The organism is Anabaena sp. FACHB-83, assembly GCF_014697485.1.
GTDB lineage: Bacteria > Cyanobacteriota > Cyanobacteriia > Cyanobacteriales > Nostocaceae > Nostoc_B.
In genome coordinates this window covers 1-57,671 of record NZ_JACJRY010000025.1, presented here as the reverse complement: position 1 = coordinate 57,671, position 57,671 = coordinate 1, and the positions used below count along the sequence as shown (strand labels likewise).

Here is a 57,671-nt window from a genome sequence, read left to right as displayed (position 1 = left end):
AATCTGGAAATGGCAAAAGAAGTAGCCCATAAATGGGAGCAAGCTTCATATAGTCAAACCAGTGCTTACTGTTTGGATATCTTAAAAGAACTAGGATTTCCTAGTACTGAACTACCTGTTAACTTGCAAACTCGTGAAGAACAGTTAAATTTCATCGCAGGCTTTGCTTCTTATGCGTTTGGGGAGGTACAAAATGTCCAAGGCGCTAGTTGAAGACTTGTTTAATGAGCCAGAATGGGCAGAAGAAACTGCTGTACCAGCAACAGATAGGGAATTATTACTGCTCACAGAAAGAATTTCTAGTTTTGAAATTCCTCTGCAAGTATTTTTGCAAGCTGTAGCGATCGCGGCTTACGATTGTGCATCCGCCTTCCGTTATGCTGATAATTATTTAATGACTCATCACAAGAATAAGCGAAAGAATCTGCGTGTTTTCAAGCCTTTGCGTAATTTTGAGAATAACTGAAATTATACATACCCAAATCTTGCCCCTCTAAGCGTCTCTTTAGAGGGGTTTTGTTTTTGCTTATCAGAGGTTAGAGGTTATACCATTTCACTTTAAACATGATACAGATATGCAACCAGCGCCTCGACTTCTCCTGACGGAGACGCTGCGCGAACGCTCGGCGATCGCAAAGCAAGCAGAGGCTCAGAGAAGGTGATTTGTATCAGTAATTGCGTGAATTGGTATTAGAGGTTAGAGGTTAGGGGTTTTTCTAAAGTATCTAATCCCCAGTCCCTAATCCCCTAGCTTCTAGCCCCTCTTTCCCCACCATTTCAACAAATTCTAAAAAAATTGTAAATATCACTCCAAAATTAGATAAAATGTATTGCCACTCTGCCATCTGTTCTCATGACCTCATCTGCGTCGTTCGACACATTAGAGTCTCTGCAAGCTGATATTGTTGACTTAATCGATCGCCTACCGACGTTAAAAAATCGGCAATATATCCAACAGACCCTTGCTACTATCATCCGTCTAGCCGATAGTGACATTGATCGTCTGGATTGGAAGATATTATCGGCTGCTTTAGCGGATATGGAGCGAGGCTTCGAGTTATTTTACAATTACCGACACGTACGTAAAGTAACTATATTTGGTTCTGCCCGTCTCTCTGAAGAAACGCCAGAATACAAAATGGCGTTGGAATTTGGTCGCGCTGTGACTCAACTGGGATTTATGGTAATGACAGGCGGCGGTGGCGGGATTATGCAAGCAGGTCATGAAGGTGCTGGGCGAGAAAATTCTTTTGGCTTAAATATTCAGTTACCTTTTGAACAGCAAGCAAATCCAATTATTGAAGGTGATCCAAAGTTAATTCACTTTAAGTATTTTTTCACCCGCAAGCTATTCCTCCTCAAAGAAAGTGATGCGGTGGCGCTATTTCCTGGCGGATTTGGCACTCAAGATGAAGCTTTTGAGTGTATGACTTTAAGCCAAACAGGTAAATTTGGCCCTGTACCTTTAGTATTAATTGACCATCCCGGCGGTGATTATTGGCGGTCTTGGAGCGATTATATTGATCAACAACTGGTGCAGAAAGGTCTTGTCAGTCCAGAAGACCCTAGTTTGTACACGGTGACAGATAACCTGGAAGTAGCCTGCAACGCCATTACAGATTTTTACAAGGTTTATCACTCCAGCCGCTACGTTAGTAATCAGTTAGTGATTCGTTTAAGTTGCAATTTGTCAGATGCTGAAGTCGAACAACTGAATGCTGAATTCAGCGATATTCTCGTCAAAGGCAAAATTGAAAAAAGTCAAGCATTACCCCAAGAAGCCCAAGATGAAACTGCGGATTTACCTCGGTTAATTCTGCACTTCAATCAACGAGATTTAGGGCGGTTATATCAGATGATTGCCACAATTAACCAAATGGGTAGTCCTTCCCAAGAGGAAATAGCACATCCTGAAAGGAAGTAGAAAGTGCTGAGTGCTGAGTGCTGAGTGCTGAGTGGGAGTAGACAAGGTAGAGGGGGGTAGAAAGATTGCTCCCTTGTCTCCCTTGTCTCCCTTCCCTTGTCCCCCTTGTCTCCCTTGTCTCCCTTATCCCCTGCCCATAGTGCTGAGTGCTGAGTAGTAACCCAATATTTTCAAGGATAGCAGCAGAAGACTTTTACCTCTGTAACCTATAACCTGTAACCTACTAAGCATAAATTTGACTCACACAAAAGCGATCGCGCCCTTGGGCTTTAGCTTGGTAAAGGGCTTGATCTGCGGCTTCAATTAAATCTAAAGGCTGCAAATCAGCAGTGGGAATTACAGTCGCAATTCCAATACTTAAGGTGACATATTCTTTGACTGTTGATGCCAAATGGGGAATATTGAACTGTTTAACAGTATTATGAATTGCTTGGGCAACCTGAATAGCACCTCGTTCGTTAGTGTTGGGTAAGATAACGGCGAATTCTTCACCCCCATAACGAGCGACTAAATCTGTATTGCGTTTAAGATTTTGTTGAAAAGCTTGGGCTACAAGGCGTAAACAATCATCTCCCGCCCGATGACCATAGGTGTCATTATATTTTTTGAAATAGTCAACGTCACATAATAGTAGTGAAATACAACCTTGCTCTCTGATCAGATATTGCCAGACACTTTGCAGTTTACTCTCAAAACAGCGACGATTGGCAATTTGAGTTAATGGATCAACCATTGCGATGTTTTCTAGTTGCTGGTTAGCAAGTCGTAATTTTTGATATAGTTCCGATTGCTGAATTGCGATCGCTAGTTGTGTCGCTAGTTGTTGCAGTAGTTCACTTTCCCAGGCTTGCCAATGGCGGGGGGCGCTACAATGATGAGCGATTAACAAACCCCAAAGGCGATCGCTTTGTAAAATTGGCACAACTAGTTTAGCTCTGACTTGAAATTTTTCGAGTAACTGCACATGACAATCAGTCAATCCGGCTGTGTAAATATCTGAAGTAGCTTTAATTTGACCTTGTTGGTAATATTTTCCCTGGGTGTCTACAAAATATTGGTCTGTAATTTCCATAGTTAAAATCGCTTCCCAATCTGCGGCTACAGATTCAGTCACCACTACACCACTCCAATTGGACTGAAAACGATAAATAATCACACGATCAGTTTGCAGAAATTCTCTAACTTCGGCGACAGTTGTGTTTAAAATTACCTCTAAATCTAAGGATTGGCGGATGTGTTGGGCGATCGCCGCAATCATCCGTTCTCGTTGGGCTTGCTGTTGTAGTGCTAGTTCAGCTTGTTTGTGGGCTGTGATATTTGTAAATGATGCTACTACTGCGTAAGGTTTTGATTGATGGGGATGAAACAAGGGCTGAGAATTAATTGAAATCCATGTCAAACTGCCATCAGGTTTATAAATGCCTACAATCACATTAAACTGGGGTTGCCCTGTACGTAATGTCACCAAAGCCGGACAATTTTCCCTCGGAAAGGGTGAACCATCTTCATAAATCGCTCGCCATCGTGGATCAATAGCAGCTTTTCCCTTAATTTGCTCAGATGTCAAACCCAAAATTCTTTCGGCACTTTTGTTACAGGCTGTAATACTACCATCGGCTTGCTGTAATATAATGCCTTCTGCCATTGTGGTAATGACTGAGCGATAGCTTTGTTCACTATTTTTGAGTGAATTTTCTGTCTTTAGGCGATCGCTAATATCTTCAAAAACATATAGTCGCCCAAAGTATTGATCCTGAGTATCTCGAATTTGGCTAGAAAAGCGCCGAATTGTCCGTCCATCAACAAACAAAATTTTATCTTCCACTACCGTACGATTTTCCTCAGACTGTAACGGTTTACAGGATTCTATAAATGCAGGTAAATCGGCTATTAGCGGTATGCACTCAGGGATAATATCATTATTTTTCAATAAACCAAGGCGCATTTGCGTTTCTAAATGCTCCAGCCCCCAAATTTTACAGAAGCGTTGATTAAAATACAAAATTTCGTCGGTGCGATTGTCAACTACCAAAAACCCTAGTACAGATGTGTCTGTCAAAGAACTTAACAATGCTTCCCGCCAGCGCAACTCTGCTTCGGCGCGTTGGCTTTTTTCCCAAGCTGCTTGCTGTTGATTTGCCAAAATCAGGGAATTTTCAATCACCGACTCACGGGTGCGTCGTATGTCTATCTCGATGGGATGGCTGGATTCGACAATTCCTTCCACCAACATTGCCATCCGTCCAGGCTTGATTTTAACCCCAGAACAAAAACAGCGCACAGCAACAGTTTCCCCATCTCGGTAAAATGTCCAGCTTTCAGTGATGGTTTTTCCCTGTTGAAATTCTTGCAGATATTTTTTCTCAGCTATCCACCTCAGTTCGGGAACATTACTAAAGTTGCGATTGAGCAATTCTTCCTGAATGGGAATGTTCCAAAGACGAAGTGATGCTTTGTTTGCCCACCACATCTGCATTCTTTCCAAATCATAAATCCAAATTGGAGTTTGTAATCTCTCAAATGCCTTCAATTCTGCGACAGAGATATGTTTTGGCAATGCCACTTGTCTTTTGATGGTTACTGGATACTTTTTAAAGTCAAGTTTTTGTGATGTTTATCTATGACTAAATTAGGTGTGAGAATCTGTTTCAGGATAACCGCAAAGCTTGAATAGATACTGAAAGCTATGAATATATTACATGATTTAGCTAATTAAGTAAATTGACTGAGTTTACTTGTATGAGAATGATTATAACTACAACATACCTGAATTTAAAATTAAGTTCAAGCCCATAATTGGATATTTATTCAAAACTTTAAATGCCAATTCACAAAGTTTATTGATTCAAATTAATGTAATATTGTGTTGCAAAAACTAACTATTTCTCCCGCAGGTATACTTTAGTTTCAACAGTTGAGACTTTTGCAGTTATTGTGATATGGCAATCCGATTTAATTTCTGAACTTACTTGTGAAAGAGGGGAACAGGAAACACTTCTCCTGTCAGGATGCTAGGCGAACGACAAGCTCATTGCATCGCAGGGAACAGGGAATAGAAACTTTATTGAGTTTTTTTCAGAAATTAAATAAGAGTTCTATATTTGCCAAATGATAACTGCAAAAGCTTGATTTGAGAATTATTTTTCTCAAAGACTAGCTATATATTAACATCACAGCTTGACAAGACTGCCAATTGAAAAAAATGTCCTGTTATACCGTTTCACTATTCTTAGCTACGCAATTTTATTTAATGCTTGTTGAACGATTTTACGAACCACCGAGTTTTCATCTGCTAAACATTGGTTTAGGGCTTCTACGGCGCGGTAATTTCCTACATTGCCTAATGCTAATGCGGCTGCACCACGCACATGATCATCTTCATCTTTGAGCATTGTAATTAAAGCATCTACAACCCTAGAATCATCAATTTTTTCTAGAGCTTGAACAGCAGTTAAACGTAAATCTGCATTTGGATTCTGCAAAATATTGAGCAGAGGCTCAACGGCTTTAGTTTCTCTTCTGTTTCCGAGAAAAGAAATACTCATTTTACGTAGCCAGTTATCTTCACTGGCTAATACTAAAATCAACAAATCAACTATTTGGGGATTGACAATCTTAGCGATCGCTGAAATTATGTTCATTTGGATGCGACTTTCAGAATCTTGCATCAACTGGGCTAAAATTGGGATTAAGTCAGGATATTGACGGGTAAAGAGAGTCTCAATTACTTGCTGAGTTGCTTGCTCAGAACGTAGCCAATCTCTGTTGATGGCTTGTAATAAACCTTCTCTATCTCTAAGAAATTCCACCAAAATATCTGTAGTTCTAGAATCATCAATAAGCCGTAAAGCATGAACCACAGCTAATTTGACGTGAGGAAAACTAGAAACATCTATGAGAAAACTACCATTGCTGCGAAAAACTGCACTCAAAGGTTCTATGGCTCTGACATCGCCAAACTTTCCTAATGCTGAGGCGATCGCACGACAAGCAGTAGAATGATTTTGATAACTCAATACTTCAATTAACGGTTCAATCGCTTGAGTATCGCCAAATTCAGCCAGCGCCCATGCTGCGTCGGCTCGCACAAAAAAATCTGAGTCTTGCAAACACTGAATTAGCGGTTCAACGGCTCGACTATCTCCCAACTTTACCAATGATTTAATTGCATTTGTTCTGACTTTACTAGAGGGATGGTTTAAAACTTGTAACAGTGGCTCAACTGCTCGAATATCGCCTAATTCACCTAACTTTTGTGCCGCCAGAGCATGACCAGCATTGTCATACAGTATATTTTGTAAACCAATTACTAACGGTTCCGCACCAACTTGATTAGCTAAACCCAAATTCGCTAAATTATCTAACGTATTAGCTGCCATTTCTTGCAACATCCCAGCATCAGGACTCAATGGCGCAGCTTGCAAAGCCTGGATTAACTCTTCTAGGGCATTCGGATGAGATAAATCAACTTCACTAGCAACTGTTGGCGGCTCAGGATTGTAAGATTCATTCGTAGTTGATTTTACTCTGCCTCGATAGTTATACTTACGGTGAATTTCTGCAACTTTTTGTTCGTCTGTCTCCATGTATCCTTCATCATCAAGATAATAAGCACCAGTTTCGTAACACTCTGCCGTTGCCAGCATTAAGTCTGTTAAACTATCCCAGCGAATTTCTTCAATGCCACATTCTGGATCGATAAACCAAACAGGTGCAGAATCTTCTCCTGTAACAATAGCGTATCTATAATCACCATTAAAATCTAATATCGTTAGCCACTGCGGATTCCAATCAAAGCCCCAACTTAAAAAGTCTGCGTACCATTTCAACGCCTCTTGCAAAGAGAAAAAATTGTCAAACTTAGGAACTACATAGCCACAACTCAAGCTTTGGCAACCATTATGCCACCCGTAAAACTCGTATAATTCTTCTGGTAAGCGATAAGGAAAATTCTCCACAATTGCGTCTATTTCTGGGCGAGTTAATCCAGGTGCTAAACTCAAAGCAAATTCAGGTTGATGACTCACTAACCAAGTCTCAATTCTGTCCAGCGCATCTGTTAAAAGAGACATAAAAATTCCAATGATTGTATCTTTATAATTCCCAAATTCCTAAGACTAAAAACTTGCATAAGATAAATTAATTAGGTAAAATTCATCAGAAAAGTTTTGCGATTAAATTGTTTAAGTCTTGCTATAAATATTAGTATTTGCTATCCATAGTAATCCTCAACAATTCACAAACCTATCTCCCTTGCCTACCTTGTATACCTTGTCCCTCTGACTCACATATCAAATAAAATCGCTATAGCTTAGAAATCAAAACAGTCTAACAATTGTCAAGTCAAATAAATAACAAATAAAAATTTCTTCTACCGACTACCAGATTAGGAATAGACCAGTTATGATTACCCAATGCTGATGAGCATAAAAAAGCCTGTATATTAGCACAGTAAATCACGAATCATATCGTAGAATTTGGGGAGTAAGAAATGCTGGAATTATTAAGTTCGGGTTTGGTTTCTCTGTGGCTGGAAATGGCTGGGGTGGAAATTAAGCCTTCTGATGCTTTAGAAGCATTAGCTGGGCAAGCAAACCCTGGCTTGGTTCTGGCTACTGATCCCAACCCCACCGGCGTAACTACCGTCCAGCAATACTTACAAGGACTAGTTAAATCTAAATTAGTTGCCCAAAATTTAGCCGAAAGCCAAGGAGTTTGGTTACAGTCTGGGCCAATACTCATGGCTAATCATCAAGGAACAACACCATTACCGGCGGCTTCGTTAACCAAGATTGCCACTTCCCTAGTTTCGTTAAAAACTTGGGGGCCAGACCATCAATTTGAAACTTTAATTGGCACTACCGGGCCTGTAGTCAATGGGGTAGTGCAGGGTGATTTGGTCATTGCTGGTGGTGGCGACCCGATGTTTGTCTGGGAAGAAGCGATCGCCCTGGGCAATACACTCAATAAAATGGGCATTAAGCAAGTAAAAGGGAACTTGGTGATTACAGGCAATTTTGCCATGAATTTTCAGCGTCACCCCCTACTGGCTGGTCAAATGGTGAAGCAAGCACTAAACCATAAAACTTGGACTCGTCCAGCTAATTACATCTACTCCATCATGCCCAAAGGCACACCCAAACCAGAAGTTGTAATTACAGGTGCTGTCAAAGTTGCCCCTCAAACACCCCAACAAACCTTGCTAGTGCGTCATAAATCTTTGCCCTTGCGCCAATTGCTGAAAGAAATGAACGTTTACAGCAATAACGAAATGGCACAGATGCTGGCAGAATCAGTAGGTGGTGCAGGTGTAGTGCAATCAACAGCAGCTTATCTGGCGCGAGTACCTGAGTCAGAAATTCAATTAATCAATGGTTCTGGACTCGGCCCAGAAAATCGCATTTCTCCCAGGGCTGTTTGTGCGATGTTAATGGCAATTCAACAGCAAGCAGCAGCACACAACCTGAATTTAGCAGATTTGTTTCCGATGTCTGGGTTTGATCGTCGGGGAACATTACACAGCAGACACATGCCCGTCGGTACTGTGATGAAAACTGGTACACTTCGTGATGTGAGTGCATTAGCTGGTGTCATCCCAACACGCGATCGCGGTTTAGTTTGGTTTGCTATCCTCAACCGTGGCCCCTTCGTCTCAAATTACCGCATAGAACAAGATAAGTTCTTGCAAAGTCTTGTGAAAGAACTAGAAGTAGTTCCCGCAATTCCCACCGCTATTACTCCCCACTCACCCGCTAACTCTTTGCCAGAACTAGGCGCTACTAGTCGCAACGAAATTCTGTTTAGAGGTTAGTAAAGTAGGTGACAGGTGACAGGGTATAGAGTTAAAAGTATTTTGTTGTCTCTTGATGTCCCAAGCACTCTGGCAATTACTATGAAGAACCGTAGAGCATCTTTTTTGGTGAATGATTTGTGATCTAAAATTTGCTCTACGGATAAATCTTCAGTTAATTTTCTTGGTATGGGTGCGATCGCATATTGCACTACAAAGCCTTAACCTTTTCTACCATCTCCTGATAAGTAGCTGTAATTGGATTATCCATTCTCACTTTATTTGCTCCTGCAAGGTGTGTACTCCATATTTCTTCAGTGACATTATTTATCATCAAATTACCTGACCCAAATAGCAGCACGATTTTATAGTCTCCCCCATAGTCTTCTACATTTAGTCCTAGTTCCTTAATGTCTGCAACTTTTTGTCTTGCCTGCCAGCCATCTTCACTTTTTTCCCTTCCAAACAAAGGATCATATTCTTTACCTGCTGCTTCCACCCAATAATGATTTTCAAAAACCCAATATTCTCCTTTTTCCCCAGTTGGCTGCTTATTGGGATCTATGGTTTTTTCACTGCTGGTAACTAATAGATCAGCATGTCCTTTGACTTTTGCATCCATCAAAAATATTTCCTTAACAATTACTGCCATCACATTGCTTAAAGTATTGCAATCTCCGCTAACTGTTCCTTTAAGTAATGCTTGATAATTGGAGTTTTTCATAGTGTATTTAAAGCCAATATTCTTAAAATTCTCTGTCAATTTTAATAACTTGGCTTGTCCTTCCAATTCTTTAGTATCAGCAATCAATGTATCTACAACTGCACTACCATATTGTTTTTTAAACGCATTTACTCTGCCTTCCCAGTCTAATGTACCTAGTTTATCTATCCTTTCTTGTTCCTGTTTGTCGGCAGCTTGTTTCTGGGCTTTTTCTTTTTCCTCTTTATGTTGTATCCATTCTGGAGATTTTTCTAAGCCATCCAGCAGTTGATTCCCTTCATTTACAATTGAATCCAGCGCATTTTGGAATTTATCACTATCAGTTCTCATCAATCTCGCCTTCAAGACAAGTTCCTGCAAAGCTACAACTTTATTCACCGTATCAACGGCTTGTTCAAACTTCCGCAGAAGACCTTCAATTGTATTTCGTTGCTCATCTGTGCCTTTGCGCCAACTAAAACAGCAAAAAGTTGATGTGGTATCAGTAATAAATTTCTCTTCAGAAATTTCCCTTTGAATAGTCATCTCTGAAACTGTCCCTGCTTCGAGAGCAATCTTTCTATAAATATTTTGTTCTCTTGAAGCAATTACATCACCTATGGTATCTGCTGCTTGTTTTAGATATGGAGTATCATTCCCCTGAGTTTCTTTTTTGTGCAAAGTTGGTTTTATGCTGCTCTGTCCTTGCTGCACTACATGAGTCAATTCATGGGCGATTAATTCCTGTCCGCCTCTACTTACTGGATCATAATTTCCTTGGCGAAAGAAAATATCTTGACCTGTGGTAAACGCTTTCGCCTGAATTGATTGATTCAGTTGATCTGACTGAGCATCGGTGTGAATCTTGACACCACTAAAATCTGCTCCAAAGGCTGTCTCCATTGGTTCCCGGATACTTTCTGTCAGAGGTTGTCCACTACCCCTTGCCCGTTGAATAGACGTTTCTAAATCAGGTGTTGCAGCCATACCACCTTCAACAGAAAGACGTTGCATTATGGGTTTAGCTCGCAGTTTGTCTTCTTCTTCTGGTTGTGACTGTGCCTGTAATGGTGGAGTTTCTGAAGAATTGATTCGCTGTACTACATCTTGTGCTAGTTTGTCAGCTTCTTGTTCATATTTATCCCCTGGTTCACCAATGCTAAGTTTCATTTGGATTCTTGGTGGTGGCGGTGGTTGATAGCCAGGGGGAAAAATTGGAATATTAGCAAGATGGTTAACAGGTGTTGTTTGTGATTTCGCTTGTAAATCTGCTGGTGTTTGTTCTGCTTCTTCGGTTTGGGGTTGGATGACAAAGCGACGGGGTGCAAATTGATTTGCTGGTGCATCATGATTTGTAGATGATTGACCTTTACTGGTTTGTCGCTTATACATTTTTCTTCTCCAGATATTTTTGCCAACACAAAACACACCGTATTTTTGCGGCAGAAGGTTTGTCAAAATTTGGCACTATTTTACTGAAGAAAAATAGCGATCGCCAAAATCGACACTATTGTTCATATATCATTTGCTACTAACATCAGGATGGCAGTTAATCGAACCTGCAACTGTGGCGAAAATTGGTAAATATTCTAATTCTGCGGTTGACTCTACCATTGCAACTAATCCATAAACAAGGTGATGACATTGCCAACAAACTTGATATTGTGTAATGGGCAGTTCAACATCAGGAGGTTGAAACACAAAAATATCTAATCTCGCTGAATAGTTATCAATTTTTGTTGGTGTTTGAGAAATTATTTCAAACTGTTCTGGCTGTAATTTTTGTAAGGGTAATTGTAGTAATTCATCTGCAAGTTCTATAAAGTTTTGTTCGTGTTGTTCTGTTTCTGGAATAACAATTTTTTTAATAAAAATTTGGGGATTATGTGCTGATTGTGCAGGATAAAAATATCCTTCGGTATGCTCATCTAAATGATGATTGGCAATTTTTTGCCAAGTTTGAGGAATTTCTAGTGAGATATTAAGTTTTTCACTAAAATGGCGCTCAAATATCAATGAGTTATTCATATAACTACTCATATAGCAATCATAAATGGTTTACAAATATCTATCTTCCTTGTCTCCCTTGTCTCCCTTGTCTATTTTATTTGGATATCAAATAGGAAGGCTATCGGATTATTCTTGGTTGTTCTTAGAGAAGAAATTAGTGGCAGTTTCATAAAGAGATGACGCACCAGAAGCGATCGCACTTCCGGCTATTGACGCACCAGAGGCGATCGCATTTCCGGCTATTGATGCACCAGAAACGATCGCACTTCCAGCTTTAGATGCACCAGAAGCGATCGCATTTCCGGCTATTGATGCACCAGAGGCGATTGCATTTCCGGCTATTGATGCACCAGAGGCGATCGCACTTCCGGCGGTTTTCACACCTTGGTAAGCTAATCTGGTGGGAACTTCTACTGCTGTCCCTGCTAATCCCGCCGCACCCACTAACAAGCCACCCGCAACAGCAGTACCTTTATTGAGTGCCATCATTCTACCTGCTTCGACTAATCGAGATTTTGTATAAGGACGAGTGGCATTTTCCATCATGGTGATATTTTTAGCATGACTACCATGACCTCCTTCACCGACGATATCTTCAGTATTTAATAGCTGAGAGGTGTGTGCTTGTTTGATTCTGGCGAGTGTAGAGAAATTTGCTAATCCTGAAGTTTCTAGATCATGTTCAAAAAATGTGCCTTTGAGATGTTCTCCTCCGGCTAAATCTACAATATCGCCTTTAGCAATGTGATGAACTACCTCTGGTCTTTCTTCTTCTGGAAGCGATTCAATATTGTTGTGATATTGTTTGGCATTAGGCGCGGCGGATTGAAATGTTACCAGTCGTCTCACCAAAGTTGGATGAGTACCAACAAAATGTTGAGCTAATGCGCCGCCTAAACTGTGACCTGTAACATCTATTTTGCCTGATTTTGAAACGAGACTACCGATGTAACCTGTGGGAACTTCTTTGAGTAAATTCTGAATCCCACCATGTCCAGGAGAGTTAATATCTAAATCTTGCCACGCTGTTGCTAAATCACTGGTTCCACGAAACGCCAACACAGGGTGCTTTCCGGCTGTGACTCCTTGTTCTGTCGGTAACAATAATCCATAATTCAATCCCTGACCAGCATTGACGACATTACCATCAGGAAACCATTGTTCGTGAAATCCTTGTTCTCTCAACCATTCTTTATCTTGATCTGTCAAAACGTCGTCATAAATCAAGCCATGACCAATTTTTTCTAAATCGATATCTTGGGGGTTAATTGGCGTTGTCCCATCTTGAACTTGAGTAGGGTCAATGTCTCGGTTGAGAATCTGATTTTGACTGCGCTGAATAGCCATGACAACAGGTATATCAAGCCGTTGCATAGCTTCCTTAACCACAGTTTCAGTTTCTTGTTCAGATTTATCTCCTGGTTCACCAATTGCAAGTTTCATCTGAAGGCGTGGCGGTGGCGGTGGTTGATAACCAGGAGGAAAAACGGGGATGTTGGCAAAGTTTTTTGAAGAAATTGATGTATTATTTTTAACTGCCTGGGGTTGTAAATTGGGCGTTTGGGTGCTATCCTCTGCTTCGGTGGAGACAACAAAAGGACGGGGTGCAAATGGATTAACTATTGCATCGGAGTGATTTGGAGAAGTTTTAGCTGCTTTGGGTTGTCTGTGATACATTGTTATCCTCCAGATATTTCTGTGCAGCAGAACAACCACCGTCGGTTTGCGGTAAAATTGTTGTCAAAGTTTGGCACTATCTTACTGAAGATAATTAGCGATCGCTCATATTGATACTCTTGTTTACATAGATAGCGATCACCCTCAAAAATCCTAAAGCAATTTTTACTAACTATCTGTTATCCTCAGCCAACTAAAAATTTATTTGATCTCAGAAATCTTTACTGAGGAGATGATTAGAATTGTTGACATACTTGCAGCAATTCTTTGGAGTCTTGTGTTTTTGTTTCGTCGCGGGTTCCCGGCCCTACATTGTACTTGTCGCCCTTGTTCTTGAAGCCAGGTCTTTTTAATTCTTTGCTACTGGTAATATGTACATGCCATTCTGGATTGATACGTAGACGCTGTACAGCATTGAAGTAGAAAGTATATGCAGTATCCTCTGTACCTGTAAGTTCAGGAACTTTGTATGTTCCACCCTCCACTACGATGGCTTTACTTTTAATCAGAGTAATCAAAGTTTTGATTTTGATATTAATTGTTGATTTATCCTGCATATCATTCCAGTTGCTTGCCAAAGTAGTCAGTGCTTCTGTGTCGTTTACCTCACCTTTAGCCAGCACACTTAACGCAGTTTTTCGAGCTTCTTGGCTGTATCCTTGTAGAGAATTCAGGACTACTGTTAAGTTCCATTCTTTATTTTGACAGGTTGTGGCACATTTTTTGATTATCTGAGCCTCTTCCGTTATGTTTTGAAAAAGAAGTAGTTGTTCGGCAGTAACACCGAGTTCTTTCAATTTTTCTTGCTCTGCATTTGCTTTTTCAATCGCTACAATCGCCTCTTTTATTCTGTCCTTATCTATTGGAGTTGGAACGAGATCGTTTCCTTCGTCATCCCAGCTATCAGATTCTTCTCTACGTAACCATTCTTCAAGTTTTTCTTTTGGGGCATTTTTTATGTCTTCTTCTGTGACATCACTGGTATCATTTAGTGTGTCTTTAAACCTTTGGATAGCTTGCTCATAAGATTTTGATATCTTTAACGTACCACCACTTTGCTGCACTACATGAGTCAATTCATGGGCGATTAATTCCTGTCCTCCACGGTTTCCTGGCTGATATTCTCCTTGGCGAAAGAAAATATCTTTTCCTGTGGTGAAGGCTTTTGCTTGAATTGATTGGTTTAACTCGTCAGATTGAGCATCAGCGTGAATCTTTACACCACTAAAATCAGCGCCAAAGGCTTGTTCCATTGGTTCTCTGATACTTTCTGTTAGTGGCTGTCCGCTACTTCTGGCTTGTTGGATTGACTGTTCTAAATCAGGTTTTGCAGTCATTCCACCTGCACCAGACAAACGCTGCACTATTGGTTTCATACGGACTTCTTCTTCTTCCGGTGCTGCTTCACGCTGAATGTTACCGGAGATGGGTTTCATACGGACTTCTTCTTCTTCCGGTGCTACTTCACGCTGAATTTGTTGAGTTTCTGGTGCATTAATTTGCTGAACAACATCTGCTGCTAACCTATCTGCTTCCTGTTCGTATTTGTCACCCGGTTGACCAATGGTAAGCTTCATTTGAATGGGTGATGGTTGCAGAGTCACACTGCTAGGAAATACAGATATATTTGGCAGGTTTCTTTTATTGCCTGATTTAGCCTGCAAATCAGAGGTTTGGTTGTTGGTGATTTCTTCATCTGGCTGGACGACAAAACGGCGTGGTGCGAATTGATTGGTGGTTGAGGTTTCAGCAGAATTTGTCGAGGTCTTTTTTGTTTTGTATTGTCTCGTATACATTTACTCAACTCTCCCAATCTGTGAAGTAGTAGTGAATCATCCAGACGTAGTTAGTATCAATTTTGGCACTATTATTGAGAAATTAGTTAGCGATCGCCACCATTGTTCACAGAGTTAAAAGCAGGCGATCGCATTTTAATTTACTACCTGAAATATAATTCTGCTAAATCCAACCTTTGACCTCAGCATCTGTCAACTGTCGTTCTAATTTTGCGTATTCACTCTTAGCAGCTTGTAAAATATATTTCATTTCTACCGCTTCCCCTGCATCGGCGGCTAAAAAGGCGGCATTCAAAGCAATGTTACGAATATTACCGCCGGATACATTCAATTTTGCCAATTTACTAAAGTCTAAATCTTGGGTGGGTGTTTGCTGCGGAAAGATGCGTTGCCAAATCTCGTTGCGTTGGGTGACATCGGGGAAGGGAAACTGGACGATAAACCGAATCCGGCGCAGAAATGCTTGGTCTAAGGAAGCTTTTAAGTTGGTGGTGAGAATCGCTAATCCTCTGTAAGATTCCATACGTTGGAGTAAGTAACCGACTTCAATATTAGCGTGGCGATCGTGGCTGTCTTTCACTTCGCTACGCTTACCAAATAAGGCATCTGCTTCATCAAACAGCAAAATTGCGCCGCCTGCTTCTGCTGCATCAAATACGCGGCGTAAGTTTTTCTCTGTCTCGCCAATATATTTACTCACAACTTGGCTTAAATCTATACGGTATAAATCTAAACGCAGTTCATTAGCTATGACTTCAGCAGCCATTGTCTTACCTGTACCACTAGCACCCGCAAATAAGGCACTAATCCCTAAACCTCTACCGCCTTTGTTGCCAAATCCCCACTGTTCATAGACTTTAGCCCGTTGTCGGACATGGGCTGCAATATCGCGTAAAACTTGGCGTTGGGCTTCTGGTAAAACTAAATCATCCCAAGTGACACCTGATTCAATTGGTTGGGCTAATTCATCTAAACGCGATCGCGCTTGAGAACGGCAGGTATCCCATAATAGAGTGCTGAGTGAGGAGTGGGGAGTGGGGAGTGGGGAGTGGGGAGTGGGGAGTTGATTGGTGAGTTTTGATTTACCTATGGCTTCTGTGCAAACTGTATGAATAGTGGCGGCGCTGAGGCTGAAGTGAGAAACTAGGGTATCTACGTGACCGTTGAGGGTGGTGGCTACTTCACCTAAAGCATTTTGCCAGATGATGCGTTGTTCGGCGGTGGTGGGTTTGGGAACGTCGATCGCAATTATTGGTTTTTGGGTACATCGCCTGCGTTCACGGCTAATAATAATGAGGGGACTGGAGATATTTGTCATCAAACGAGCGATCGCACTTTCTTTGGCAGCATCGTTACTATCACTTTCCTCACAATCTAATAGTAGTACGCTGTTGGTGAGCATAGCTTCTCGATCCCAAAGCCGCAATAAATCATTGATTTCGTTGGTTCGCAGGTTAGTAATTGCACCTGCTGACATGATGTATAAATTAAGATTAAGTAGCTGACAAGCTGTAGAGGCGATCGCTTTTTTACTACTTACTTCATCCCCACATAATTGAATGATTGGTAAGGTTGTTTCTCCTCTAGTATTTGCCCAAGTTGTTGCTAATTGTTCTGCCAAAATCTGATGGGAATTTACATGGGCAATATTTTGAGGTTCCAGAAATTTCACCACACCTTGTAATCTCTCATCCAAATTATTCAACCCTAGTAAATAATGTAAAATTCGCTCATCAATTCGTAAGGGACTGAGATTCAATCCAGAACCTTCCGCAATTTGAATTAACTGCCAACGTCGTAAAGGTGCATCAGGTGTTAAAGCATTCCAATGTGCTTGAGGTAAAACTAATGTAGCCAACATAAAATTTGGATAAGGTTTACCCACACCACCTGGTGCATTGGTACATGAAAAACCCCAATTTGGGTCTAATTCCATACCAACGCACAATAGTAAAATATAACGTTCAAAATCTGTCAAACTAAAAATCCGACAAAGATTATTCAGTGCAGCATTATTCCAAGTATTTTTAGCACTCAATTCTAATGGCAAATTTTCTTGATTATTTTCTAATAAATTCCGAACTACAGATAGTTCATTCATCAAATAATTATAATTATTGACTTGTAATTGCATTTAGTATTTATCCTTCTTTGAAAATTTAACTATTGTCTATAGCAATCCTAAATTTTTTATAAACATCTCTCTCCCTTGCCTACCTTGTCTCTATATTGTTCACATCTGAACTATGACGTTTATTTGTGCATACTTACTTAAGTGTCACAATTGGTGGTTGGTGCGTGACGCTATAAATCTGATGACTACGTTCAAATCTTCTCCTTGCGTCACACACCCTACAGAAAAAATATGCCAGTTGCATAAGTCTTAATAAGATAGAAAATTTAAGAAATAACAACTACTGGCCCGATATATTGTTCAAATGTGGGACTGTTAGAGTCTGCATCAACTGTGAATAAACTTTCTGCACCATCTACAATTAACCGGACTAAATAACTTCCTGGTAAACAATCATGAATTGCAAAGGTAATTGAGTTAGAACTATTGCGGCGATTTTTGGTTTTATCAGTAGAATAACCAGTAAATTGGGTGAGGGAAAGTTCTGTTAAAACTAACGTTACTTGTTGTGTTTTCTCAATGTTTAAGTTAACAGTAATAGTGATATCTGCCGATCGCGGTTCATTGCCTCTACCATGTACATTAGATACAGTGATATCTAAAATAGTCGGGCGTAATAAGAAAGGTACAACATTAGAATTTACCTTAGCTTGGGGATGAATTACTTGTAAACTCTGGACACCAGCCCTGAGAGATTCTACCGGGATAGTAGCCAGATTTAAGGTGATTTGCTTGTCTGTCACATCTTGGGGAGTGGTTGTGATATCACCGATGCGGACTTGGGTAATATCTGCGCTTAATTTATTTCCTTGAATTAATAATGTACTGTCAGCCAGAATTAAGGATGTAGCTGCATATTGGGTTTGCCAAATTTTTGCTATTTCTTCTACTACTTTGATTTGGGCGATCGCAGGTTGATATGGTGTAACATGACGCTGAAGATTGCGGACAGGTAAGGGTTTTTTCGGAAGTTCACCGCTATCGATTAACACCACACTGGCTTTATAAGCTAATGATAAAGCATAAGGTGTTTGAAAAAATACCGTCCAAATTTTGGAAATTTCTTCGATATTCAAATCAACGGGAGAAATGGCGATCGCTTCTACTTGTTCGGCTAAATTAGAATCAGCTAAAAATGTCAAAGTTGCATCGCTGACGGTTTCTTGAATCATTGCTTGGGTAAGAATCGATTTGCTGTTGAAGGTGCGAACAACACTACCCATAAGGCGCTGTGGTTCTAGTTCTACATCGTTACCGTAACAAGTCAACAAGTAGTATAAATCTAAACCTGTTTGCTGTCGTTTAGTATATTTCTCATCAGAATAGCGTTGTCTTAAATCAGCACTCCGCCAAGCACTATTCAGCAGAATATCATAAAGATAAATGTTCACTCCTGCTTCTGGTGTAGCATTATTCAAGCGGTCTGGTCTTAGGGTTGTCACTCGCGCACCATCCACATCTATTTGAACACTGGCTTGCAATGTTCTTTGCAAAGTTGCGGTGACAGTGGCGATGGCTAAATGGTTACTCATTGTTATAGTGCTGAGTGCTGAGTGCTGAGTGAATTTTTATAGTGTTAGGTAATGAAGAAAGTGAGACATTAAAGTTTTTGAAAGTAAAAAGTAATGATTTTAGTTGAATAATATTTAACAACTTGTCTCTCAACATTTTTCTCATAAACTCCTGGTTATTATTCATATATTACTCAGCACTCAGCACTCAGCACTCAGCACTCAGCACTTTCAACTCAGCACTTAATCATGGACAAACCAAACCGAGTTTTAAAGCTTTGACAATAGCTTGGGTGCGGCTGGTGACGCTTAATTTTTCAAAGATGGCTGTTAAATGTGCTTTGACTGTGGCGACTGTAATATATAAATGGCCTGCGATTTGTTCGTTAGAAGCACCTTGAACTAACCAATTTAAAACTTCTTGTTCTCTTTCTGTGAGATGAATACAATGATTACCAAAGTTTAATGAATTGCCTGTGTAGTAGTGAAATAATCTAAAAAAGGCAGTGGCGACGGCTGGTGGTAAATAAACTTGATGATTAATGACAGTATTGATAGCTTCGCACAATTGGGTTGCTAATTGGTCTTTAAATACATAACCACAAGCACCAGCCTGCATAGCACGAAATATCCATTCATCTTGTTGATGAGCAGATAATATTAATACTTTGCCGTTATAAGATAATTCTCCCAGACGGTTGAGGGCAGTAATGCCGTTTTCTGGCGGTAATTCTAAATCTAGTAAGATTAACGCTGGATGTTGTTCAACAGTTAATTTTACTGCTTGTTCAACAGATGCAGCTTCTCCAATTACATTTAATCCTATATTACTGCTACTTGTATAAAAGTTTAATAAGGTGCGTATTCCTTGACGAAAATGCGGTTCGTCATCAACAAGTAGAATCGAGATTACCTCTTTTTTAGGATTCATGGTAGTGTGCCTGGGATGTTAAAGAAAAGCCTGAAATCTGAGTCAGCAAACCATCTGAAACTGTGAGAAGCTGGCAATATAGCGTTGCTCGGTTGAGTACAGTAAAGAGATAGAGGCTAGAAGCTAGATGAATATATTTCATTGGAATAAAAAACGCTATATTAAATCTGATTGCTTTTTACTTTTACCTTTTTACTTTTGACTTTTATGGGGTAATGTAAAGGAAAATTGAGCGCCACCTGTGGGGAGATTTTCTGCCCATAAGTTACCTTGATGTGCCAAGATAATTTTTTGGGCGATCGCTAGTCCTAAACCTGTACCACCGAATCGTCGAGAATAATAAGGCTTAAATATTTGCTTCAAATCTTCTGGTGCAATTCCCGAACCGCGATCGCAAATTTCTATTAACACTTCATGACTATAAGCGCACCAATTACAAGTGATTGTCCCACCAGTTGGACTAAAATGAATCGCATTTCCTAATAAATTATCAAACACCTGTTTCATCTGCCAGTTATCTACTGTGACATATACAGGCTCTTCAGGATATTGAATGGTTAAGTTTTTTTCTGTTAGTAAGTGCTGTAAAGTTTTAATACATTCCCTAGTAATTGTTTGCAAATTATATTTTTTTAAGTTTAAGTTTGCCCGTTGTCCCCGGTAAAGTAAATCAGTTAATTTCCCACTCAACTCATCGACAGTTTGGCGAATCAAGATTGCTTGTTCTTGTAAACTACCCTCTGGTAATGCCAAGCGCAGATTTTCAGCATAGAGATTAATCAATGCTAAAGGATTTCTCAGTTGATGTTCTGCTTGTCCGAGAATTTGAGATAAAGCTAAGATTTCTTGTTGTTGTTGCGATCGCTCTCGACAAATCACTAAATAATTACTTAATATTTGAGCATTCCCCAGCAGTAACTGTTGCTGTTCCGCAGACAGCAATTTATGAGTACATATCAATATATATTCGCCGATTGCCAAACTCTGTTTACTTATCCGACAAACATAGCTATGATAAACGCCGGATACTGCCAATTCCGTAACTTGTAGAACTGGTAAATCATCTCGCCACCAAGTTTCTGCTTGCAAATATGCAAAATCTGGATGGAATTTCCCAGACGTAAAAGAATTTGTTTGGTCATCCTGTGTCATCTGCACAGAACATAAATCTTCTGTGCTATACTCTGCCACTATCTGCCGTTTTTCTGTTGCTAAATCGTAATAAACCGTCCAGATAGCCACATTTGGCAACAAGGCTTTTAATTGTTGAATAGTCAGCTGACAAATTTGGTAAAAATTTAACTCTGGCAGTTTATTTTCTAAATTGTTTACCAACCAAGGTCGCGGCAATTGAGAGGTTAATTTTTGTGTAGCCACCCTCATCCTATTTTACACTCCGAAACACTATAGCAACTCAGAAGCATTAGAAATGCTACCCAATCTCAAATATTTTTGCTTGGAGAAATTATGCTTCTTACTGTATAAATACGGACGAAATCAGCTTACTCTACAGCTTGTAAAATTGGGGAATTTAAAACAATAATTTTACAATATCGACCAAAGTCTAATAAACGCTAGACATCTAGATCCCTAAGCTAGAAAGAGTTAGCCCAATAGTGGCAAATTAGCCAACAAAAAAGCCTGATTCCAAGGTTTATTTTGTGCTGTCAGCCCTCCACCTTCCAATACGGTTCGCTTAAGATCCCCCCGCCTACGGCGACCCCCTTAAAAAGGGAGTAAAAGATAATTTTCAGCCCCCCTTTTTAAGGGGGGTTGGGGGGATCTCAAAATACTAAAACGTTAGCCGAACCGTATTGCGCCAACTTCCGTAAGTCTTGTAGCAAAGTAGTTGCTTTTTGCTTGCGGAACTCTGGTAAGAACGCTTCAATCTCCATAGATTCATACTGGCGGTAAAAACCTACCAGCCAGAGTGATTAAGGGAGCATTTCAGTCACCCTGCTGTTGTGTTTTATGATCCCAGCTGCTACCCAGACTTTAGCAAAAATTTTAGCTGGCGGGATTTCCCTGCTCAGTACAGAGCAAATTGATTTCAACCATCCTGGTGTGAAACAGAATATCAACCCTAGACTGAATTTATATTGTTACAACATTCAAGAAAGTGTTGACAAACAACAGTCTAATTGTCAGCAACCGGCAGACAAAAGGAAATTATTCTTATTAACACCAAGGTGGTTTGAACTCTCATTTTTGGTAAGTGCTTGGGATTTTACCAGTTTAAGTGAACAGCGTATCTTATCCGAGGCATTAATACTACTTTTGCATCATCATTCATTACGAGAAGAGGTGCTGGCTCCAGCACTGCGCGGTCATGGCGAATTAGCAATGACCGTTTCTGCTATTCATCCTTTGGATGCTGCGGCTTTGTGGAATGCGTTAGGAGTACCATTGCGTCCAGCTTTGTATGTGACATTAACAATTCCCCTAAACCTGGATAGTGATTTTGTCACTGAGCCAAGTTTGGTTGACTTTTCAAAACCAACACAAAAAGTCTGAAGTGTGAAGTCTGAAGTATGAAATTTTATCCTTCATACTTCAGACTTCACACTTCAAAAATTAGGAAAACCAAATTGTTATGCCAAGATTAGATTATTTTGCACCTGGTGTCTACGTTGAAGAAGTAGACCGAGGTAGTCGCCCCATAGAAGGGGTAAGTACGAATATCGCCGGCTTTATCGGTTTTACCGAAGATGTCAGAGGCGATGCGGAATTGTTTAAACCGATGCTGGTGACATCGTGGAACGAATATTTAGAATACTTTGCTAAACAAGGTTCTGATGGTTACACCGATTTTGATGCTTATTTACCTTTTGCGGTAAATGGTTGGTTCCTCAACGGTGGTGGACGTTGTTGGGTAGCGAGTATCGGTACAAAACTACCCGGTTCTCAGCCACCACCGCCAGAAGAAACCGCCTTAAAAATTCGCACCAGTGGGAACCGTCCTGCTTTAAGTTTTGCCCTTAAGCCAGCTGAAGATGATGATGACGGTGGTGCAGAAGGCAGAATTAACGTTTCTGTAACGGAAAGTGAACCGCGTCCGCCAGAAAACCCAGAAACAGAACCACCCGTAAATACTGGTGAATTTTTCAAAGTCTTAATTAGCCGCAACGGTGAAATTCTAGAAGAATACGACCACTTATCCATGAACCCGCAAATTGATGCGGCTGTGGGTAGTTATGCGGTGACAGCTTTGCAAGATTCGCAATTTGTCACGGTTGCAGACTTAGAAACACCAGGACAACCCCTGTCTCGCCGTCCAGCTAACGGTAATTACGAAGTTAGTCCACCGCCAGTAGTTTCCACCCCTGACCGTTTCCCCAGAGATGTGCAAGGTGTGAGAGACGATCGCACCGGGATGCAAGGTATCTTTGAAATTGATGAAGTTACCATGATTGCTTTTCCTGATTTGATGCGGGCTTATCAAAACGGCATCTTGGATTTGGATCAAGTCCACGGCATCATGGAAGCGATGGTGAGTATGTGTGAAAATACTGCCCCTAACCGGATGGTAGTATTAGACCCACCCCCATGTAAAGGCGGTGGCGCGGCTGTACCTCCCACCCAGGTGAAGCCCCAGCATATTGCTCAGTGGTTGAGTGCATTTAATAGGCGATCGCAATTTGCCGCCCTCTACTATCCTTGGATTAAAGTCCCCAACCCCCGTAACGGTGGTAGACCAATTTTAATTCCTCCCGCCGGTCACATGCTGGGCGTTTGGTGTCGCACCGATGAAACTCGCGGTGTCTACAAAGCACCCGCCAACGACACACCCAGAGGAGTCATTGGTTTAGCCTACGAAACCAACCTCCGCGAACAAGAATTACTCAACCCACTAGGTATTAACTGTATCCGTACTTTCCCCAACCGTGGTATCCGCATTTGGGGCGCTCGCACATTGGTCGAACCAGATAACGTGCAATGGCGTTATATCAGTGTCCGCCGCTTGATGAGCTATATCGAGAAATCCGTAGAACTCGGTACTCAATGGGTAGTATTTGAACCCAACGACCAAGACTTATGGGCGCGTGTGACTCGTACCGTCAGTAACTTCCTAGAAAGACTCTGGCGGGAAGGTGCTTTATTTGGTGCTTCGGCTGCGGAAGCTTTTTACGTCAAATGCGACTCCAGCATTAATACCCACGAAACCATGATGTTGGGGCGGTTGTACATCGAAGTTGGTGTTTGTCCTGTGCGTCCGGCGGAATTTGTCATCTTCCGCTTTAGTCAATGGTCTCCTAACCAATAAAAGTAGGTGCAGAGGTGTAAGGGAAACCATACTCCCCTACACCCTCACACCCTTGTACCCTCTATTACAAACTAAGGAACTACAAAGATGCCTGAATTAAAACCAATTGCTGCTAGTAATTTCTACTTTGAAATTGATGGCATGACCGATATGGCTTTTAGCAAAATTGGTGGTGTCAAATTTGAAGCTAAAGTCAAAGGTCAAGATAAACCTTTAATGTCTACAAAAGGTGGCGTTACTGTCAGACAAATTAACTCGGCTGGATTTGAAGGACTATTTACAATTGACGTTTCTACCCTTATGAGTGGGGATAGTGATAGCACCAGCAAAAAAATGTATGATTGGTTTAAAAAATGTATGCCCAAAACTGAAAAAGGTGAAGGCAAATGGGCAGACAGTAAAAAAACTGGAGCTATAGTTGCCTACGATACTGATGGCAATGAAGTAATGCGTTGGGAATTAAAAGAAGCTTGGCCTTCTCAATATAAAATCGGAGATTTAGATGTGAATGGCAACGATTATATTGAAGAAACTTACACTTTAACTTGTGAAAATATGAATCGCAAAAAATAGATTTTGCCTAATTTTTAGTTAATTAATTATTACCTATTTATCTGGAGGTTGATTTATGCCAGAGTATATCTCTAATGCCAAGTTCTACTGGGAAGCTGACGGACTGACAGAAATTTTAATTCAGAAAATCAGTGGAATGCAAATGAAAATGATAGTTGCAGGTGGAGATGCACCTATTGGTGTCACCAAAGATGGTAAAACTCAAACCCAAGCTACTATCGGTGGTGTAGAATGCTCAGAAATCACCATTGAGTGTGTAGCAACTGCTGATTCTAAACAACTGCTTGATTGGTATAACAAATGCCATGCTGAAGCTCTTTCAGGTGGTAAATCAGAAGGACGCAAGAGCCGGAAATTAGGTAAACTTTCTATCTATGATGGTGAGCAAGAAAAAATTCAATACGAATTTACAGATGTCTTTCCTACCAGCTACGGAACAGGTGATTTTACAGCAGGTAGTGGTGATTTATTAACTGAAACAGTCACCGTTGGTTTTACTTATTTTGAAAGGAAGAAGTAAGTAGAAGTGTGAAGTGTGAAGTGTGAAGTGTGAAGTGTGAAGTGTGAAGTATGAAATTAAAATCATACCTTTTGCCTCCTACCTTCCCACTTCAGACTTTTATTTCATATTTTATATAGTAAAATATATGGCTGACTTTCCCGAAATTCTGACGAATAGCCGATTTTATCTGGAATTAAAGCTTACTGGTAGCCAAGAACCTGTGGATGGCTATTTTATGGAATGCCAAGGTTTTCAAACTACACAAAAAGTAATAGAAATTTCCGAAGTTACTCCCCAAACTTGGGGGAAAAGTGGTAATACAAGTGGTAGAATTATCACTACAAAAATCCCTGGTAATATATCTTATTCTAATATTGTGTTACGGCGTGGTTTAACTATTTCTATGACTATGTGGAATTGGTTAGCGGCTGTACAAGAAAGTAAATGGGGTGACGAAAGACGTGATGGTTCTTTGGTCATTTATAATCAAGCTGCGGAAGAAAAATTTAGATTAGAATTTAAAAATGCTTGGCCTGCTAATTATAAAATTAATGATGTGAGTGCCTCTGGTAGTGAACATGAAATTGAAGAAATAGAAGTAGTAGTAGAAGAATTAAAACGAGTAAAAGTAGCATAGAATGTTGCAAACTGAATTTGAATTTACTTTACCGAAAGGGTATCTTGATGCAGATGGTAATTTACACCGTAAAGGTGTGATGCGTTTATCCAGAGCGATGGATGAAATTATTCCTTTACGTGACCCCCGTGTAAAGTCAAATCCAGCTTATGCAACAGTCATTATTTTATCTCGTGTCATTACTAAATTAGGTGCTTTAGATGAAGTGACACCTGCGGTTGTGGAAGATTTTTTCGCCTGTGATTTAAGCTATTTACAAAATTTTTATCGTCAAATTAATGAATTAGAAGAAGTGGGGAGTGGAGAGTAGGAAATAGGGAGTAGAAGAAAATCACAAATGACAAATAACAAGTAACCAATGACAAGCATTTATACAGAATTTAATTTTACTCTTCCTAGAGGTTTATTAGATACTGAGGGGAATTTGCATCGCCAAGGTGTGATGCGGTTGGCGACAGCAAAGGATGAAATCATTGTCCAAAAAAATCGGGCTGCTCAGGAAAATGTCACTTATGCTGCTATTGTTATGCTCTCACAAGTAATTACTCGTTTGGGAGATTTAACAGAAATTACTCCAAGTTTACTGGAAAATCTTTTCTCTAAAGATTTGGCATATTTGCGAGAGTTTTACAATCGAATTAATCAGCAAGGCGATGCAGAAATTCCTGTCCAGTGTCCCCAATGTCAGACTAAATTTCAAGTGGAGTTGGCTTTAGTGGGGGAATCATAGGCTACCCCTCAGATTTACTACATGAGGAGGTAGCCTGTATTGCATTTCATTTCCACTGGAGTTTAGCAGATATTATCACTTTAGAACATTCTGAGCGTCAACGCTGGGTGAATGAAATCGGTAAAATAGTCCAGCCAGAGTAACTGAGAAACTTTATATCATATAGGCAAATTTTTGGGTACATACTTTAGGAAGATGCCCTACTATTTAACTCAGTCTAAATTTATTCTGGTGTGTCAAATAACTGCTTTCTACAGAGGTTTAGCTCAAGGCTAAACCTTTTTTATGATTGATGGTGTTGTAAGAAAATAAACGCTACAAAATAACTGGTTATTTCAGAATAAATTTTACCATAAATCTCAGATGTAACTAAATTGTTTCTATCCTTAGACAGATAGGTGAAATATATTATGTTCAAAATTAATAGGGTAATCATAAATGATTTATCAAAGTCTCCCTTATCTTCGTTATTCGCATATCATAATTTCTAATTTTTGTACACAACTAGAAGGAAGATGAACTACATCTAGTAAGGAGATAAATTATCTAGATATGGTAAACACCTGGTATATATGGGCTTGGCTAATGTCCAAGCCTTTTTCATATTTTTGAGACAAACAAATTTATTTTCAAAGTAGTAATTATTAAAATATTTGCTGTATTTATATTATGTAATATGCCCGCAATTTATGTGTTATTTAGAAGTGGTTACTTTCTGTCTTAAGCTCATATCAATTTGCCTGTTGTTTAGGTACATCCTCAAGATAGATGAGGTCTATGAAAGAAAATCATAAATTAATTGAGTACGTTGTTAAGCACAGCAATTTTTAAGGTTTGGCTCTTGACCAAACCTTTTTTGTTGTTTGATTTTTGGAAAAATATATTTATGTTTATTGATGGGTAGTTTAAGCCGAAAAAGATAATTTTTGATTTTTGTATTATCAGTTATTTAATTATTTGTATACATCCTTTAGAGAGATGAACTAACGGATGACCTGGGATAAATTAAGCTTGGTGTAGTAAATGCTTGGTATACATAAAGGCTTGGTTCACCCAAGCCTTTTTTTGTACATCTTTGCAGTGTCATATTATGACGAAATCTGAGCTTACCTGTTTGGCGATCGCACATAAGTCAATCACACTCAGAATATTAACCCAAGTTTATTACATCCGTAATTTTATCCGAGTTTACAAAAAATTGTTGAAATACTTACATTTTGCTTTATAGTACTACGTGTCAAGCAAATAGTCTAGCAAGTAAACTGTTGAAGTTTCATTAAGACAACCAATATTTAGACTTTCCGTGGGAATCATATAGACAATTCCGCTAACAACGACTAGAGGTGATTACATCCGATGAATTTATGTAAATTCCCGGTAATCTTACTTAACTAAACATTACATTATGTCGGATTTGGACAAAGCTGATTTTTTTTAAGTGTAACCACTGAGAAAAATCTAGTTAAATTTTGCTAATTTAGCAGTGTTCTTTAAGATTTGCTTATCTAAAAGTTGATGAAAAGTCAGGGGATAGTTTTAATTTTTACTGTTGGTAAAGTTAACTCTCCTGATGCTGACAATTTCAACAGCAGTAATTAATTTAACTTTTCATTACCCATATAAATAAAAGATGTAAATGCCAACAGCCACAGCATCAAGTTACGATCCCCTAAATTTAAACTTAAGTATTTGTAGTATTTTTGACGCAAGAACTGAGTTTTATGGGGAATAGTAACTAAAAATGTACGAATTTATATGAAACGTCTTGAATGTAGCTGAAGTAAATGCAAAATCTAACTCCTATGAGTAGTCACCGGTTAATCCAAAAACTACATCCACTATCTTTATTAGCACAGCTAACTAGTCGGCGTGCGACGGGTTGCTTACGTGTATTTACTGGTTCAACTTCATGGTCAATTCATCTTGAAGAAGGTAAACTGACTTATGCTTCTTCATCTGATAAGGTGTTTGAGAGGCTTGATAATCAGTTGCGGCGCTTGAGTTTAAATATTCCCTCGCTCAATAGTGCAACTCGCGTCCAAATGCGACTGATGTTTGAACCAGCCAATGAAAATCTGTCAATCCCATATCCAGATTACCAAGCAATTTGTTGGTTAGTAGAGCAGCGTTACATTAGTTCTATGCAAGCAGCTACTTTAGTAGACGAATTAGCTAAAGAGGTGCTGGAATCATTTTTAATTTTAAAAGAAGGAACCTACGAATTTTATCCTGACAGTTCCTGGAATGAACTACCAAAATTCTGCCAGTTAGACTTGCGTTTGGTAGTGGAATATTGCCAAAGACAACTACGACATCGTTACCATACCCAGCAACCAGCGAATGTTGCTAAAGGTTCGCCAGTTTTACCATCAATTAATGCGCTATCGCAGAAAAAGACATTAACCAAAAATAACAATTTTGACTCTGGCGAAAATGGCAATCAAAAACATATCAAGCCACGGGAAAGAAATAGCTTATGTACAGTTGCCTGTATTGATGATAGTCAAACTGTATTAAATTCTATCAAATTATTTTTAGATGAAAATACATTTTCAGTGGTGACAATTAATGATCCAGTTAAGGCATTAATGCAGATTCTCCGCAGTAAGCCTGACTTGATTTTGCTAGATGTTGAAATGCCTAACTTAGATGGTTATGAACTTTGTTCATTGTTACGTAGGCATTCAGCCTTTAAAAATACACCCATCATTATGGTGACTGGAAGGACAGGATTTATTGATAGAGCAAAAGCCAAAATGGTCAGATCATCTGGCTATTTAACTAAACCTTTTACTCAATCAGAATTGCTGAAAATTGTGTTTAAACATATTAAATAATACTGTCTTAACTACAATAAGGAGAATTAGGAGTGAGTTTAACTTTGGTTGGCACAATTTTAATTGTTGAAGATTCACCCAGCGAATTAGAATTGATGAGCCATTATCTCAAAGAAAGTGGCTATAACGTTATCAAAGCTAGTGGTGCAAAAGAAGCTTTAGAGCAAGCTATTTCACAAACGCCAGATGTGATTGTAACTGATGTTGTGATGCCAGGAATGAGCGGTTTTGAGTTGTGCCGTTCACTGAAAAAAAATCCCGCAACCCAAAAGTTACCCATAGTTATTTGTAGCTCCAAAAATCTCGAAATTGATAGATTATGGGCTATGAAACAAGGGGCAGATGTGTATCTGACTAAACCATACACCAGAGAACAGTTATTAAGAGCTATTAAATCAGTGGTGCTTTAATCAATGAATAATACTAACGTCATCCTTGCGGAAAAACCACTCCAAAATCATCTAGGAGATGGCTATTTAAAGTTTCAGCTAAATCAACAAACGGCGGCAATATTGGCAATGAATCACACTCAAGAAGCCGTGATTTTGCCTGTAGAAGCGATAACGCCTATGCCCAATATGCCGGGATGTATTTTAGGCTTGATGAATTGGCGTAGTCGAATAATTTGGGCGATTGATTTACCCCGAATGCTGAATTTAGAAGCGATAGATACAAGAAGACAACAGTATAACGTCATTGTGATTAAAGCAGAATCACTGCTTTTAGGTTTAGTTGTACAAGAAATTAAGGGAACAACTAAAATTTTGGTTGACGAGATTCATTCTCCAATTGGGCAAGTAGCATCTAGTTTAGTTCCTTATTTGCGCGGATGTGTTGTACAGCAAGAAGAAATTTTACTGGCGTTAGATGCACAAGCAATTGTGCAGTCTTCTATTCTCCGCAGTGATTAAGTTATCTGATAACAGATAACTTTAAATATTTTTTGATGTACCTATGCAGGAGAAGTTCAGCATGTTTAATAAAACTGATACGGCTAAGAGTGGTGATGGAATAAATCGTGCTTCGTTAATTGCATCTAGCAAGGTTTCTGAGAATAAGATATCTCTGAAGACTAGTTCTCAGACAGTTAATTCTGATGGCGAAACACAGCCGAATTTGGGTGGGAATTTTAAAAGGCTGAGTTTAGAAACTAAAGCCACAATTTTAGCGATCGCCATCAGTACTATACCAGCCTTATTCATTGGTGCGATCGCCTACCATCTAACCAGTAAATCCTTAACCAAACAAATTACCCAATCTCAAACGACGGAAGCTGTTGATTTAACTGAGAAAGTTAACCGCTTTATGTCCGACAGATATGGAGATATTCAAATCCTGGCTAACTCGCCTTTATTTGCCAAGGGCAACCTCACCAGCAATACTAATAATTCAGAAAAGCAGGCGTTACTCGATAAAATCCTCACCAATTATCAAAATTATAATAGTATTGCGGTCTTTGATACCGAAGGCAATGTGATTGTTCAATCTTCGGGTGAACCGATAGAGAACCAAAAAGACAATAGTTATTTTCAGGCGACACTACTCAAAGATGCGGCTGTGATTATACAGCCAGAAAAGTCTAGTGATATTTATCTTGCTGCCCCAATTAAAAATAGCACCACAGGTAAAACTTTAGGCATAGTCAGAACTAGTCTCCCAACCAAAGCTTTAGCCGAAACCCTCAAAAACTATGCTGTGAATGGCTATCAATATGCTTTAATAGATAACTCTGGCAAAGTTTTCTTAAGTTCACGCCCAGAATTATTAGGCAAAGAAGCAAAAGCCGAATATCCTGGTTTAGCCAAAATTCTCACCACCAATAATATTGCTACACTCACAACCGTTCCCCAAAGCCAGCGTAAACGGCAATTAATTAGTTACGTCCCAGCACCCAAAATTGCAGGTTTATCTGATTTAAATTGGCAAGTATTACTCATCAATGATGCGGCAATTTTATACGGTACACAACAACAATTGTTGTGGATTGTCACGATTGGCATAGCCTTGATTGGAATAATTGTAGCAGCGATCGCAGCTTGGTTAGCCAAACGTACCACACAGCCCATCATCAATGCCACCGCCGCCGTCGCCAAACTCGGACAAGGTGAACTCAACACCCGCCTCGCCTCCCAAAGAGAAGACGAATTAGGCGTATTAAGTGCCAATATTGATCACATGGCTGCCAAATTGCAGGTATTAGTCAACGAACAAGTTGAAATTGACCATACCAAAACCATCATTCAAGCCACATCCCCAGAAGAACGCCCCACACAAGAAGCCTTACAACTGCAACTCTTAGAACTACTCAACGACATCGAAGGTGCAGCTAGAGGTGACTTAACAGTCCGCGCAGATGTTACAGATGGCGAAATTGGCACTGTGGCTGACTTTTTCAACTCTATTGTCGAGAGTTTGCGAGATATCGTCACCCAAGTTAAACAAGCAGCTACCCAAGTCAACACGGCTATTGGTTCCAACGAAACAGCTATTCAAAAACTTGCCGACGAAGCCCTAGTACAAGCCGAGGAAATTAACCGCGCCTTAGATGCTGTGGATAATATGACTCATTCTATGCAAGCAGTAGCCAATAGTGCGGAACAAGCCGCTACCGTGGCGAATAACGCCGCCCAAAATGCTTCTAAGAGTGAAGAAGCGATGTATTTAACAGTGCAGAATATTCTGTCTCTGCGGGAAACTGTCGGCGAAACTGCCCAAAAAGTTAAACGTTTAGGCGAGTCTTCCCAACAAATTTCTCGCGTCGTCTCTTTAATTAATCAAATTGCCATGCAAACCAACTTACTCGCCATCAACGCAGGTATCGAAGCCGCCCGCGCAGGTGAAGAAGGACAAGGTTTTGCTGTGGTAGCCGAAGAAGTAGGTGAGTTAGCAGCCCGTAGCGCCGCAGCTACCCAAGAAATTGAACAAATTGTCGAGAACATTCAACGAGAAACCAGCGCCGTTGTGCAAGCGATGGAAATTGGTACTACCCAAGTTGGTGAAGGTGCGCGGGTAGTAGAAGAAGCCAAACAAAATCTCGGACAGATTTTTGATGTTTCTCGTCAAATTGATTCTTTAGTACAGTCTATTTCTTCTGCAACTGCATCTCAAGTGCAAACATCGCAAACTGTCAGCTTGTTAATGCAAGAAATCGCTGCCATTTCTCAGCGTACCAGAGATTCTTCTAGCTCTGTTTGCCAATCTCTCAAACAAACTGTCGAAATTTCTCATAAGTTGCAAGAGACTGTTGAGACTTTTAAAGTGAATTGATTTTGTCACTTGTCCTTTGTTGACGAATGACAAATGACAAGTGACTAATGACCAATGACTAATTATTAAAAATCATGTCACAAGATAAAGAATTAGAAATCCAGATGCAATTTCTGGAAGAAGCCACAGATTACCTCAATACCTTAGAGGCAGTCTTACTAGAAATCGATACCAGCCATCGTATAGATTTAGAAAAAATTAATGGCGCACTCCGCGCTGCCCACTCTATTAAAGGTGGTGCGGCAATGATGGGATTTCGGGTGTTAAGTGATTTAGCACACCGTTTAGAAGATGCCTTTAAAGTTTTAAAAACCCGCAAAAGTTCTTTAGAAATTGACCAACAATTGCAAAGTTTATTACTTTCAGCAATTGATTGGATGCGGCAAATTGTTGAATTATTATCAACCCAAAGTGCTATAGAAGAAGAATGGTTAACGAGTTTTTGTTATCCTGTTTTTGATGAACTTTATCAACGTTTGGGTGATCCTACTCCCGAAGATGCGACAACAATGTTGTCCCCAGAAGATGGACAGAATATTATTCCTTTGTTATTTGAAACCGAAGTCGAAGGTTGTTTGCAACGTTTAGAAGCTGTGTTGGCTGATAGTCAACAACCTTGCTTGCAGGAAGAAGTGGCGATTATGGCGGCGGAATTAGGCGGTTTGGGAGAAATGCTGCAATTGTCAGCCTTTAGCCAACTGTGTGATTCTATCAAACAAACAATAGAATCTGCCGCACCAGAGCGCATCTCAGACATTGCTCAGATAGCATTGCAAACATGGCGGCGATCGCAAGCTTTAGTTTTAACCAATCAACTCGATAGTCTACCTAGGGCAATTGAGTTGAGTGAAATACCAACTACTTCCACAACTTATAATCAAACTGCGCCACTGTCAACCGCAGATGCCATCGCTCAATTCTTGGCGACAGATAACGGCGTTCACCCAGAAATAGAATTAGTCGAAATACCTGTAATTCACCAAGAAATCGAAATAGCTGCAAGTAATTTTGTACCTGTAGAAGCAGATATTCATCCTGTGAATCTGCCGGAAATTAACAATATTATTGCTGAACATAAAACTGAATTAATTGCTCCCAGCAAAGACCGCGAACATTCCGAAAATACAGTCCGAGTTCCTAGTAAACAACTAGAACAAATTAATGATTTATTTAGTGAACTAATTGTCCAGAGAAACGGACTGCATTCGCAACTAGAAAAATTACGTAAACTCTCACGTAATCTCGGACAGAGAGTGCAGAATCTGGATAGAGAAAATCAAGAATTACGCATGGCGTATAACCGTGTGATATCAGCTAGTATCCGGCAAAATAACAGTTCAGAAATAGATACTCAGCACTCAGTACTCACTACTCAGCCCTTATCCACCACGCATCACTCTCTCGAAGAAATTCATTTGCGATCGCAAGATATCGCCGAAACAATTGTCCAGGTGCAAGAAGTCTCCACCGACATTCAATTAAGTGCCGATGATGCCGATTTAATTGCTCGCAAATTAAACAAAACATCCAAGCAATTACAAACCAAACTCAATCAAGTGCGGATGCGACCAATTTCCGAATTAGTCGAGCGTTTTCCTAGAGCTATCCGTGACTTAAATGTCGAGTATGGCAAAAATGTCCAGCTAAAAATTGAAGGCGGTAATACTTTAATTGAACGCAGCATTTTAGAAGCATTAAATGACCCCTTAATGCACTTATTAAGAAATGCTTTTGATCATGGCATTGAAGAACCAGCCACCCGCCACCACTTAGGTAAACCAGAACAAGGATTAATCGAAATTCACGCCACTCATCGCAGTAATCGAACTATTATTAGTATGCGCGATGATGGACGCGGAATTTCTTTAGAAAAAATTCGTTCTCGCGCCTTAGCAATGGGGTTAGATAGTTCATTATTAGAAAGTGCCAGTGATGATGAACTACTATCACTAATCTTTGAACCAGGGTTTAGTACCTCCGAAACAGTCACCGCCTTATCTGGGCGTGGTGTAGGGATGGATGTGGTACGCAACAACCTGAAACTGGTACGTGGCGATATCACAGTTGACACTGAACCCGGCGTTGGTACGACTTTCACCTTATCAGTACCCTTTACCTTATCTGTGGCGAGAGTGCTGTTAGTCGAAACAGGTAAAATATTGCTGGCATTTCCCACCGATGTCATCTCAGAAGTATTTTTACTCCAAAGCGATCGCATCATCTCAATGGGAGGTAGCGAAGTCATCAACTGGCAAGGTACAATGCTGCCATTAATTCGCCTGGGACAATATCTGGAATTTAACTGTCCCCGCTACGACAGTCCCGAACTGGAAACTCCCGCCGCCATCAACGCCAACAGCGTCTTAATCGTTAAAGGTAACAATCAAACAGTTGCCATTCAAGTAGACCGTTGCTGGGGTGAACAAGAAGTTGCTATCCGCCAAGTTGAAGGGAATATACCCTTACCAGAAGGCTTTAGTAACTGCACAATTCTCGGTGATGGCAGAGTTGTGGCCTTAGTCAGTGCGAATGAATTACTCTATTGGATTGCTACCAATCAAAATACCCCGAAAAACAATCAATTACCCTCCGTCCGATTAAAAACACCCTTCCTGTTCGTTGACAGCGAAAAACTTGCAGCCTTACCTCCCAAGCCCAAAGGCAAGATTTTAATCATCGATGACTCTATTAACGTCCGCCGTTTCTTAGCACTTACCTTAGAAAAAGGTGGCTATCAAGTAGAACAAGCCAAAGACGGACAAGACGCTTTAGAAAAACTCGAAACAGGCTTACAAATTGCCGCCGTCATTTGTGATATTGAAATGCCGCGTCTGGACGGGTATGGATTTTTAGGCAAAGTCAAAAACAATGGTGATTTGAAAAATATCCCCGTTGCTATGCTGACTTCCCGTAGTAGCGATAAACATCGCCGAATGGCAATGCAGCTAGGTGCTAGGGCTTATTTTTCTAAACCTTATAATGAGCAAGAACTACTCCGTACCCTAGAACAACTCATTGGTAATATAGCCGAGAGTGCAGCTTCTAATTAAATAGGACTTACAGCACTGAGGATTCAGTAATGAGTCATAAATTTACTTATGACTCATTACTCATTACTGCGATCGCGGGAATTTTCCCTCCTTTCTATAAAATCAAGTAGAGACGTTGTATACAACGTCTCTAGCACAACTGATCTTAATGCTTCAGTCCTGTTTTATCTTGAAGGATGTTAACCGATATTAACCTTGACTACTTTTTGTTTTTCTGCTTCTGATTTTGGCAAAGTTAACCGCAGAATACCATCTTTATATTCCGCTTCTACTTTGTCATGTTGAACTAAAGAAGGTAATGGAATTATTCTTTGAAATCTGCCATAACGGAATTCCGAACGACTGATGCCTTTTTCCTCAATTTTAGTTTCAGATTTACGTTCACCACTAATAGAAACTGCTTCTGGTGTAACTTCAACATTGATATCTTTGGCATCTAGTCCTGGTACTTCTAGCCGCAGATGAATGGTATCGTCTGTTTCTTCAATTTCAGCAGCCGGGACAAAATTAAATGCTGTTCTTTCACCACCATTTGTAGGTGTTAGTCTGTCAAACAAACGATTCATTTGCCTTTGTAAAGTTTCCAGTTCTCGGAATGGTTCTAGGCGTTCAATATCACGAAACGGTTCCCAACGAATAAGTGCCATATCTATCACCCCTAAAATGAAAGATTTGGGATAATGAAGCTTAATTACAGGCTTATTTGTCGGTCAGTAATAGTTGAATCTTTTTGGAATATCAAGCCTAATCTCAAGCTTCTTGATTACACTTTAGCTTAAAATATTCTAGCTAGAGGTTCGGTTTTATAACAAAGTGCGATCGCAATAACCGTACCCACTTAATATAGTTTTGATTTTGTACCTTTTCGCTCAGTAAAGTTAGTTTCGCTTTTTCTAAGTAATGGGGGTAGTGAGTAATAAGTAATGAGTTAAAAGTTATGCCGTAACTATAGGACTTACGCAATAACCCTCTCAAATCCTCTTAACTTCGTGTCCTACCCTGCGGGAAGCCGCTATCGCGTCTATGCGCTCTTTGCGGTACCCTGCGGGAAGCCGCTTGCGCGTCTACGTTTTTTCATGATTTTGCGTAAGTCCTGAACTATATCAAACTCTTCTAACTTTGTGTTCTAACCTGCGGGTAGCCGAAGAAAACGTCTACGCTTTTTCATGATTTTGCCTAAGTCTTATAAATAATACCTTTTCTTGTTGAAGATGCACTTTATTCTCTGCTTTGGCGCTTCATGAAGAATTGGTATAAGGGGTATTTATCATTACTCCTTACTCTTGGCTGTAACCCTCGTCTCGTTGAACAAGATATTACTATTAATTTATTTGATACTTGCACGCTCTATGTGTGTATTCTATTGATCAAAGTTTAGCTGAATAGAGATTTAGTGTGTGTAAGTGGGCAATCTAAATATATAGCAATCCTATTTGATTTTTAAATTATTGGTTGAGGCTGGGAATAGGGAGTAGGGAGTGGGGAGTAGATTTGTTTGTAATTCATTTAGGGTTGCTATAGGTTGTGATGTGTTGACATCTAAATTGGGTTAACACAGTGATCACTTATGCAGTCAGACAAAAAATAAGGACTGCATCAAGAGTACAGGGGTATAGGTTGTAGATAAACGGAAATCTTACACCCATATCAACAGGAAACTTTCTACCTAAGTTCTGAGAATCATCAATAAAACTGATAATGAGGTGTTATGTTTCAAGTTGTTGTAGGACACAGTAATGATCCTGATTCTGAAAATGCGATCGCAGAAGTTATTCAAAAATGTACCACTTCTCTCGGTGGGTTAATTCCCCAAGCGGGAATTTTATTCAGTGCGATTGACTTTGAACATACTTTAATTTTGCAACATATTCAACGAATTTTTCCAGGAATTCAGTTAATTGGTGGCACTACGAATGGCGAAATATCCTCAATTTTGGAATTTCAACAAGATTCTTTAACTTTAATGCTCTTTGCTACAGACGAAGTGGAAATTTACGCAGGTGTGGGACGAGAAGCATCGAAAAATCCGGCTTTGTCTGCTCAACAAGCGATCGCTCAAGCAACAGCCCATACTACATCTACACCACAATTATGCTTGACCTTTCCCGATAGTTTAACCAGTAATGGAGTGTTAATTTTAGAAGGTTTAAAACAAAGTCTTGGAGGGCAGATTCCCATTATTGGCGGTATGTCTGCTGATGATTATACCTTTGACAAAACCTACCAATTTTTTCAAGATGAAGTTTTAAATGATTCAATTCCAGTATTAATATTTTATGGAAAATTATTATTTTCCCACGGAGTAGCTAGTGGCTGGACTCCTATTAGTCAACGTAGTTGTGTCACAAAAGTAGATGGTAATGTCGTCTATGAAATTGATGGACAACGTGCATTAGATTTCTATCAGCACTATCTAGGCGAAGAACGATTTACAGCCAACTATGCAATTCACGCCCTAGCCGTTTTTGAGGATCAAGAACATTTTTATATGCGTGCGCCCAATGGCTACGATCAAGAATCTGGTAGTGTGACTTTTTTCTCAGATATTCCCGAACAAGCTATTGTCCAGATTACTGATGCAAACCGTCAAGATATTCTATTAGCTTCTGAGGCATCTTTGAAAAATGCTCTTGTTAATTATCCTGGGTTAGAACCAACGGCGGCTTTACTTATATCTTGTGCTGCTAGACGGCGAATTTTGGGAACTATGGCTAGTGAAGAGTATAAACTTGTCAAAACTCACTTACCACCAACTTTACCTTGCTGTGGTTTTTATGCTTATGGTGAAATTGCACCTTTGATGACTAAAGGCCAAACTCAATTTCATAACAAAACCTTTGTCACACTGCTAATGGGAACAAAATGAGTAATGGACGTATGGATGATTATCCTAATTCCATACAAATGCAAGAGTTGGAAAAGACAAACCGAATCTTGCGAAAAAAGTTGGAACGCTGCGAAACTGAACGTAGGCAGGTAGAATCTGATATTGCGACTAAAGAATTTTTACTCAAAAAAGTCATTTGTGAGTTAGAAACATCACAGAATAATTTACAGCAAAGAAGCCAAGAGTTAGAAAATACTTTATATAGTTTGCATCAAATGCAAGTTCAGATGATTCAAAGCGAAAAAATGTCGGCTTTGGGTCAAATGGTAGCGGGTATTGCTCACGAGATTAACAATCCTGTAAGCTTTATTTACGGCAATCTCAGTCATATCCAGGGCTATGTTGATGACTTGCTGCGTCTGCTTCAACTTTATCAGCATTACTTTCCTAACCCGCCAGCCGAAATTCAAAAAGAAAGTCACATCATTGATTTAGAGTTTCTCAAACAAGATGTCACTAAGGTACTGTACTCAATGAATATTGGGACAGAACGCATTCGGGAAATAGTATTATCACTCAGGAACTTTTCTCGGTTAGATGAAAGTGAGTTCAAAGCAGTTGATATTCATGAAGGAATTGATAGCACATTGTTGATTTTGCAACACCGTCTGAAAGCTAATGAGCAAAACCCAGAAATCTTAATTATTAAAGAATATGGTGATTTACCAGATGTAGAGTGCTACGCTGGGCAGATGAATCAGGTATTTATGAATATTCTGGTAAATGCCCTTGATGCGATCGCAGAATTTAATACCAAACGAACTTATCAAGCAATCGAGAATCATCCCAGTTGCATTACAATCCGTACTGACTTAATTGATTCCAAGTGGGTCAAAATTGCGATCGCTGATAATGCCAATGGCATTCCCGCCGCCATTCAGACACAAATTTTTAACCCATTTTTCACCACAAAACCTATTGGTAAGGGAACAGGAATGGGACTGGCTATCAGTTACCAAATTGTGACAGAAAAACATGGCGGTAAGTTAGAATTTTTTTCGACACCCGGACAAGGAACAGAATTTGTCATTCAAATTCCTCTCAGACAATCTCTTAATTAGTTCCATTGCATAGCCTCCAGGCACTATTTATCAGGACTTACGCACAAAGATTGTCTATGAAGATTGGGTGTAAGGGTGTGGCGTAAGGGTTTTAGATATATACACCCCTATACCCTGTACCCTTGCACCCTCGCCAAAACCCTTGATTTTTCGTTTTTATGCGTAAGTCCTATTTATTTCACTTCAACATCAAAATTTAGAATGATTATTGAGCAGAAATCAACTAAAAAAGCCTGGGCAGGGGCAATATCTCAACCAGCAACAGAATTTCCTCTCACACCATTACCAATTCTCTCTGGCAAAATCCCAGAAGGTTTACGCGGCACACTCTACCGCAATGGCCCAGGACGTTTAGAACGGGGCAATATCCATGTAGGACACTGGTTTGACGGCGATGGGGCAATTCTCGCAGTTAATTTTAATGCTGCTGGAGCCACAGGAGTTTATCGTTATGTACAAACTGCGGGTTATCAAGCCGAAACCGCCGCCGGGAAATGGCTTTACGGCAATTATGGTATGACTGCACCGGGGGCAATTTGGCATCAATGGCGCAAACCAGTAAAAAATGCTGCGAATACTTCTGTATTGGCTTTACCAGATAAACTCTTAGCACTTTGGGAAGGTGGACATCCCCACAGACTTGATTTAGCCACCTTAGAAACCCAAGGTTTAGATGATTTAGGTGGTTTAAAGCCGGGATTATTTTATTCTGCTCACCCAAAGGTTGATTTTTCAACTCAGGAGATTTTTAATTTTGGCGTGAGTCTGGGGTTAAATGCCACGCTGAATGTTTACAAAAGTGATAGGACTGGCAAAATTATTCAAAAAGCTCAGTTTTCATTAACAGGTTTGCCGCTAATTCATGATTTTGTTTTAGCAGGACAATATCTGGTGTTTTTTATTCCAGCCGTGCGGTTGAATTTGTTACCTATCGTTTTGGGAACCAGCAGTTATAGTGATGCACTCAAGTGGCGACCAAATTTAGGCACACAAATTTTAGTCATTGACCGTGAAACTTTGACTTTAGTCAGTCACGGAGAAACTGAACCTTGGTATCAATGGCATTTTGCCAATGGTTATGTTGATTCTAGCGGCGCAGTAATTGTGGATTTTACCCGCTATGATGACTTTCAAACTAATCAATATCTTCAAGAAGTTGTGGCTGGAAAAACTCAGACAACTGCCAAAAATACATTGACGCGAGTTGTGCTGCAACCCCAAACTGGCAAGGTGACAACAATTGAAACTTTATTAGACCGGACTGGCGAGTTTCCCAATGTACCAGCGCCAAATGTTGGGCAGAACTCGCGCTACACCTATATGAGTTTATTTCGTCAAGGTACAGATATTAGTCAAGAATTATTAAATGCGATCGCCCGTTTTGATCACAATACCCATACCCTCACCGAAGCCAACCTGGGCGAAAATCGTTATCCTTCAGAACCCTTAGCTGTGCAAGATATTCATCACCCGCAACAAAGTTGGGTACTCACTGTTGTCTATGATGGCAATTCTCATACTAGCGAAGTTTGGATCTTTGATAGCGATCGCCTAGACGCAGAACCAGTCTGTAAATTAAGTTTACCCAGCGTTATTCCCCACAGTTTCCACGGCACTTGGAAAGCTGCATCATCAACCTAACTCGAAGCACTCGTATAAAAACGCAAAGCAAACCGCCACCACTTAGTAGACAGCCAAAACAAAACAATTGCTAACACCAGCGCACCTATCAACCAACTAAACTGCACTCGTCCCAGCATCGCTTCTGCTGGCACAGTGGTTAAAAAAGTTACTGGTACTACAAAGGTAAAGAAAAAGCGGTAAGCTGCGGGGTAAGCCACCATTGGATATCTACCAGCCTCCAACAAACCCCGCAGCACTTCCGTGGCATTGTAAATTTTCACAAACCAAATGCTAGTAGCTCCCAGCATAAACCACAAGCTATAAAGAATTACTATCCCAAATAACAAAGGTACGGCACTTAGGAGATAATTATCAATTCCCAAGCCCAGGCGATTGCCTGCATAGCCAATAATCAAACTACCTAAAATTAGATCCGGTAATCCCCACGGTGAAAGAGTATGAGTAGATAGCCAAAATTGACTGCGAATCGGTTTGAGGAGTACAAAATCTAAAGTCCCTACCTGCACATGACTCACAATTTTATTTAAATTCGGAGCCAAAAATGTCGCAGAAAAACCTTGTAGAATCGTAAAAATTCCCAACACAATCAAAGCTGCTTCCCATGACCAACCCGCAAAAGTATAGCCAGTACGATAAAACAAAAACAAGCTAAAAATACTTCCGCCTAAATTACCCAAACTAGTAAGTGCAGCAACTACAAAGTTAAGTCGATACTCCATCTCTGCCGCTAAGGAGGTAGTCCAAAATAGCCGGATTAATTTCCAATATCTACTCATCTTCGTCTAACATCTCATTACACAATTAATTTAGCAACTGACACAACCTTTATAATCTGAATCACATAATAATTTTACTTAATGACAATATAGCAATCCTAAAGGATGTATAAACATCTATCTCCCTTGTCTCTGTTATTCACACATCAACTAAAACTGCTATATATAGGACTCATATTTGATTTATGAAAAAAATCAGTACACCCAGGTCAAGCTTCTTTTCTACTCCCTACTCCCCATTCCCTACTCCCTGCCTACACAACTAGATTCAGAAATCAAATCGGATTCCTATATATAATTGCTTATTCTTGAAAACGTGAGGTTTTATGCACTTTGATTTACCAGAATTAATTAAATCTATCGGCTACTTTGGAGTCTGGGCAATAATTTTTGCTGAATCAGGATTACTTATTGGTTTTTTTCTTCCAGGCGATAGTTTATTATTTACAGCCGGATTTGTGGCTTCTCAGCATTTACTGAATATTTGGGTTTTAATTATTGGTGCATTTATTTGTGCAGTTTTAGGCGACAACATTGGTTACACTACGGGGCATAGATTTGGCAGAAAATTATTTCAGAAAGAAGATTCTTTATTTTTTCATAAAAAACACGTCGTTAAAACGCAGAAATTCTATCAAAAACATGGCAAAAAAACTATTGTTTTAGCTAGGTTTGTTCCGATAGTGCGGACTTTTGCCCCAATTGTTGCTGGCTTGGGTGCTATGCAGTATCAAACTTTTATGTTTTATAACCTCATCGGTGGCTTTTTTTGGACTGTGGGGATGACTTTATTAGGCTTTTTCTTAGGAAAAACTTTACCTGCTGAACAAGTAGATAAATATTTGTTGCCGATTATTGGAATGATTATTGTGATTTCTTTAGTCCCTTCGATTGTGCATCTAGTTCAAGAAAACAGAGCTAAAAACTAGTAAATTGGATTATTGGTATTGCGATCGCTTAAACGTCAACTAGAATTTCTGTCTGAGTATATGTAAGGTGTGTTAGGCGCAAGCTGTAACGCACCAAAAGCTTTTCTATTAGATGTGTGTTACGCTGTCGCCAACATATCCTACGTGTATTTCACAAATTAAATATGAGTCTTGTATACCAATACAGTTCAGTTAAGGCAACAACTTAGACTGGTGTAGGTTGAGTGGAGGAACGGAACCCAACATTCACGCATACTTTGTTGGGTTACGCTATCGCTACACCCAACCTACTATTCTTATACCAATTTAAGAAAAGAATGCAACAGATAGAAATAAAGAAAGTCTTACTGGAGCTAGATTTCTTAATTGCGAATTGCGAATTGCGAATTGGTATTATTACTCATGCTGTACCTCACTTACTTCAAAAGTGCTGTAATTTCTGTCTTCAGGAGAATGAACTCTCAACGCCTGAGAATAAAAATAAATTTATGAATGCTTGGAACATCAATCTCTATCTCTTACGGGAAAACCTGCTGTTTTTTACAGTTTCCACATTTTTGATTGGGGTAATTAGTTGGGGCTGGAAAAACGCCAAGCCATATACTGTACCTTTACCTTTTCCTTGGTGGTATAAGTGGTGGTTTTTAACGATGCAAATACTCGGTGTACTACTACCACTACTAATTATGCTCCTGTGGGGCGTATGGTGGAAACAGGGCATCGTGTTAGCTGTACTGGGCTGGTACTTTATTATCTTGGTTTGGCAAATTTTTTTTGAAACCTTCACCCTGAGAAAACTACAACATGTTGTCTGGGTAATGGTTCCCTATATCTACCTCCCCTATCGTTTTTGGCAACTTTACGAAGGTTTGACGCTGTTGGGTTCTCAGACAGAACTACTTTGGGTGCGATATTTACTGATTTTGGAACTGGTGCTATGGATTGTCAATTACGCCATAGATGTAGCCCAACTTCCTCGGCTATTTCGCTGGGAAGTTAATTCAGCGCCTGTAATTAGTGATAATTGATAAATAGTATCAACTAGATTGAAAATATTTATGATCAGGCTAGAAACTCTGAGTGTTGGAGTTATGCTTGCTGTCGTAAACTGATAAATACAGCAAAATGCAACAAACAATCTCAAAAACTTGCATTCTTTAACAGCCTCATTTACAGTCAAGATAGATTCTTTAAAGTTCAATTATGTAGATAAGACTCTAGTTTTATCTACAAACAGTATCTTATCTTACATTTAGGAATTTTTTTAAACTCTTTTTTTAATCATTTATTGAGAAATATTTGCAATATGGTAGTTAAAATTAGAACTTTACAAGTGAGCGACTTCCGTGAACTGTACAAAATACGGAAAGAATCGCTATCTAAAGACAAGATGCTACTCTTGTACACTCGCCACAGTCATAATTTAATCAAAAATTTAAAATTTTTCCTGAAAAGTACAGCAATAACTTTTTGGAATTTAGCTGACAATATTGTAGAGATTTTATTAACTAGACAGTTTTTGTTGAGAAAGAATGTTATAAAGTGGCAGTTTGCTTTTAAGCCGTAAATGCAGATTATTTTTGTTTATCTTGTGGAGATGAATAAATTGTAGTCATCAACACAATTTTGTTTACGCCTTCATTATCTGTAAAGCCAACAAACGAGATAAGTTCGATGAATACCTTTTTTTGTTCTGACTATGCGCGACAAGTAGGTGAAGAATTAATTGGTAGTGCTACCAATTACGAAACATATATTTTAGTTGAGTGTCCACCACCTTGGACTACAGAAGCTTTTAATTCTCGCTGGGTTCCTAAAAACTTACAACTTTTGGTAGAAGAAATTACCCGTGCAAAACTACCAATTAGATTTCTATTAATTGCTAATGATGTATCCCATAAAGCAGACGAAACAACACTGTTAATTTATCAAAAAAAGCAGGGTTTAAGTCATGGATACTGTAAGTATGAATTTCACTTACCAAATATCGAGTTAGTCGCAGGTGTTGTCAAAAAATGGTTAGCACATAGCACTACTGATTATCAAGTATATACAGACGCAACAAGAGATATTTTAGTGTGTACTCATGGTAGTCATGATAAATGCTGTGCTAGATATGGCAATCCTTTTTACTTCCACGCTGCTCATACGGTAGCTGATTTGCAATTAGATAATGTGCGCTTGTGGAAATCTAGTCATTTTGGCGGACACCGTTTTGCACCAACAGCCATCGACTTACCAGAAGGCAGATATTATGGTGTTCTTGACCAAGAAACATTCCAAGCAATATTAACCCGTACTGGCGACATTCACTGTTTGGAAAAAGTTTATCGTGGATGGGGAATTTTACCAACTCAGTTACAGGTTTTAGAACGAGAATTAATCTTACATCATGGCTGGGATTGGTTTAATTACAAAGTCTCCGGCAAAATCCTGGAACAAAGTTTAGATAATCAGACATTTCTTGGTGAAATCAGTTGCGAAAGTCCTGATGGTTCTCTCTATACCTATCAAGCTCAACTCATTCAGGATAGTCATAAATCTATTAAACTCAGAAGTGCTTGTAATTCTCAAAAAGAGTCAGTATTAGTTAAATATGCTATAGCTAATGTCTGGCTATCCTCTACAAAGGTGGTTAGTTTTGCTCAATAAAAATTCCAGGGTTACTCATCTACCAATAATTATGTTTATTGATAAAAATTGAGTTAATAATCAAAGAAATAAGTAGAAATCAGATTACCGAAGTGTGGATACTTCGACTGCGCTCAGTATCCACACTTTGGCAAGCTCAGTGCATCGCTTCGCTCAACTTTCTTCTAGTCATCTTATTGAGCATTGAGCGTTCGCGTAGCGTCTCCCTTGGGGAGAAGTCGAAATGCGTCTTGTTCACCTACTTCTCATATATATATAGCAATCCTAAATCATTTGTGAAATTCTCTTTCTTTTCTTCCTTCTCTTTTTTTGTGTCCTACCCTTCGGGAAGCCGCTATCGCGTCTATGCGCCCTTTGCGGTTCGTTAAAAATAATAATTTTTTACAACTCAGATAGGATTGCTATAGTGTAGAAGTTTATATTTCCACTCTATAGAATCATGAGATTAAATTCCTAACATCTGTAAGTTGTGTAAGGTTGCATACATCCCTCCTTGTTCTAACAGTTCTTCGTGGCTACCTTGTTCAATTAATTCACCCCGCTTGAGAACAAAGATGCGGTCTACGTTGCGGATTGTAGATAGGCGGTGAGCAATAATAATTGCAGTACGTCTGACTAAAAGTTGATTGAGTGACTGCTGAATTAATGCTTCTGTATTCACATCTAAACTAGCGGTTGCTTCGTCTAATACAAGAATTTGGGGGCTACGAATAGCAGCACGGGCGAAGGCTAATAGTTGTTTCTGTCCGCTAGAAAGATTTGTGCCGCGTTCTCGCAATTGAGTATTGTAACCTTGGGGTAATTCTTCAATAAACTGAGCAATGTTGGTATTTTGTGCAGCTAATTCAATTTCCTCGAATGTGTATCTGTCTCCGAGAGTGATGTTACTTTTGACATCGCCAGCAAATAAAAAGCCTTCTTGTAAAATTACGGCCATATAGCGGCGTAAGTCTGCCTGGGGAACTTCTCGAATATCTACTCCATCAATTAAAATTCGTCCTTGGGTGGGTTCATAAAGACGACACAGCAGGCGAATAATAGAACTTTTACCTGCGCCTGTGGGGCCGACTAAGGCGATTTTTTCACCGGGACGAATTACAAAGTCTAAGTCTTTGATGACAAAATCATCGTCTTTGTAAGCAAACCAGACATGCTCAAAGCGAATTTCTCCTAATTCTGGGGCTGAATTGAAGGTTTGTGCTTCCATTTCAGCAATGATTTCGTCTATGTAACCGAAGCTATGATCAAAAACTGAGAAGCGTTGATTATTAAGATCGCGGATTTCTATCGGTTCATCTAAAATATCGTTAATTCGTTCAATCGCCGTAAAGCCCGCTTGAATAACGGTAAATTTCTCTGCAAAATCTCGCAATGGGTCAAATAATCTCTGGGCATACAGAATAAAGGCAGACAAGACACCAAATGTCAAGCTTTGTTCTAAAAGTAACCAACCACCCATCCACAATACACCAGCGATCGCAACTAAGCCAATCCATTCCAAGGTAGCTGAAACGGCTGAATCATAAAATATGGTTTGATCCATTTGGTCAACGTAGCGGTTGTTAACAGTACGAAACAACTCTGCGTTAATTTTTTCTCGCCGAAACAACTGCACTACATTAATCCCAACAATATTTTCTTGTAGCTGGGAATTTAACAACGATAGTTCATCTCGCGCTTTGTAATTGGCTTTGCGGTACTGTTGCTGAAAGTAAATAATTAACCAGGTAACAGGTAACAAGATTAACAGCAGCAAACAAGCAAGTTGCCACTGAATAGACAACATAATCCCAATAATCACCACCATCGAAAATATATCGGAGACTATGCCAATTGCTCCAGTAGAAAATACATCTCCCAAAATTTCTACATCACTGGTGAGTCTGGTAATTAATTTGCCAACGGGTGTACGGTCAAAAAAGCGGACTGCCAAAGATGTGACATGCTTAAACAAGTCCTGTCGAATGGCGGCTGTGATATTTTGTCCTAATTTCTGGAGTAGATAGCCTTGAATACTGGTGAAAAATAATCGGGTGACAATGGCAACCAATATAAAGCCTTCCAGAATATTGATGCCTTGCCATAACGGCAGATTCCTGAGAAACTCATAAGTACTTGGCTCATTGCGAATCAGAGAAATAGCTTGCCCAATCAACAATGGTTGTATGGCACTTGCTAAGGCGATCGGCACAAGCAAGATTATTGCCAAAGTCAGCAATCTAAGATGACGGCGGGCATAGGGAACTAAACGTAAAAATAATCGCCAGTCATTGCTATGCGATCGCTCTCTTCTGTAAGATTTTTTTCGGGGTTGGTAGATGCTCATAATGGGAGCATGAAATTAATTGGATTTTGCACTGGGAAAACACGCTTATTTAATGTAGCACCCACACCTGCGGTTTAATGATATGTCAGAGATAGAAACTCCCAGGCTGCGGTTAAGACACTTCGTCACAGATGACTTTGATGATCTGTTCCGTATATACAGTGATACAGAAGTCATGAAATACCTCTCCCCAAGAAATAAGGAACAAACACAAGCCAGCTTACACAAACATATCCAGCATTGGCAACAACATAATTTTGGTATGTGGGCAGTAGTTTACAAAGATAACGGTAAACTGATTGGGCGTTGCGGGCTAGGTTTTTTGGACAATACCTCAGAAGTTGAACTGGGTTACGTGTTGGATAAATCTTACTGGAATATGGGAATTTGCACGGAAGCCGCCACCGCAACAATAAAATATGGGTTTGCAGAAGCTAGATTAAATCGTATAGTAGCGATTGCTCATCCAGACAACATCGCCTCAGTGCGTGTCATTCAAAAAGTTGGCATGAAATACGAAAAAAACGCCCGTTTCTACAATGTAGATGTGGTTTACTATGCACTCAACCAAGAAGCGTGGCAATTGAGACAATTTAGCTAAACATTTAATTGCGATCGCTACTCAACAGCACAAAATCAAAAATGCTTGCGATCACCTCCACAATTTACCATAGCGATCGCTTGATTTTATCAACTAGATTGAGAGAGGTTTACTAAGTAATTCTCTAAATCATTTTGACTAGCAAAATCTAATAACGCCTCTGCTAAATCTTCCAATTGAGTAATAGATAAAGCCTGAATTTGCTCTTCTATCCGTGGATTAACTGCATCAAAGCGACGTGTTAACTGACGTAAGATAAGTTGTAACGCTTCTTTTTTCTTTCCACGTTCTTCTCCCTTTTGCAAAATATCTTGGTAAATTACAGACTCTTGCATAATCTCCTCCCTGAAAATTTGTGTAATTAAGTTTTTCTCAAACCGCAAACCAGCTATCATTTGAACACAAGCTGAGATAAGTAGTTAAACATAATTAATTACACAAAGTCATTGCGAATGGAGCGAAGCGAAATGAAGCAATCGCAAGGGCTGGGATTGCTTCGCTTCGCTCGCAATGACTGTAATTAATTTTGCGTGGTTACTTATTTTGTCGCTCATCTGTTTTTCAATCATATCGACAGCTGCCGCCACTTGCTCTAATAATGCTTGGGGTGAGTTGCTTTTAGCTAATGTCGCTAGTGGTAACAGTGCAGGGTTGGCTAACAGTAGTGTGGGTTCTTCTTCCCATAAGCGAATCACTCGATATTTGTGTATGGTGTTGCTGTCTGTGTATTGAGTGTTATACACAATCTCTGAAGATGTTGGTTGCAAGAAGATTAACACTTGATAAATTTCACACCAGAAGTATTGACGTTTTAATCTGATGTAATAATCCAGCATTCTAAAATCAAGTGGTGGTATTGATTGGGGTGTAGTTTGGAACTCGATGTGTAAGATTTGATTGGCGATTTGTAGGAATGTCACCGAATCAGCACGAATTGGTTCCAGGGTAAGTTCGGTTTTGAGTACTTGAATATTATCTGTAGTGTCAGATGCAAGTAACCATTTGGCAAACTCGGCAGGATAAGTTTCGGCTAGGTATTTGCAGGTGTTATCGTAACTCAAGGTGATATTGTACTAAAGCGATCGCTTCCACAATTTACCATAGCGATCGCTTGATACTCTCAGTCATTAGAACACAACCCCGATTGTTGAGTCGGGGTTGTAATTTCAAGTTATGCAGTAAAAATTTGCCGAATTAAAATACTCATCACTTCATCAGAGTCTTCTGCGGGTAATAATGGACTCCAATCTCCGACATTTGCATAACCAATCGCCTGCAAGTAGTGTATTGTGCTGGTGACAGCTTTGGGCGAACCAATCAACAAATGTTTAATTCGTTCTCTTTTAGAAAATGACTGCGGTGCAATAGGTTGTTGATTTTCGGGGTTTTCTCTCTCTTGTGCCATGATAGTAATCGACTCCTATTTAGGTGTTGAAAGAAAGGCGATTGCGGACTCTTCCCGGAGGGCGATCGCCTTTCTCATATCTTTATATTAAGGTATAATTTTATACTTGTCAATCACTAAAACAAAAATATTGACAACAAATTTTTCCTGCTAATTAAGACAATTAGAGGATTTTCCTAGAATTTATACTATGTATAATATTTTGTTATTTATGGTACGTAAAATAAAGATGAGCGATCGCATTTAGGGAAATCAAGCGATCGCAAAATCCGTATATTATTTGTTCACAAATAAAAATTACTCATCCACGAGGTTCTTTTGTTGTCAGAAACACGTCACCTGTGATGAAATTCTATACTTTTCTGGAATTGAGGGCGTTTGCGTTGAATCAGTCTCTTGATTATGTTGCGCTTCACGCCCTTACACATGAACGAACAGCGTCAGCAAGCCTATCTCAACCTCATTCGCATTCTGTTAGATTCTCCCAATGGTGAAGAAGTCGAGATTTTAGCTGCACACCAAGACTTACTTGATGCTGGCTTAATACAAAAAATGCTGGAAATAGCAAGTAATCTATTAAGCCGAGGCGGATTAGACCAAGCTAACCGTTTAATGAATATAGTGGGACAGCAACTTGGGGTTTATAGTGAATTATCATTGACTGCCACAGAAAAAGAATATTTTAATTTTTTATACCAAACGTTACAAGCAACCGCAGACAGCGAAGGTAATCCCCAGGTAGTTTACCCCTTGTTGGCACAAAATACAGACAAACTTGATGGAGTGTTTGCAGAAATACTACGTCGTTGGGGGACAAATAGACTGAGGGAAGGAACAGCAGATGAAGCGAAATATTTAGCAGCAGTTATTGTTGAATTTAGCAATTTAGTAGCGCAATTTCCCTTGGGTAGCAAAGCTAACAAGATGGAAATTGCTATTATCGGCTATGAAGTGGCTTTAACTGTCAGAACAAGGAAAGCTTTGCCTGTTGAATGGGCAGCAACGCAAAATAATCTCGCAAATGCCTACAGGGAGAGAATCAAAGGAGACAAAGCAGAGAATATCGAAAAGGCGATCGCTGCTTTTACTGCGGCTTTAACTGTCTACACCAGAGAAGCTTTGCCTATTGGTTGGGCAGGAACGCAAAATAATCTCGCTCTTGCTTACAGGGAGAGAATCAAAGGAGACAAGGTAGAGAATATCGAAAATGCGATCGCTGCTTTTACTGCGGCTTTAACTGTCGGAACTAGGGAAGCTTTGCCTGAAAAATGGGCAGGTACACAAAGTAATCTCGCTCTTGCCTACAGAGATAGACTCAAAGGAAACAGGGCTGAAAACATCGAAAATGCCATTGCTGCTTATACTGCGGCTTTAACTGTCTACACCAGAGAAGCTTTGCCTCTAGATTGGGCAATGACGCAAAATAGTCTTGCAAATGCTTACCAGGAGAGAATCAAAGGAGACAAGGCTGAGAATATCGAAAATGCGATCGTTGCTTATACTGCTGCTTTAACTGTCTACAGCAGGGAGGCTTTACCTCAAAACCATGCAGAAACTTTGTTCGGACGAGGAATTGCTTACCAAAATGCAAATCAGTTTGATTTAGCATACAATACTTTGAAATCTGCCATTGACACAGTAGAATCTTTACGAGAAGAAATAGTATCTGGTGAAGAAACCAAACGCAAACAAGCGGAACACTTTAACAATATTTATAGCCGCATGGTAAAAGTTTGCTTGCAATTAAATAAAACTACTGAAGCAATTGAATATGCTGAACGCAGTAAAACTCGCAATTTAGTAGAGCAAATCCTTGAACGTGACGCTAAAACCATCTTCCCTCCAGAAGTATTCACTCAATTAGAAAACTACAGGGATGAAATAGCCGTAGGACAATATCAAATCCAAAATGGTAAAGCTGAAAATCCCCAAGTCTTAGCAAAACATCTCCAAGAATTGCGACGACAGCGTAATGAATTACAAAACAAATATTTACCTGTTGGTTATAGTTTTGATTTTAATTCGTTTCAGGCTACTTTGAGTGAGAATACAGTCATTATTGAGTGGTATGTTCTTAATGATGAAATATTGGCGTTTATTGTCACAAATAAAGGAGAGGTAACAGTTTGGCAATCCCAACCAGAAGACCAAGAAGCTTTGTATGATTGGGGCAATCAATATTTACAAAATTACTACACTCAAAAAGACCAATGGCGCAATAATTTAGGAGTATCACTCCAAGAATTAGCCGCAATTCTCCACATTGATGAAATATTAACCCAGATACCAAAGCACTGCGATCAACTCATCTTAATTCCCCATCTTTTATTGCATTTTTTCCCACTTCATGCACTCCCAGCAAATCAAAATTCTGAAAACTCGCGCTGTCTTCTAGATTTATTTCCTGGTGGTGTCAGCTATGCACCCAGTTGTCAACTACTACAACAGGTACAACAGCGTAAACGTCCTGATTTTCAATCCCTGTTTGCGATTCAAAACCCAACAGGCGATTTAAACTATACAGATTTAGAAGTACAAGTTATTCAAAGCTACTTTAATACTGCCAACGTCCTGCAAAAAAAAGCAGCAACACTCACAGCAATTAATAATTCTGACTTAAATACTTACCACTGCGCCCACTTTAGCTGTCACGGGTTTTTTAACTTAACAAACGCTGGTAAATCAGCCCTAATTTTAGCAAATTCACCCGTCACAGATACACCAACAAAACCTGATTCCGAACGTTATCTAAATATAAGAGTAGGGGAAACCCATGATTTAGAAAAATGCCTTACCCTAGATAAAATCTTCAGTCTCAAATTAGAAAAATGTCGCCTCGTCACCCTTTCTGCTTGCGAAACTGGATTGATTGATTTTAATAATACCAGCGATGAATATATTGGTTTACCTAGCGGTTTTCTGTTAGCTGGTAGTCCCAGTGTTGTTAGTTCTCTCTGGAAAGTAAATGACATTTCCACCAGCTTTTTAATGATTAAATTCTACGAAAACTTAGTCAAACTTGATAACCTACAAGCAGGAGATATTGCCATAGCCCTGAAGGAAGCTCAAAACTGGCTGCGAAATTTAACTATTGAAGGATTAGATCAATTTTTAGAGGAACACAAACCCCAAATTGAAAAAGTCCTGGCTCAATTAAGAGTAGGACAACGCATCAGATTTCAAGAATCTTTGAAACTAATCAAGCAACGTCAACCTTTACCTTTTGCAAATCCCTACTATTGGGCTGGATTTATAGCTTCTGGGCTTTAAGCATCAGATTTCGGTACTTGACAAAACTTTTTTGCACCCAATTTAAACACCAAAAGGCTAAGTGCAGTCGCCGTACCTAAAGGAATACCTGCACTTGCAGCCAATGGTTCTATAATTGGAGCGATGAATCCAGATTCTAAAGCTTCTCGAACTTCTTCTTGACAAACAAATTGGCGAATTTTTTCCAACCAATCACTCAATCCTCTATCTGCTTCCTGTGCAGTTTCCCGCATAACTAGCAGTGGAATTGCATCATCTAAATAGCCTTCACAATCTTCTATTGCATCCAAAGCGGCTAAAGCCTCTGGACTATCTACCAACTGGCTGCGAAACTGAGCAATTTCCTCTGGTGTAAGGGTAATCATTTAATAGTTTGAACAATAAATAAAGACACGAAATACTCAGCAATTATACATTGAATGCCTAATCTGATGATACCGAGTCAAAAACCTCCTGCGCTGTTAATTTCAACTCCGGGAAAGTCGGCGATATAATACGGTTTGTTCCTCTAAACGGAGTCATCTGATATTCTCCGTCAATTAACTCGCACACAAAAATGGTAGGTTGTTTGGGATTACCAATAAATTTGCGCCCGCCCAGTGCAGCATAATCAACAATCCAATATTCTGGGATACCCATACCTTCATAGTCACGAAGTTTATCGTAGTAATCATCCTGCCAATTGGTTGAAACTACTTCAACTATTAGTTTTACCGAAGTCGCGTTTTGAATAACAGATTCTTTTTTCCAGCGTGTCTCAGTATCGATAGTTTCTTGATTTAACACAATAATGTCCGGTTCATATCCAGACTTATCGCGGTGCGGCTTAATAATAGATTCTTTAGGAATAGTCCAAATGCTGCGCTTACCCATCTCTCTAATTGTGATGAGTAATTCTTCAATCAAAAAACCAGCTAAATCAGAATGTTCGCCTGTAGGTTTAGGCATTTCGACAATCACCCCATCATGCAATTCGTAACGAACTTCTGATTTTTCGGGATACCATTCGATAAACTCATCAAAGGTGTATAACTTTGGTTCAGCTTGGGTTTGGGTCATCAGTTAACGCCTCCAAATAGTACTTGACCCTTAACTTGCCCAAAATCACACTGGGTTGAGCAAGCTTGATAGCTATTACAGCCAAACACTTGCTCAACCTCAGAGATTTTTAACGCATAGTCACGAATTCTTCAGCCGAAGTTGGATGAATACCGACAGTTGCATCAAAATCAGCTTTGGTAGCACCCATCTTAACAGCGATCGCTACTCCTTGAATAATCTCAGCCGCACTATTCCCCACCATGTGCGCCCCTACGACCTTATCAGTATTCTGATCAACGATCAGCTTCATCAAGGTTTTTTCATCTTTACCTGTCAGAGTGTAATACATTGGGCGAAAGCGCGATTTATAAATTTTCACCGCATCCCCGTATTTTTCTCTTGCTTCCGCTTCCGTTAAACCAACAGTTGCAGCTTCCGGTGTCGTGAAAATAGCTGTCGGCACGTTAGCATAACTCATGATTCGAGATTTACCACCAAACACCGTATCTGCCAACGCTCGACCTTCATTAATCGCAACAGGAGTCAAATTAATTTTATTTGTACAATCTCCCACTGCATAGATATTTTCTTCATGGGTGCGACTGTACTCATCTACCAAAATTGCCCCATCTCGATGCTGAACTGTGGTATTTTCTAAACCAAGATGTTGGGTATTGGGTTTACGACCAACAGCCGCTAAACTCACAGCATCAGCAACTACTGTTTCCTCACTATCTCCACTACCTTTGACTGTAACCTTTACACCTTCTGCACTTTTATCAATAGCAATTAGTTCAATATTATTCAGAATCCGAATACCGTGGTTAATCATCGACTGCTGAATTTCACTGCGGATATCTTCATCAAAACCACGCAAAATCTTATCTCCACGAATCACCTGTGTAACTTCACTACCTAATCCCTTTAAAATACAGGCAAATTCGCAACCAATATAACCTCCACCTAAAATTACGATGCGCTTGGGTTGTTCTTTGAGGTGAAAAATATCATCAGAAGTAATCGCATGTTCAATTCCCAAAATATTTGGTCTGACAGGTTTTCCACCAACAGCAATTAGTACTTTATCTGCGGTGACTTGGCGTTCCCCAACAATAATAGTGTGAGGGTCAACAAATTTACCATATCCTTGCAACACCTCAACTTTGGAATTATCCAACATTCTTTGGTAAATTCCATTCAGGCGGGTTACTTCATTGTTCACCACCGTAATCATCTTTTCCCAATCTAAATTACTCTCAACAGGACTCCAACCATACCCTTGAGATTCTGCAAATACATCAGGAAAATGAGAAGCATAAACCATCAATTTTTTAGGAACACAGCCACGATTAACGCAGGTTCCACCCAGTCTATCAAACTCGGCAATTCCCACTTTAGCGCCATATTCTGCCGCCCTTCTAGCAGTGGCAATTCCTCCAGAACCTGCACCAATTACGAATAAATCAAAATCGTAACTCATGTCTCCCCCATGAATAATTACTAATGCGTAATGCGTAACTCGCAATTAAATTAACGATTACGAATTACGCATTATCAACTACAAATTATTGTATTTAAGCAGTTACAGGTGTCTTTGCTTCCTTGAGGTAAGCCAGCATTGTATCTGCATCTGAAACTTCAAAAGGATCGGTAGGACAGTTATCTAAAAACCCTGGTTCAATGAAAATCTTTTCAATTTTGCCATCATCAACCACCATTGAGTAACGCCAAGAGCGCATCCCAAAGCCCAGGTTAGACTTATCTACTAACATACCCATTTTGCGAGTAAACTCGCCATTCCCATCAGGAAGTAAAAATACTTTATTTGCGCCTTGTTGTTTACCCCATTGGAACATGACAAAGGCATCATTTACAGAAATACAAATTATTTCATCAACGCCTAAAGCTTTGAATTCATCATATAGTTCTTCATAGCGTGGCAAATGGGAAGTAGAACAAGTAGGAGTAAAAGCTCCTGGTAAAGAGAAGACTACAACACGCTTGCCACCAAAAATATCTTGAGTAGTGCGGTCTTGCCAACGGTAAGGATTAGGCCCAGGTACAGACTCGTCACGCACACGGGTTTTAAATAAAACGTCAGGAACTCTGTCGATAACAGCCATATTTACCTCTTCAGCAGTTTATGTATGGGCGGTTAATTAAATTCTGCCATGTAAGTCAGAATAATTCTGATTTAAGAAATATGCAATAGTCATAAATACTTAAAAATCATAAATTTCCAAGCACACTTTCCAGTGAGTCAATACAGATGCTTGAAACTTAAGTCAAGACAATAAAAACCAAAACAAGCCGTCCAGAGGTTTTCACCCCAATGAGGTAAATTCATCTAGTCCCTAGCCTCTATCAACTTGTACTGGAATCAACCGAAAAACGCTGTCATAAAAGTACTTATGCCAGTATCACACCTCAACTATTACTGGTAATACTCGCAAAAGTCCTGTTATCCAACTATCTTCATACTCAAATCCAACCACTTTGACTGAGTAATCGGCGCACTACTAGAGATGTAATCAACACCCGTCGCCGCTAAATCAGCAATACTCTCTAAAGTGACATTTCCCGAAGCTTCAATTTTTACCAGACTATTGTGTTGACGAATCAGAGACACAGCTTCACGCACCATATCCAGACCCATATTGTCCAACATAATAATGTCGGCTTTATACTCTAATGCTTCTTTTACCTGCTCTATCGTTTCAGTTTCCACTTCAATTGTCAACGGATAAGGTATTTGAGAACGAATCCGGGTAATTGCTTCTTTAATCCCACCAGCCGCAGCAATATGGTTGTCCTTAATCATCACAGCATCATCCAACCCCATACGGTGATTGATGGCACCTCCCACAGCAGTTGCGTACTTTTCTAAGATTCTTAACCCTGGTGTGGTTTTGCGTGTATCCACAAACTGAACAGGGAAACCAGCAATTTCCTCTACATATTTATAAGTTAACGTAGCAATCCCACTCAAACGCATCGCTAAGTTTAGTGCGACCCGTTCCCCCATCAGTAGTGCATCTAATGACCCATGAATTTCAGCTATTACTTGTCCAGGTTCACAAAATTCACCGTCAGCCACAATAGTCGTAAAGCTAGTTTCTTCATTTAAAAGCTGAAATACCCTTGCTGCTAATGGTAGTCCCGCAATGATTCCTGGTGCTTTCGCCAGCCATTTTGCTGTTTTTAAGGTCGAATTTGAACTGAGGAGGGGATTGGTGGTGCGATCGCCCCGACCAATATCTTCCAACAACCAGCCACGCAATAGCGGATCTAACACTAGCCAAGGCGGTAAAACACCAACTTTATTCACGACCGTACTATTTCTCGAATCACTTTCAGAAATACTATACCCTAAAACCTATATCTCATAAGCTTTTTAGCAATATCACAAAAAAATTCCGAAAAACTTTTAGAGAAGAGGTTGACAGTGAGGGGAAGGTTAGTTATATTGGATAAGTGCCTGAGAGAGGGGGCGCTGCAAAGCGAAGCTCGCTCGAAGGGAACCGAACCATGAAAAGATTATAGTTTGAAAGCAATAATAACACAAGTAGCCTGCGTCAAGTAAATAAAATAACCGGGCTAAGGTTAGAAAAGAGTAGCCAAGAAAGGAATCAAAACGGAGAGTTTGATCCTGGCTCAGGATGAACGCTGGCGGTATGCTTAACACATGCAAGTCGAACGGAATCTTTAGGGATTTAGTGGCGGACGGGTGAGTAACGCGTGAG

At 39.7% G+C, this 57,671-nt stretch carries 45 protein-coding genes, 1 rRNA gene and 1 pseudogene (1 of these 47 running past the window's edge); 27 read left to right on the top strand and 20 right to left on the bottom strand.

Annotation, left to right across the window (positions count from 1 at the left end; all coding sequences use genetic code 11):
- The 3 genes from H6G79_RS24390 to H6G79_RS24380 all read left to right on the top strand — a co-directional run.
- Window positions 1-213, top strand: the 3' portion of a protein-coding gene (locus H6G79_RS24390; protein WP_062297687.1) for a hypothetical protein. Its footprint begins 33 nt before the window's first position; the window shows 213 of its 246 coding nt (coding positions 34-246); the start codon falls outside the window, past its left edge; it ends in the stop codon at window positions 211-213.
- Window positions 194-466, top strand: a complete 273-nt coding sequence (locus H6G79_RS24385; RefSeq protein WP_190592538.1) for a hypothetical protein — start codon at window positions 194-196, stop codon at window positions 464-466. Before H6G79_RS24390 ends, H6G79_RS24385 begins: the two co-directional genes overlap by 20 nt.
- Before the next feature lie 387 nt (window positions 467-853).
- Complete coding sequence (locus tag H6G79_RS24380) at window positions 854-1,924, top strand: LOG family protein (protein WP_190592539.1); 1,071 nt, start codon at window positions 854-856, stop codon at window positions 1,922-1,924.
- A 223-nt stretch (window positions 1,925-2,147) separates the two neighbouring features.
- Here H6G79_RS24380 and H6G79_RS24375 read toward each other — a convergent pair whose 3' ends face one another.
- Together H6G79_RS24375 and H6G79_RS24370 are read right to left on the bottom strand one after the other, a co-directional pair.
- The gene (locus tag H6G79_RS24375; protein WP_199334048.1) at window positions 2,148-4,487 is read right to left on the bottom strand and encodes a diguanylate cyclase domain-containing protein; all 2,340 of its coding nucleotides are present in this window, start codon (window positions 4,485-4,487) and stop codon (window positions 2,148-2,150) included.
- 670 nt (window positions 4,488-5,157) lie between these two features.
- Window positions 5,158-6,996, bottom strand: coding sequence for a HEAT repeat domain-containing protein (locus tag H6G79_RS24370; RefSeq protein WP_190592540.1), 1,839 nt, complete (start codon window positions 6,994-6,996; stop codon window positions 5,158-5,160).
- A 419-nt stretch (window positions 6,997-7,415) separates the two neighbouring features.
- Between H6G79_RS24370 and H6G79_RS24365 the strand changes: the two genes are divergently transcribed.
- Entirely contained in the window at window positions 7,416-8,735 is a 1,320-nt protein-coding gene (locus H6G79_RS24365) for a D-alanyl-D-alanine carboxypeptidase (protein ID WP_190592541.1), read from the top strand.
- A 190-nt stretch (window positions 8,736-8,925) separates the two neighbouring features.
- On the opposite strand, the gene H6G79_RS24360 is transcribed toward H6G79_RS24365, so the two are convergent.
- From H6G79_RS24360 to H6G79_RS24325, 8 genes are all read right to left on the bottom strand, one after another.
- Entirely contained in the window at window positions 8,926-10,809 is a 1,884-nt protein-coding gene (locus H6G79_RS24360; RefSeq protein WP_190592542.1) for a DUF4157 domain-containing protein, read from the bottom strand.
- A gap of 129 nt (window positions 10,810-10,938) precedes the next feature.
- A complete protein-coding gene (locus tag H6G79_RS24355) occupies window positions 10,939-11,445 on the bottom strand; it encodes a hypothetical protein (RefSeq protein WP_190592543.1) in 507 nt (168 codons plus the stop codon).
- Between the two features lie 108 nt (window positions 11,446-11,553).
- Window positions 11,554-13,104: a hypothetical protein gene (locus H6G79_RS24350; RefSeq protein WP_190592544.1), complete on the bottom strand. Its 1,551-nt coding sequence runs from the start codon at window positions 13,102-13,104 to the stop codon at window positions 11,554-11,556.
- A 236-nt stretch (window positions 13,105-13,340) separates the two neighbouring features.
- Complete coding sequence (locus H6G79_RS24345) at window positions 13,341-14,900, bottom strand: DUF4157 domain-containing protein (RefSeq protein ID WP_190592545.1); 1,560 nt, start codon at window positions 14,898-14,900, stop codon at window positions 13,341-13,343.
- A gap of 163 nt (window positions 14,901-15,063) precedes the next feature.
- A complete protein-coding gene (locus H6G79_RS24340) occupies window positions 15,064-17,034 on the bottom strand; it encodes an ATP-binding protein (RefSeq protein ID WP_190592546.1) in 1,971 nt (656 codons plus the stop codon).
- A 266-nt stretch (window positions 17,035-17,300) separates the two neighbouring features.
- Window positions 17,301-18,566 carry a DUF4255 domain-containing protein gene (locus H6G79_RS24335; protein ID WP_190592547.1) on the bottom strand — a complete coding sequence of 422 codons (1,266 nt, stop codon included), beginning with the start codon at window positions 18,564-18,566 and terminating at the stop codon, window positions 17,301-17,303.
- A gap of 226 nt (window positions 18,567-18,792) precedes the next feature.
- Entirely contained in the window at window positions 18,793-19,476 is a 684-nt protein-coding gene (locus H6G79_RS24330; RefSeq protein WP_190592548.1) for a response regulator transcription factor, read from the bottom strand.
- 192 nt (window positions 19,477-19,668) lie between these two features.
- A complete protein-coding gene (locus tag H6G79_RS24325; RefSeq protein ID WP_190592549.1) occupies window positions 19,669-20,859 on the bottom strand; it encodes a sensor histidine kinase KdpD in 1,191 nt (396 codons plus the stop codon).
- Between the two features lie 588 nt (window positions 20,860-21,447).
- Here H6G79_RS24325 and H6G79_RS24320 point away from each other — a divergent pair.
- The 14 genes from H6G79_RS24320 (at window position 21,448) to H6G79_RS24260 (ending at window position 35,336) form a co-directional block, all read left to right on the top strand.
- On the top strand, window positions 21,448-21,990 hold the full coding sequence (locus H6G79_RS24320; RefSeq protein WP_190592550.1) for a Pvc16 family protein: 543 nt from the start codon (window positions 21,448-21,450) through the stop codon (window positions 21,988-21,990).
- Window positions 21,991-22,069: 79 nt separating this feature from the next.
- Window positions 22,070-23,740, top strand: coding sequence for a phage tail sheath C-terminal domain-containing protein (locus tag H6G79_RS24315; RefSeq protein WP_190592551.1), 1,671 nt, complete (start codon window positions 22,070-22,072; stop codon window positions 23,738-23,740).
- Window positions 23,741-23,827: 87 nt separating this feature from the next.
- A complete protein-coding gene (locus H6G79_RS24310) occupies window positions 23,828-24,313 on the top strand; it encodes a phage tail protein (protein ID WP_190592552.1) in 486 nt (161 codons plus the stop codon).
- A 55-nt stretch (window positions 24,314-24,368) separates the two neighbouring features.
- Window positions 24,369-24,833 (top strand): phage tail protein, encoded by a 465-nt coding sequence (locus tag H6G79_RS24305; protein ID WP_190592553.1) that lies wholly within the window; start codon window positions 24,369-24,371, stop codon window positions 24,831-24,833.
- A 127-nt stretch (window positions 24,834-24,960) separates the two neighbouring features.
- Window positions 24,961-25,452, top strand: a complete 492-nt coding sequence (locus H6G79_RS24300) for a phage tail protein (RefSeq protein ID WP_190592554.1) — start codon at window positions 24,961-24,963, stop codon at window positions 25,450-25,452.
- A 1-nt stretch (window position 25,453) separates the two neighbouring features.
- Window positions 25,454-25,762 carry a hypothetical protein gene (locus H6G79_RS24295; protein WP_190592555.1) on the top strand — a complete coding sequence of 103 codons (309 nt, stop codon included), beginning with the start codon at window positions 25,454-25,456 and terminating at the stop codon, window positions 25,760-25,762.
- A gap of 48 nt (window positions 25,763-25,810) precedes the next feature.
- Window positions 25,811-26,182, top strand: coding sequence for a phage tail assembly protein (locus tag H6G79_RS24290; protein ID WP_190592556.1), 372 nt, complete (start codon window positions 25,811-25,813; stop codon window positions 26,180-26,182).
- Window positions 26,146-26,325, top strand: coding sequence for a DUF6760 family protein (locus H6G79_RS37675; protein WP_313934165.1), 180 nt, complete (start codon window positions 26,146-26,148; stop codon window positions 26,323-26,325). Before H6G79_RS24290 ends, H6G79_RS37675 begins: the two co-directional genes overlap by 37 nt.
- A gap of 947 nt (window positions 26,326-27,272) precedes the next feature.
- Window positions 27,273-27,410, top strand: coding sequence for a hypothetical protein (locus H6G79_RS24285; RefSeq protein WP_190592557.1), 138 nt, complete (start codon window positions 27,273-27,275; stop codon window positions 27,408-27,410).
- A gap of 556 nt (window positions 27,411-27,966) precedes the next feature.
- The gene (locus tag H6G79_RS24280) at window positions 27,967-29,019 is read left to right on the top strand and encodes a response regulator (RefSeq protein WP_190592558.1); all 1,053 of its coding nucleotides are present in this window, start codon (window positions 27,967-27,969) and stop codon (window positions 29,017-29,019) included.
- 32 nt (window positions 29,020-29,051) lie between these two features.
- On the top strand, window positions 29,052-29,429 hold the full coding sequence (locus H6G79_RS24275; protein ID WP_190592559.1) for a PleD family two-component system response regulator: 378 nt from the start codon (window positions 29,052-29,054) through the stop codon (window positions 29,427-29,429).
- A gap of 3 nt (window positions 29,430-29,432) precedes the next feature.
- On the top strand, window positions 29,433-29,930 hold the full coding sequence (locus H6G79_RS24270) for a chemotaxis protein CheW (RefSeq protein ID WP_190592560.1): 498 nt from the start codon (window positions 29,433-29,435) through the stop codon (window positions 29,928-29,930).
- Between the two features lie 61 nt (window positions 29,931-29,991).
- The gene (locus H6G79_RS24265) at window positions 29,992-32,286 is read left to right on the top strand and encodes a methyl-accepting chemotaxis protein (protein WP_190592561.1); all 2,295 of its coding nucleotides are present in this window, start codon (window positions 29,992-29,994) and stop codon (window positions 32,284-32,286) included.
- A gap of 74 nt (window positions 32,287-32,360) precedes the next feature.
- Complete coding sequence (locus H6G79_RS24260; protein ID WP_190592562.1) at window positions 32,361-35,336, top strand: hybrid sensor histidine kinase/response regulator; 2,976 nt, start codon at window positions 32,361-32,363, stop codon at window positions 35,334-35,336.
- A 179-nt stretch (window positions 35,337-35,515) separates the two neighbouring features.
- On the opposite strand, the gene H6G79_RS24255 is transcribed toward H6G79_RS24260, so the two are convergent.
- The gene (locus H6G79_RS24255) at window positions 35,516-35,983 is read right to left on the bottom strand and encodes an Hsp20/alpha crystallin family protein (protein WP_190592563.1); all 468 of its coding nucleotides are present in this window, start codon (window positions 35,981-35,983) and stop codon (window positions 35,516-35,518) included.
- 1,061 nt (window positions 35,984-37,044) lie between these two features.
- On the opposite strand from H6G79_RS24255, the gene H6G79_RS24250 reads away from it, so the two are divergent.
- The 3 genes from H6G79_RS24250 to H6G79_RS24240 all read left to right on the top strand — a co-directional run bounded on the left by H6G79_RS24250 (window position 37,045) and on the right by H6G79_RS24240 (window position 40,925).
- The gene (locus tag H6G79_RS24250; RefSeq protein WP_190592564.1) at window positions 37,045-38,202 is read left to right on the top strand and encodes an FIST signal transduction protein; all 1,158 of its coding nucleotides are present in this window, start codon (window positions 37,045-37,047) and stop codon (window positions 38,200-38,202) included.
- Window positions 38,199-39,284 carry a sensor histidine kinase gene (locus tag H6G79_RS24245; RefSeq protein ID WP_396019816.1) on the top strand — a complete coding sequence of 362 codons (1,086 nt, stop codon included), beginning with the start codon at window positions 38,199-38,201 and terminating at the stop codon, window positions 39,282-39,284. Before H6G79_RS24250 ends, H6G79_RS24245 begins: the two co-directional genes overlap by 4 nt.
- A gap of 201 nt (window positions 39,285-39,485) precedes the next feature.
- Complete coding sequence (locus H6G79_RS24240; protein ID WP_190592565.1) at window positions 39,486-40,925, top strand: carotenoid oxygenase family protein; 1,440 nt, start codon at window positions 39,486-39,488, stop codon at window positions 40,923-40,925.
- Here H6G79_RS24240 and H6G79_RS24235 read toward each other — a convergent pair.
- Window positions 40,922-41,704 (bottom strand): ABC transporter permease, encoded by a 783-nt coding sequence (locus H6G79_RS24235; protein ID WP_190592566.1) that lies wholly within the window; start codon window positions 41,702-41,704, stop codon window positions 40,922-40,924. The two genes, H6G79_RS24240 and H6G79_RS24235, sit on opposite strands and share 4 nt — an antisense overlap.
- A 326-nt stretch (window positions 41,705-42,030) precedes the next feature.
- Here H6G79_RS24235 and H6G79_RS24230 point away from each other — a divergent pair, with 326 nt between their 5' ends.
- The 3 genes from H6G79_RS24230 to H6G79_RS24220 all read left to right on the top strand — a co-directional run bounded on the left by H6G79_RS24230 (window position 42,031) and on the right by H6G79_RS24220 (window position 45,285).
- Window positions 42,031-42,633: a DedA family protein gene (locus H6G79_RS24230; RefSeq protein WP_190592567.1), complete on the top strand. Its 603-nt coding sequence runs from the start codon at window positions 42,031-42,033 to the stop codon at window positions 42,631-42,633.
- Window positions 42,634-43,121: 488 nt separating this feature from the next.
- Complete coding sequence (locus H6G79_RS24225) at window positions 43,122-43,661, top strand: hypothetical protein (RefSeq protein WP_190592568.1); 540 nt, start codon at window positions 43,122-43,124, stop codon at window positions 43,659-43,661.
- Between the two features lie 646 nt (window positions 43,662-44,307).
- A complete protein-coding gene (locus H6G79_RS24220) occupies window positions 44,308-45,285 on the top strand; it encodes a sucrase ferredoxin (protein ID WP_190592569.1) in 978 nt (325 codons plus the stop codon).
- A gap of 445 nt (window positions 45,286-45,730) precedes the next feature.
- Here H6G79_RS24220 and H6G79_RS24215 read toward each other — a convergent pair whose 3' ends face one another.
- Complete coding sequence (locus H6G79_RS24215) at window positions 45,731-47,611, bottom strand: ABC transporter ATP-binding protein (protein ID WP_190592570.1); 1,881 nt, start codon at window positions 47,609-47,611, stop codon at window positions 45,731-45,733.
- 82 nt (window positions 47,612-47,693) lie between these two features.
- Here H6G79_RS24215 and H6G79_RS24210 point away from each other — a divergent pair, with 82 nt between their 5' ends.
- Window positions 47,694-48,212 carry a GNAT family N-acetyltransferase gene (locus tag H6G79_RS24210; protein ID WP_190592571.1) on the top strand — a complete coding sequence of 173 codons (519 nt, stop codon included), beginning with the start codon at window positions 47,694-47,696 and terminating at the stop codon, window positions 48,210-48,212.
- 89 nt (window positions 48,213-48,301) lie between these two features.
- Here the strand turns inward: H6G79_RS24210 and H6G79_RS37765 are convergent.
- Together H6G79_RS37765 and H6G79_RS24200 are read right to left on the bottom strand one after the other, a co-directional pair.
- Window positions 48,302-49,273, bottom strand: a pseudogene (locus tag H6G79_RS37765) (Rpn family recombination-promoting nuclease/putative transposase).
- A 110-nt stretch (window positions 49,274-49,383) separates the two neighbouring features.
- Window positions 49,384-49,617, bottom strand: coding sequence for a hypothetical protein (locus H6G79_RS24200; protein WP_190592572.1), 234 nt, complete (start codon window positions 49,615-49,617; stop codon window positions 49,384-49,386).
- A gap of 402 nt (window positions 49,618-50,019) precedes the next feature.
- On the opposite strand from H6G79_RS24200, the gene H6G79_RS24195 reads away from it, so the two are divergent.
- The gene (locus tag H6G79_RS24195; RefSeq protein WP_242048531.1) at window positions 50,020-52,887 is read left to right on the top strand and encodes a CHAT domain-containing protein; all 2,868 of its coding nucleotides are present in this window, start codon (window positions 50,020-50,022) and stop codon (window positions 52,885-52,887) included.
- On the opposite strand, the gene H6G79_RS24190 is transcribed toward H6G79_RS24195, so the two are convergent.
- From H6G79_RS24190 to nadC, 5 genes are all read right to left on the bottom strand, one after another.
- Window positions 52,884-53,252, bottom strand: coding sequence for a hypothetical protein (locus tag H6G79_RS24190; RefSeq protein WP_190592573.1), 369 nt, complete (start codon window positions 53,250-53,252; stop codon window positions 52,884-52,886). The two genes, H6G79_RS24195 and H6G79_RS24190, sit on opposite strands and share 4 nt — an antisense overlap.
- A gap of 58 nt (window positions 53,253-53,310) precedes the next feature.
- Window positions 53,311-53,946 (bottom strand): Uma2 family endonuclease, encoded by a 636-nt coding sequence (locus H6G79_RS24185; RefSeq protein ID WP_190592574.1) that lies wholly within the window; start codon window positions 53,944-53,946, stop codon window positions 53,311-53,313.
- A gap of 109 nt (window positions 53,947-54,055) precedes the next feature.
- On the bottom strand, window positions 54,056-55,408 hold the full coding sequence (gene gor / locus H6G79_RS24180; protein ID WP_190592575.1) for a glutathione-disulfide reductase: 1,353 nt from the start codon (window positions 55,406-55,408) through the stop codon (window positions 54,056-54,058).
- Window positions 55,409-55,502: 94 nt separating this feature from the next.
- On the bottom strand, window positions 55,503-56,051 hold the full coding sequence (locus tag H6G79_RS24175) for a peroxiredoxin (RefSeq protein WP_190592576.1): 549 nt from the start codon (window positions 56,049-56,051) through the stop codon (window positions 55,503-55,505).
- 338 nt (window positions 56,052-56,389) lie between these two features.
- Window positions 56,390-57,256 (bottom strand): carboxylating nicotinate-nucleotide diphosphorylase, encoded by an 867-nt coding sequence (gene nadC, locus H6G79_RS24170; RefSeq protein WP_190592577.1) that lies wholly within the window; start codon window positions 57,254-57,256, stop codon window positions 56,390-56,392.
- A 303-nt stretch (window positions 57,257-57,559) separates the two neighbouring features.
- Between nadC and H6G79_RS24165 the strand changes: the two genes are divergently transcribed.
- Window positions 57,560-57,671 (top strand): 16S ribosomal RNA (locus H6G79_RS24165); the annotation flags it as partial.

Excerpts from the sequence above, each read along its gene's own strand:
- H6G79_RS24385 (WP_190592538.1), top strand. The coding sequence starts at position 194 with ATGTCCAAGGCGCTAGTTGAAGACTTGTTTAATGAGCCAGAATGGGCA.
- H6G79_RS24380 (WP_190592539.1), top strand. The coding sequence starts at position 854 with ATGACCTCATCTGCGTCGTTCGACACATTAGAGTCTCTGCAAGCTGAT.
- H6G79_RS24370 (WP_190592540.1), bottom strand. The coding sequence starts at position 6,996 with ATGTCTCTTTTAACAGATGCGCTGGACAGAATTGAGACTTGGTTAGTG.
- H6G79_RS24365 (WP_190592541.1), top strand. The coding sequence starts at position 7,416 with ATGCTGGAATTATTAAGTTCGGGTTTGGTTTCTCTGTGGCTGGAAATG.
- H6G79_RS24360 (WP_190592542.1), bottom strand. The coding sequence starts at position 10,809 with ATGTATAAGCGACAAACCAGTAAAGGTCAATCATCTACAAATCATGAT.
- H6G79_RS24355 (WP_190592543.1), bottom strand. The coding sequence starts at position 11,445 with ATGAATAACTCATTGATATTTGAGCGCCATTTTAGTGAAAAACTTAAT.
- H6G79_RS24350 (WP_190592544.1), bottom strand. The coding sequence starts at position 13,104 with ATGTATCACAGACAACCCAAAGCAGCTAAAACTTCTCCAAATCACTCC.
- H6G79_RS24345 (WP_190592545.1), bottom strand. The coding sequence starts at position 14,900 with ATGTATACGAGACAATACAAAACAAAAAAGACCTCGACAAATTCTGCT.
- H6G79_RS24340 (WP_190592546.1), bottom strand. The coding sequence starts at position 17,034 with ATGCAATTACAAGTCAATAATTATAATTATTTGATGAATGAACTATCT.
- H6G79_RS24335 (WP_190592547.1), bottom strand. The coding sequence starts at position 18,566 with ATGAGTAACCATTTAGCCATCGCCACTGTCACCGCAACTTTGCAAAGA.
- H6G79_RS24330 (WP_190592548.1), bottom strand. The coding sequence starts at position 19,476 with ATGAATCCTAAAAAAGAGGTAATCTCGATTCTACTTGTTGATGACGAA.
- H6G79_RS24325 (WP_190592549.1), bottom strand. The coding sequence starts at position 20,859 with ATGAGGGTGGCTACACAAAAATTAACCTCTCAATTGCCGCGACCTTGG.
- H6G79_RS24320 (WP_190592550.1), top strand. The coding sequence starts at position 21,448 with ATGATCCCAGCTGCTACCCAGACTTTAGCAAAAATTTTAGCTGGCGGG.
- H6G79_RS24315 (WP_190592551.1), top strand. The coding sequence starts at position 22,070 with ATGCCAAGATTAGATTATTTTGCACCTGGTGTCTACGTTGAAGAAGTA.
- H6G79_RS24310 (WP_190592552.1), top strand. The coding sequence starts at position 23,828 with ATGCCTGAATTAAAACCAATTGCTGCTAGTAATTTCTACTTTGAAATT.
- H6G79_RS24305 (WP_190592553.1), top strand. The coding sequence starts at position 24,369 with ATGCCAGAGTATATCTCTAATGCCAAGTTCTACTGGGAAGCTGACGGA.
- H6G79_RS24300 (WP_190592554.1), top strand. The coding sequence starts at position 24,961 with ATGGCTGACTTTCCCGAAATTCTGACGAATAGCCGATTTTATCTGGAA.
- H6G79_RS24295 (WP_190592555.1), top strand. The coding sequence starts at position 25,454 with ATGTTGCAAACTGAATTTGAATTTACTTTACCGAAAGGGTATCTTGAT.
- H6G79_RS24290 (WP_190592556.1), top strand. The coding sequence starts at position 25,811 with ATGACAAGCATTTATACAGAATTTAATTTTACTCTTCCTAGAGGTTTA.
- H6G79_RS24285 (WP_190592557.1), top strand. The coding sequence starts at position 27,273 with ATGACGAAATCTGAGCTTACCTGTTTGGCGATCGCACATAAGTCAATC.
- H6G79_RS24280 (WP_190592558.1), top strand. The coding sequence starts at position 27,967 with ATGCAAAATCTAACTCCTATGAGTAGTCACCGGTTAATCCAAAAACTA.
- H6G79_RS24270 (WP_190592560.1), top strand. The coding sequence starts at position 29,433 with ATGAATAATACTAACGTCATCCTTGCGGAAAAACCACTCCAAAATCAT.
- H6G79_RS24265 (WP_190592561.1), top strand. The coding sequence starts at position 29,992 with ATGTTTAATAAAACTGATACGGCTAAGAGTGGTGATGGAATAAATCGT.
- H6G79_RS24260 (WP_190592562.1), top strand. The coding sequence starts at position 32,361 with ATGTCACAAGATAAAGAATTAGAAATCCAGATGCAATTTCTGGAAGAA.
- H6G79_RS24255 (WP_190592563.1), bottom strand. The coding sequence starts at position 35,983 with ATGGCACTTATTCGTTGGGAACCGTTTCGTGATATTGAACGCCTAGAA.
- H6G79_RS24250 (WP_190592564.1), top strand. The coding sequence starts at position 37,045 with ATGTTTCAAGTTGTTGTAGGACACAGTAATGATCCTGATTCTGAAAAT.
- H6G79_RS24245 (WP_396019816.1), top strand. The coding sequence starts at position 38,199 with ATGAGTAATGGACGTATGGATGATTATCCTAATTCCATACAAATGCAA.
- H6G79_RS24240 (WP_190592565.1), top strand. The coding sequence starts at position 39,486 with ATGATTATTGAGCAGAAATCAACTAAAAAAGCCTGGGCAGGGGCAATA.
- H6G79_RS24235 (WP_190592566.1), bottom strand. The coding sequence starts at position 41,704 with ATGAGTAGATATTGGAAATTAATCCGGCTATTTTGGACTACCTCCTTA.
- H6G79_RS24230 (WP_190592567.1), top strand. The coding sequence starts at position 42,031 with ATGCACTTTGATTTACCAGAATTAATTAAATCTATCGGCTACTTTGGA.
- H6G79_RS24225 (WP_190592568.1), top strand. The coding sequence starts at position 43,122 with ATGAATGCTTGGAACATCAATCTCTATCTCTTACGGGAAAACCTGCTG.
- H6G79_RS24220 (WP_190592569.1), top strand. The coding sequence starts at position 44,308 with ATGAATACCTTTTTTTGTTCTGACTATGCGCGACAAGTAGGTGAAGAA.
- H6G79_RS24215 (WP_190592570.1), bottom strand. The coding sequence starts at position 47,611 with ATGAGCATCTACCAACCCCGAAAAAAATCTTACAGAAGAGAGCGATCG.
- H6G79_RS24210 (WP_190592571.1), top strand. The coding sequence starts at position 47,694 with ATGTCAGAGATAGAAACTCCCAGGCTGCGGTTAAGACACTTCGTCACA.
- H6G79_RS24200 (WP_190592572.1), bottom strand. The coding sequence starts at position 49,617 with ATGGCACAAGAGAGAGAAAACCCCGAAAATCAACAACCTATTGCACCG.
- H6G79_RS24195 (WP_242048531.1), top strand. The coding sequence starts at position 50,020 with ATGTTGCGCTTCACGCCCTTACACATGAACGAACAGCGTCAGCAAGCC.
- H6G79_RS24190 (WP_190592573.1), bottom strand. The coding sequence starts at position 53,252 with ATGATTACCCTTACACCAGAGGAAATTGCTCAGTTTCGCAGCCAGTTG.
- H6G79_RS24185 (WP_190592574.1), bottom strand. The coding sequence starts at position 53,946 with ATGACCCAAACCCAAGCTGAACCAAAGTTATACACCTTTGATGAGTTT.
- gor (WP_190592575.1), bottom strand. The coding sequence starts at position 55,408 with ATGAGTTACGATTTTGATTTATTCGTAATTGGTGCAGGTTCTGGAGGA.
- H6G79_RS24175 (WP_190592576.1), bottom strand. The coding sequence starts at position 56,051 with ATGGCTGTTATCGACAGAGTTCCTGACGTTTTATTTAAAACCCGTGTG.